The sequence below is a fragment of the Novosphingobium sp. genome (assembly GCF_037133355.1).
In the GTDB taxonomy this organism is placed as follows: Bacteria; Pseudomonadota; Alphaproteobacteria; order Sphingomonadales; family Sphingomonadaceae; genus Novosphingobium.
In genome coordinates this window covers 1-57,671 of sequence record NZ_JBAXOI010000013.1, presented here as the reverse complement: position 1 = coordinate 57,671, position 57,671 = coordinate 1, and the positions used below count along the sequence as shown (strand labels likewise).

Annotated in this window: 51 protein-coding genes (1 of these 51 running past the window's edge); 42 read left to right on the top strand and 9 right to left on the bottom strand. The window is 64.7% G+C overall.

Going from position 1 to position 57,671, the window contains the following annotated elements:
• Positions 1–137, top strand: the end of a protein-coding gene (locus tag WCL10_RS13625; RefSeq protein ID WP_336896205.1) for an aldehyde dehydrogenase family protein. It extends 1,324 nt beyond the left edge of the window; the window shows 137 of its 1,461 coding nt (coding positions 1,325–1,461); the start codon falls outside the window, past its left edge; the stop codon is at positions 135–137.
• Between the two features lie 127 nt (positions 138–264).
• Complete coding sequence (locus WCL10_RS13620; protein WP_336896204.1) at positions 265–4,065, top strand: calcium-binding protein; 3,801 nt, start codon at positions 265–267, stop codon at positions 4,063–4,065.
• Here WCL10_RS13620 and WCL10_RS13615 read toward each other — a convergent pair.
• Complete coding sequence (locus WCL10_RS13615; RefSeq protein ID WP_336896203.1) at positions 4,062–4,358, bottom strand: hypothetical protein; 297 nt, start codon at positions 4,356–4,358, stop codon at positions 4,062–4,064. The genes WCL10_RS13620 and WCL10_RS13615 overlap by 4 nt on opposite strands.
• Before the next feature lie 25 nt (positions 4,359–4,383).
• Here WCL10_RS13615 and WCL10_RS13610 point away from each other — a divergent pair, with 25 nt between their 5' ends.
• Complete coding sequence (locus WCL10_RS13610; protein ID WP_336896202.1) at positions 4,384–4,689, top strand: hypothetical protein; 306 nt, start codon at positions 4,384–4,386, stop codon at positions 4,687–4,689.
• Between the two features lie 66 nt (positions 4,690–4,755).
• On the opposite strand, the gene WCL10_RS13605 is transcribed toward WCL10_RS13610, so the two are convergent.
• Positions 4,756–5,406, bottom strand: a complete 651-nt coding sequence (locus tag WCL10_RS13605; protein ID WP_336896201.1) for a TetR/AcrR family transcriptional regulator — start codon at positions 5,404–5,406, stop codon at positions 4,756–4,758.
• A 156-nt stretch (positions 5,407–5,562) separates the two neighbouring features.
• On the opposite strand from WCL10_RS13605, the gene WCL10_RS13600 reads away from it, so the two are divergent.
• The 18 genes from WCL10_RS13600 to WCL10_RS13515 all read left to right on the top strand — a co-directional run bounded on the left by WCL10_RS13600 (position 5,563) and on the right by WCL10_RS13515 (position 31,450).
• Positions 5,563–6,744, top strand: coding sequence for an amine dehydrogenase large subunit (locus WCL10_RS13600; protein WP_336896200.1), 1,182 nt, complete (start codon positions 5,563–5,565; stop codon positions 6,742–6,744).
• The gene (locus WCL10_RS13595; RefSeq protein ID WP_336896199.1) at positions 6,744–7,247 is read left to right on the top strand and encodes a MauE/DoxX family redox-associated membrane protein; all 504 of its coding nucleotides are present in this window, start codon (positions 6,744–6,746) and stop codon (positions 7,245–7,247) included. The genes WCL10_RS13600 and WCL10_RS13595 overlap by 1 nt, the downstream gene beginning before the upstream one ends.
• Complete coding sequence (locus WCL10_RS13590) at positions 7,244–7,846, top strand: methylamine dehydrogenase (RefSeq protein ID WP_336896198.1); 603 nt, start codon at positions 7,244–7,246, stop codon at positions 7,844–7,846. Before WCL10_RS13595 ends, WCL10_RS13590 begins: the two co-directional genes overlap by 4 nt.
• A gap of 3 nt (positions 7,847–7,849) precedes the next feature.
• Positions 7,850–8,428: a methylamine dehydrogenase light chain gene (locus WCL10_RS13585; RefSeq protein WP_336896197.1), complete on the top strand. Its 579-nt coding sequence runs from the start codon at positions 7,850–7,852 to the stop codon at positions 8,426–8,428.
• On the top strand, positions 8,428–8,898 hold the full coding sequence (locus tag WCL10_RS13580; RefSeq protein ID WP_336896196.1) for a cytochrome c: 471 nt from the start codon (positions 8,428–8,430) through the stop codon (positions 8,896–8,898). The genes WCL10_RS13585 and WCL10_RS13580 overlap by 1 nt, the downstream gene beginning before the upstream one ends.
• A complete protein-coding gene (locus tag WCL10_RS13575; RefSeq protein ID WP_336896195.1) occupies positions 8,895–9,362 on the top strand; it encodes a cytochrome C in 468 nt (155 codons plus the stop codon). The genes WCL10_RS13580 and WCL10_RS13575 overlap by 4 nt, the downstream gene beginning before the upstream one ends.
• 34 nt (positions 9,363–9,396) lie before the next feature.
• A complete protein-coding gene (locus WCL10_RS13570; RefSeq protein WP_336896194.1) occupies positions 9,397–11,598 on the top strand; it encodes a TonB-dependent receptor in 2,202 nt (733 codons plus the stop codon).
• Between the two features lie 11 nt (positions 11,599–11,609).
• Positions 11,610–13,244, top strand: a complete 1,635-nt coding sequence (locus tag WCL10_RS13565) for an AMP-binding protein (protein WP_336896193.1) — start codon at positions 11,610–11,612, stop codon at positions 13,242–13,244.
• 476 nt (positions 13,245–13,720) lie between these two features.
• Positions 13,721–19,201 (top strand): AMP-binding protein, encoded by a 5,481-nt coding sequence (locus tag WCL10_RS13560; RefSeq protein WP_336896192.1) that lies wholly within the window; start codon positions 13,721–13,723, stop codon positions 19,199–19,201.
• A gap of 130 nt (positions 19,202–19,331) precedes the next feature.
• Positions 19,332–23,039 (top strand): SDR family oxidoreductase, encoded by a 3,708-nt coding sequence (locus WCL10_RS13555; protein WP_336896191.1) that lies wholly within the window; start codon positions 19,332–19,334, stop codon positions 23,037–23,039.
• Between the two features lie 7 nt (positions 23,040–23,046).
• Positions 23,047–23,979 carry an acetyl-CoA carboxylase carboxyltransferase subunit alpha gene (locus WCL10_RS13550; RefSeq protein ID WP_336896264.1) on the top strand — a complete coding sequence of 311 codons (933 nt, stop codon included), beginning with the start codon at positions 23,047–23,049 and terminating at the stop codon, positions 23,977–23,979.
• A gap of 1 nt (position 23,980) precedes the next feature.
• The gene (locus WCL10_RS13545) at positions 23,981–24,361 is read left to right on the top strand and encodes a cupin domain-containing protein (RefSeq protein ID WP_336896190.1); all 381 of its coding nucleotides are present in this window, start codon (positions 23,981–23,983) and stop codon (positions 24,359–24,361) included.
• Positions 24,362–24,424: 63 nt separating this feature from the next.
• Positions 24,425–26,677 carry a GH92 family glycosyl hydrolase gene (locus WCL10_RS13540; RefSeq protein WP_336896189.1) on the top strand — a complete coding sequence of 751 codons (2,253 nt, stop codon included), beginning with the start codon at positions 24,425–24,427 and terminating at the stop codon, positions 26,675–26,677.
• Positions 26,678–27,230: 553 nt separating this feature from the next.
• Positions 27,231–28,010 (top strand): winged helix-turn-helix domain-containing protein, encoded by a 780-nt coding sequence (locus tag WCL10_RS13535; RefSeq protein WP_336896188.1) that lies wholly within the window; start codon positions 27,231–27,233, stop codon positions 28,008–28,010.
• 204 nt (positions 28,011–28,214) lie between these two features.
• A complete protein-coding gene (locus WCL10_RS13530; protein WP_336896187.1) occupies positions 28,215–28,502 on the top strand; it encodes a hypothetical protein in 288 nt (95 codons plus the stop codon).
• A 124-nt stretch (positions 28,503–28,626) separates the two neighbouring features.
• Positions 28,627–29,724 (top strand): PLP-dependent cysteine synthase family protein, encoded by a 1,098-nt coding sequence (locus WCL10_RS13525; protein ID WP_336896186.1) that lies wholly within the window; start codon positions 28,627–28,629, stop codon positions 29,722–29,724.
• Positions 29,725–29,729: 5 nt separating this feature from the next.
• Positions 29,730–30,059 carry a hydantoinase/oxoprolinase N-terminal domain-containing protein gene (locus tag WCL10_RS13520; RefSeq protein ID WP_336896185.1) on the top strand — a complete coding sequence of 110 codons (330 nt, stop codon included), beginning with the start codon at positions 29,730–29,732 and terminating at the stop codon, positions 30,057–30,059.
• A complete protein-coding gene (locus WCL10_RS13515; RefSeq protein WP_336896184.1) occupies positions 29,948–31,450 on the top strand; it encodes a hydantoinase B/oxoprolinase family protein in 1,503 nt (500 codons plus the stop codon). The genes WCL10_RS13520 and WCL10_RS13515 overlap by 112 nt, the downstream gene beginning before the upstream one ends.
• On the opposite strand, the gene WCL10_RS13510 is transcribed toward WCL10_RS13515, so the two are convergent.
• Positions 31,437–31,961, bottom strand: a complete 525-nt coding sequence (locus WCL10_RS13510) for a VOC family protein (protein WP_336896183.1) — start codon at positions 31,959–31,961, stop codon at positions 31,437–31,439. The genes WCL10_RS13515 and WCL10_RS13510 overlap by 14 nt on opposite strands.
• A gap of 185 nt (positions 31,962–32,146) precedes the next feature.
• On the opposite strand from WCL10_RS13510, the gene WCL10_RS13505 reads away from it, so the two are divergent.
• From WCL10_RS13505 to WCL10_RS13495, 3 genes are all read left to right on the top strand, one after another.
• Positions 32,147–33,091, top strand: a complete 945-nt coding sequence (locus tag WCL10_RS13505) for an alpha/beta hydrolase (protein ID WP_336896182.1) — start codon at positions 32,147–32,149, stop codon at positions 33,089–33,091.
• Positions 33,092–33,210: 119 nt separating this feature from the next.
• Positions 33,211–33,639 carry a nuclear transport factor 2 family protein gene (locus tag WCL10_RS13500; protein ID WP_336896181.1) on the top strand — a complete coding sequence of 143 codons (429 nt, stop codon included), beginning with the start codon at positions 33,211–33,213 and terminating at the stop codon, positions 33,637–33,639.
• 11 nt (positions 33,640–33,650) lie between these two features.
• Positions 33,651–34,013: an EthD domain-containing protein gene (locus WCL10_RS13495; protein WP_336896180.1), complete on the top strand. Its 363-nt coding sequence runs from the start codon at positions 33,651–33,653 to the stop codon at positions 34,011–34,013.
• Between the two features lie 19 nt (positions 34,014–34,032).
• Here the strand turns inward: WCL10_RS13495 and WCL10_RS13490 are convergent, their stop codons facing one another.
• Together WCL10_RS13490 and WCL10_RS13485 are read right to left on the bottom strand one after the other, a co-directional pair.
• A complete protein-coding gene (locus WCL10_RS13490; RefSeq protein WP_336896179.1) occupies positions 34,033–34,467 on the bottom strand; it encodes a nuclear transport factor 2 family protein in 435 nt (144 codons plus the stop codon).
• Positions 34,468–34,531: 64 nt separating this feature from the next.
• On the bottom strand, positions 34,532–35,197 hold the full coding sequence (locus tag WCL10_RS13485; RefSeq protein ID WP_336896178.1) for a TetR/AcrR family transcriptional regulator: 666 nt from the start codon (positions 35,195–35,197) through the stop codon (positions 34,532–34,534).
• Positions 35,198–35,434: 237 nt separating this feature from the next.
• Here WCL10_RS13485 and WCL10_RS13480 point away from each other — a divergent pair, with 237 nt between their 5' ends.
• From WCL10_RS13480 to WCL10_RS13395, 18 genes are all read left to right on the top strand, one after another.
• Complete coding sequence (locus tag WCL10_RS13480; protein ID WP_336896177.1) at positions 35,435–37,735, top strand: TonB-dependent receptor; 2,301 nt, start codon at positions 35,435–35,437, stop codon at positions 37,733–37,735.
• A gap of 62 nt (positions 37,736–37,797) precedes the next feature.
• On the top strand, positions 37,798–38,862 hold the full coding sequence (locus WCL10_RS13475; protein ID WP_336896176.1) for a nuclear transport factor 2 family protein: 1,065 nt from the start codon (positions 37,798–37,800) through the stop codon (positions 38,860–38,862).
• Position 38,863: 1 nt separating this feature from the next.
• On the top strand, positions 38,864–40,075 hold the full coding sequence (locus tag WCL10_RS13470) for a cytochrome P450 (RefSeq protein ID WP_336896175.1): 1,212 nt from the start codon (positions 38,864–38,866) through the stop codon (positions 40,073–40,075).
• Positions 40,076–40,101: 26 nt separating this feature from the next.
• A complete protein-coding gene (locus tag WCL10_RS13465) occupies positions 40,102–40,848 on the top strand; it encodes an SDR family oxidoreductase (protein WP_336896174.1) in 747 nt (248 codons plus the stop codon).
• Between the two features lie 111 nt (positions 40,849–40,959).
• The gene (locus WCL10_RS13460) at positions 40,960–42,366 is read left to right on the top strand and encodes an aromatic ring-hydroxylating dioxygenase subunit alpha (RefSeq protein ID WP_336896173.1); all 1,407 of its coding nucleotides are present in this window, start codon (positions 40,960–40,962) and stop codon (positions 42,364–42,366) included.
• A gap of 5 nt (positions 42,367–42,371) precedes the next feature.
• Complete coding sequence (locus tag WCL10_RS13455; protein ID WP_336896172.1) at positions 42,372–42,890, top strand: nuclear transport factor 2 family protein; 519 nt, start codon at positions 42,372–42,374, stop codon at positions 42,888–42,890.
• Between the two features lie 21 nt (positions 42,891–42,911).
• Positions 42,912–43,466 (top strand): VOC family protein, encoded by a 555-nt coding sequence (locus tag WCL10_RS13450; protein ID WP_336896171.1) that lies wholly within the window; start codon positions 42,912–42,914, stop codon positions 43,464–43,466.
• Positions 43,467–43,483: 17 nt separating this feature from the next.
• On the top strand, positions 43,484–43,924 hold the full coding sequence (locus tag WCL10_RS13445; protein ID WP_336896170.1) for a nuclear transport factor 2 family protein: 441 nt from the start codon (positions 43,484–43,486) through the stop codon (positions 43,922–43,924).
• Complete coding sequence (locus tag WCL10_RS13440) at positions 43,921–45,279, top strand: aromatic ring-hydroxylating dioxygenase subunit alpha (RefSeq protein ID WP_336896169.1); 1,359 nt, start codon at positions 43,921–43,923, stop codon at positions 45,277–45,279. The genes WCL10_RS13445 and WCL10_RS13440 overlap by 4 nt, the downstream gene beginning before the upstream one ends.
• A gap of 172 nt (positions 45,280–45,451) precedes the next feature.
• The gene (locus WCL10_RS13435) at positions 45,452–46,252 is read left to right on the top strand and encodes a LuxR C-terminal-related transcriptional regulator (protein ID WP_336896263.1); all 801 of its coding nucleotides are present in this window, start codon (positions 45,452–45,454) and stop codon (positions 46,250–46,252) included.
• Between the two features lie 243 nt (positions 46,253–46,495).
• On the top strand, positions 46,496–46,765 hold the full coding sequence (locus WCL10_RS13430) for a hypothetical protein (protein WP_336896168.1): 270 nt from the start codon (positions 46,496–46,498) through the stop codon (positions 46,763–46,765).
• 46 nt (positions 46,766–46,811) lie between these two features.
• Positions 46,812–48,191: an aromatic ring-hydroxylating dioxygenase subunit alpha gene (locus WCL10_RS13425; protein WP_336896167.1), complete on the top strand. Its 1,380-nt coding sequence runs from the start codon at positions 46,812–46,814 to the stop codon at positions 48,189–48,191.
• 3 nt (positions 48,192–48,194) lie between these two features.
• Positions 48,195–48,710, top strand: coding sequence for a nuclear transport factor 2 family protein (locus WCL10_RS13420; protein ID WP_336896166.1), 516 nt, complete (start codon positions 48,195–48,197; stop codon positions 48,708–48,710).
• Entirely contained in the window at positions 48,707–49,216 is a 510-nt protein-coding gene (locus WCL10_RS13415; protein ID WP_336896165.1) for a nuclear transport factor 2 family protein, read from the top strand. Before WCL10_RS13420 ends, WCL10_RS13415 begins: the two co-directional genes overlap by 4 nt.
• A gap of 4 nt (positions 49,217–49,220) precedes the next feature.
• A complete protein-coding gene (locus WCL10_RS13410; RefSeq protein ID WP_336896164.1) occupies positions 49,221–49,751 on the top strand; it encodes a nuclear transport factor 2 family protein in 531 nt (176 codons plus the stop codon).
• Positions 49,752–49,766: 15 nt separating this feature from the next.
• Positions 49,767–51,110: an aromatic ring-hydroxylating dioxygenase subunit alpha gene (locus tag WCL10_RS13405; protein ID WP_336896163.1), complete on the top strand. Its 1,344-nt coding sequence runs from the start codon at positions 49,767–49,769 to the stop codon at positions 51,108–51,110.
• A gap of 28 nt (positions 51,111–51,138) precedes the next feature.
• Positions 51,139–52,143 carry an NADP-dependent oxidoreductase gene (locus WCL10_RS13400; protein ID WP_336896162.1) on the top strand — a complete coding sequence of 335 codons (1,005 nt, stop codon included), beginning with the start codon at positions 51,139–51,141 and terminating at the stop codon, positions 52,141–52,143.
• A gap of 2 nt (positions 52,144–52,145) precedes the next feature.
• Positions 52,146–52,934, top strand: coding sequence for an SDR family oxidoreductase (locus tag WCL10_RS13395; protein WP_336896161.1), 789 nt, complete (start codon positions 52,146–52,148; stop codon positions 52,932–52,934).
• Here WCL10_RS13395 and WCL10_RS13390 read toward each other — a convergent pair.
• The 4 genes from WCL10_RS13390 to WCL10_RS13375 all read right to left on the bottom strand — a co-directional run bounded on the left by WCL10_RS13390 (position 52,931) and on the right by WCL10_RS13375 (position 57,487).
• Entirely contained in the window at positions 52,931–54,655 is a 1,725-nt protein-coding gene (locus tag WCL10_RS13390) for an amidohydrolase family protein (RefSeq protein ID WP_336896160.1), read from the bottom strand. The genes WCL10_RS13395 and WCL10_RS13390 overlap by 4 nt on opposite strands.
• A gap of 4 nt (positions 54,656–54,659) precedes the next feature.
• Positions 54,660–55,064, bottom strand: coding sequence for an MAPEG family protein (locus tag WCL10_RS13385; RefSeq protein WP_336896159.1), 405 nt, complete (start codon positions 55,062–55,064; stop codon positions 54,660–54,662).
• A 775-nt stretch (positions 55,065–55,839) separates the two neighbouring features.
• A complete protein-coding gene (locus WCL10_RS13380; protein WP_336896158.1) occupies positions 55,840–56,688 on the bottom strand; it encodes an enoyl-CoA hydratase-related protein in 849 nt (282 codons plus the stop codon).
• A 19-nt stretch (positions 56,689–56,707) separates the two neighbouring features.
• On the bottom strand, positions 56,708–57,487 hold the full coding sequence (locus WCL10_RS13375) for an SDR family oxidoreductase (RefSeq protein WP_336896157.1): 780 nt from the start codon (positions 57,485–57,487) through the stop codon (positions 56,708–56,710).
• Between the last annotated feature and the right edge of the window lie 184 nt (positions 57,488–57,671).

Genomic DNA, 57,671 nt, shown 5'->3' with positions numbered 1-57,671 from the left:
CCTTCCTCGTGCGCGATCTCACCGCGCCGTTCGGCGGTATCGGCATCTCGGGCATCGGGCGCGAAGGCGGCGATTATGCGCTCGATTTCCATTCCGATCTCAAGACCTTGCAGATCCTCGAAGGCAGTGTGGGCTGATTGCCGCAAGAATAGCGCGATCCCGCCGAAATCGCACGTTCCGGCTTGTCCCGATTGGCGCAGCCTTGTTAGGATCAGCCACCGCGCCTGACAGTTTCGCCGTGCGGCAGAGCCCTGAGGAGGCCCCGTGCCTGCACCGACCATTTATGGCACCAGCGGTCCGGACACGATAACCGGAACCGCAGGTGACGACACCATCCTTGGCGAGGGCGCCAATGACGTGATCCACGGCGGCGACGGGAACGATTACCTCAACGGCGGATACGATTCCGACAAGCTCTATGGCGATTCCGGAGACGATTTTCTCGACAACGACCGCGATTCGTTCGCGCGTCTGGAAACTTTCGACGGCGGCGTGGGCAACGACACGCTGCGCCTGAAGTATCAGAACTACTCCAACGTCAAATATGTGATCGATCTCGGCGCCAACACCTTCACCGATGATCGCCTCAAGCCGGTGGCCCGCATCGCGAGCATCGAAAACCTGCAATACATGGGCGTTGACCTGACGCTCACCGGTTCGGCAGCCGACAACCAGCTTCACGTATTTGCCAGCGCCGCCAATATCGACGGGCAAGGCGGGAACGATGTGATCTCGGTCGGTTCCTCCGATGCGGTGATCAATGGCGGCGAGGGCAACGACTGGCTACTGCTGGTGCGGCCGTCCTATGTCGAGCCCGTCAATTTTCGAGGCTTCACCGTCTCGCTGGCGCGGCCCGGCGTCGCGCAGGCGACCGGCTACAGCGCGCAAGGGCGGATGACCGTCAGCAACATCGAGAATCTGGCCGGGACCGAACTCGACGACAAGCTTATCGGAAATGCGCAAGCAAACGTGATTGCCGGGCTCGAAGGGAATGACTGGCTGATCGGCGGGGCGGGCAATGATACCCTGCTGGGCGAAACCCGCAGCAGCGTGCCCACCGTGCCCTGGACCCAGGAGGAAATCGGCTATCTGTTCCAGTACCGGTCTGGCCCCACCAACAACGACCTGCTTGAGGGCGGGCTTGGGGATGACCGGCTGTTCGGCGGTATAGGCTACGACACGATCACCTATGCCAACGCGGGCGGCTCGGTGACAGTCGACCTTGCCGCGGGCAAAGCAAGCGGTGCGGACGGTAACGACGAGATTTCCGGGGTCGAGGCGGTCATCGGATCGGCATACGCCGACACGTTGACGGGCAATGCCGAGGCCAACCTGCTTGATGGCGCCGCCGGGGCTGACACCCTTGCCGGCGGCGGCGGCGACGATACCTACGGGGTCGACAGCGCCGACGACCGGATCACCGAGCAGGCGGACGGCGGCGATGATACCGTGCGCAGCAGCGTTTCGTGGGTGCTGGCGGACGAGCTTGAGAACATCACGCTGATCGGCAGCGCCGATATCGACGCCACGGGCAATGCCGCAGCCAATGTGCTCACAGGCAATGCCGGCCGCAATCGTCTGGTGGGCGGGGCAGGTGATGATATCTACGTGATCACCAATCCGGGATCGCAGGCGATCGAGGCGGCAGGCGGCGGGCACGACACCGTGCGCAGCGCGATCAATATGACGCTCGGCGCCGAGCTCGAAGATCTCGAGCTCATCGGCAACAAGTCCATCAGCGGCACCGGAAACGCGCTCGACAACACGATCACCGGAAACCGCGCCGGAAACCGCATCGACGGCGGCCTTGGCGCCGACACCATGGCCGGGGGCGTTGGCAACGACACCTATTACATCGACAACCCCGGTGACCGGATCATCGAGGTCCCAAACGAAATCGGCGTTCCGAACCGGGATCAGGTTTTCTCCTCGATCACCACCACGCTCAGCGAGTTTGTCGAGAACCTGACGCTAACCGGCACCCGGGCGATCAACGCCTACGGCAACGCCACCGACAACGTCATCATCGGCAACGACGCCGCCAATATCCTGAGCGGAGGCGGTTCGGACTACAAGGGCAACACGCTCATCGGCAACGGCGGGAACGACACGCTGATTTCAGGCGGGCTGGATACGCTGAGGGGCGGCACGGGCAACGATACCTACATCATCGAGCTCGGCGCCCGCGCCGTCGTGGAAAAGCCGGACGAGGGCATCGATACGATCAAGTCGAAGGACAATTTCGGCATTCCCGACAATATCGAGAACGCGGTGTTCACAGGCACCGGCAACGGCGCAATCCGGGGCAACGCGCTCGACAACCGGCTCACCACCGGCAGCGGCTCGGACTATCTCGACGGCAAGGTAGGCGCCGATATCATGGTCGGCGGGGCTGGACGGGACACCTACATTGTCGACAACATCGGCGACCGCATCATCGAGTCAGCGATCCCCGGCGACATCGACACGGTCTATGCCTCGGTCGACTATACGATGCCCGCCAATGTCGAGGTGCTCTACCTGTCGCTCGCGGTGCGGGCCACTGGCAACACCGGCGCCAACGAGATCCACTGCGACGGTGCCGACAACATAATCGACGGCGGCCGCGGGGCGGACAGGATGTATGGCGCGGAAGGGAACGACACCTACTACGTCGACAACGTGGGCGACGTCGTCGTTGAAGACCCGGTCGGCAACGCGGGCGACAAGGTGATCAGTACGGTCGATTATTCGATTACCGGCACCGGCGTCGAAAACCTTACGCTGACCGGCAAGGCCCTTCGCGCCGAAGGCAGTTCCCAGATCAACGTACTCGTCGGAAATGCCCGGAACAACGAGATCATCGGCAATGGCGGGGCCGACACCATGATCGGCGGCGCGGGCAACGACCACTATGTCGTGAGCGATACAGGCACCCGGATCGAGGAGAAGGGCGGCGAGGGCCTCGACACGGTGACAAGCTCGGTGTCCTACACGCTTTCTGACAATATCGAGAACCTCGAACTGACCGGGGGCGCGAGCGATGCCACCGGCAACGCGCTCGGCAACCGCATCACCGGCAATGCCGGAAACAACCGGATCGATGGCCGCGGCGGCGCCGACACGATGATCGGCGGTGGCGGCTCCGATGTCTTCATCGTCGACAATGCCGGCGACACGATCAGCGGCACTGGCCGAGTGGAGGCATCGACCAGCTTCGCGCTCAGCAATGGGCTGTCCGACCTCAAACTGACCGGCACGCAGGCGATCGACGGTACCGGCAATGATGGCAACAATGTGCTGACCGGAAACAGCGCCGCCAACCAGCTCAGCGGTCTGGGCGGAAACGACCGGCTCGACGGCGGCGCGGGTGCCGATATCATGGACGGGGGCCTGGGCGACGACACCTATTTCGCCGACACCTCAGCCGACAAGATCAGCGAAGCCGGCGGTGGGGGGCTCGACCGGGTCATCACCACGGCAGGCGCGGTGCTGGGTGAAGGGATCGAGGCCGCCGTGACTACCGGCAGCAAGGCCAGCACGATCACCGGCAACGCGGGCGACAACCTGCTGGGCAGCGGTGCGGCGAGCGATACGCTGAATGGCGGCGACGGGAACGACACGCTCGTTGCCCAGGGCATCGGCGACATCCTGCTTGGCGGCGCTGGAGACGACACGCTGATCGGCGCCGGAACCGACAGCAAACAGACCGGCGGCACCGGTGCGGACGCCTTCGTCGGTTCCTACGACGGCAGCATTGCGCCGGTGATCATGATCACCGACTTTGTCTCGGGCGTCGATCGTCTCGTGCTGGTGAACCCGTCCCTGTCCGGGCAATTGCTGGCCGAGGGATTTACCGAGGGCACCGCAGCCAAGGACCTGAACGATATCGCGATCTACGACAAGGCAAGCGGCGCGCTCTATGTCGATCTTGATGCCAACGGGCCGGACGAGAAGTTCCTTGTCGCCAGATTTACCCCCGGGACCAGCCTTGCCGCCAACGACATCCAGCTGATTTCGACCGGCGACTTTACCGCCGAGGTCGGCGATACGATCACCTGGCTCTACAGCGACATCACACTCTAGAACGCGTGGCTGATGGTGGCGAAGACGCGGGCCCTGCCGGTTTCGCTGTAGACAGGATAGTTGGTGCCGTTCACGCCCACCGAAACAAACACCGGGCCCAGCGAGCGCGTTACCTGTACACGCCAGTCGCGATAGCGCCTTAGGCCCCCATGGCGGTCTCCCTCCTCATAAGGGATAAGCGAGAGCCCGGCATGGCCCTCGAGCAAGCGGTCATGCGGGCCGGTCAGCGACAGGCTCTCGGGCGGGCTTGGCGATGACAGCGTCTCTGGCGGCGCAGGCAAGGACCTGCTCACGGGCGGCCTCGGTGCCGACCACTTCGTGTTCGACGATGGCGACCTGTCCGGCACCACGCTGAAGACCGCCGACCGCATCGCCGACTTCAACCATGCGCAGGGCGACGTTGTCGACCTCTCCGGCATCGATGCCGATACCGGCACCGCCGGCGACCAGGCGTTCACGTTCCTCGGTACCGGCGCTTTCACGCACACCGCGGGCGAACTGCATCTGGATCTGGGCAGCAAGGCCATGCTGCTCTCTGGCGATACCAACGGTGACGGAGTGGCCGACTTTGCCATCCGCATCGACGGGACGACCCCGCTGGTGCTGGCCGACCTCGTCCTCTGATCCCTTTCGAGTTGGCTTGAAGCAGTGGCTCCGTTGCCTGCCCGGCAGCGGGGCCACTGGCGCGTCTCAGGGTGCCCTGAAGCTGCGCACGATATCGATGAATGAGCGGATCGCGATCTGTTCGACGGCGGGCAGCCGCTCCGCATAGGGGGTCTGGAAGCCGGCGAAGACAGTCAGGCCTTCCATCGAGGCCGAAATGAACAGCGCCAGATCGAAGCGCGCGCTTTCGGAAAGGTCGGGCCGCATCTCCGCGATAATCTCGACCAGCGGTGCGCGGGCGCGGGCGTAGAGCTCGTGCATCCGTTCGTAGACGAAGGTATCGTGGTTCGCCAGCGCCCAGAGTTCGGGAAAGAAGCGGGTGGTCTTCTTGCTGCCGATATCCTCGATGATCAGACCGCAGACCCGCGCCAGCCGCTCGTCGGGCGGCACACCCGGCGCATGGACGATTGCTGCAAACTCCACTTCGTAGCTGCTGATCACGGCATTGAGCAGCTCGCGCACCAGGTCCTCGCGGGTCGGGTAGTGGTAGGTCAGGTTGCCCAGCCGCATACCGCAGGCATAGGCCACGCGCCGCATCGACATCGCGCGGTAGCCTTCCTCGATCAGGATATGGAGCGCCGTGCGCAGGATCAGTTCGCGCGTTTCATAGCCCTTGGCATAGCCACCCTCGCGCCCCGGCATGAGCAGATCGGTCACCAGCTTGGGCGGCTGATCCATGACTATTCCCCTTTTGCTGCGGAAAGCGCCAGCGTAACCTATCCCAAGGTCAAAATATGTCCAACGTCCGATTTAGGACAGTTGACAATTTTGTGCCGATTGGGCCACGATGCGCGACAAGAACGCGGGGCCTGCCCGCTGCCAGAGGGGACTACCATGCGTGTCATCGCGCCCGCCTTCGCTTCGGCCCTGAGCATGGCCTTGGCCTTTACCGCACCGGCCGCAGCCGCTGAAAGCCGCTTCCCCAAGCCACTGGCCGAGGAAAGTCTGCCGAGTGTGGCGAAGCTGCCTGCGCAGTGGCCGGCCAGCTGGGTCACGATCCACGATTTCCATTTCAACGCAATCATGGATGGCCGCGTCGCGGTGGTCGATACAGCCGATCCGGTCCAGCCGCTCAAGGGCCTCGTGCGCGCCGCGCAATTTGCCAACCTGCTCATCGCGAAGGACAAGGGCGAGCTCTACACCGCCGAAACGTTCTACACCCGCCTTACCCGGGGCGAACGGACCGACGCGATCACCGTGTGGGACTCGGCCACGTTGCAGCCCAAGGGCGAAATCGTGCTGCCCGGCGGCAAGCGCCAGCAGTCGGTCACCTATCCGCATCTCTTCCAGTTCACCAACGGCGGCCAGTGGGCGCTCGTGGCGAACTTTACCCCCGCGCAATCGGTCACCGTGGTCGATCTGGCCGCGCGCAAGGTGCTTTCCGAAATCGACTTGCCCGGCTGCTCGCAGATCTACCCCACCGGCACGCGCGGCTTCACCAGCCTTTGCGCCGATGGCTCGCTGTTCAGCGTAACGCTCGATGCGAACGGTGCGGCGGCCTCGTCAAAGTCGGTGCCCAAGGTTCAGGATATCGACAAGCAGCCGCTGTTCGGCACCCCCGCCATGGTCGGCCAGACCGCTTGGTTCGTCAGCTTCCACGGAATGCTCCAGGGCTTCGATCTTTCGGGTGACGTGGCAAAGCCCCTGCCCGGCGCATTCAGCGTGGGCACCGCCGAAGGCGGATCGCCCGAATGGCGCCCCGGCGGCTGGCAGGTGATCAATGCCGATAGCGCAGGCAAGCTCTATGTGCTGATGAGCCCCTACGGCAAGGAAGGCAGCCACAAGGACGGCGGCAGCGAAGTCTGGGTTGTCGACCCCGCGAAAAAGGCGCGCACCTTGCGCATTCCGCTCAAAGGCCAGACACTGGCGATCGCGGTTACCCGCGAAAGCACACCGCATCTGGTGGCGGCGCAGGCAAGCGGGGAAATCGACATCTATGACGCGGCCAGCGGTGCCTTCGTGCGCAGCCTCGGCGCCACGGTTGCCGCCAATCCGATCCTGATCCAGGTGCCGTGATGGCCGCGCTCATGCTTTTCTGCGCACTGCTGCTCGCAGCTTCCGCCGCGCACAAGGCCGCCGCGCGCGAGCGGCTGGCGACAGCGACCGCAAGGCTCGCCGGAACGGGCGCACTTGGCGGGCAACTGCTGCTGATCGTGGCCGGAACTGCAGAAATCGTCGCGGCGCTCTGCCTGCTGATCGAACCTCTGCGCTTGGCCGGCGCGGTGATCGCTGCCGCGCTCTGGGGCGGCTATGCTATCGCGCTTGCCCGCCGCCACGGCGAAACGCTGGATTGCGGCTGCGATCTGGCCGCCCGGGCGAAGCCGGTCACTTGGGCGCTCGTGCTCCGTTCGGCCGCGCTTGCGCTGCTGGCCGGCGGGCTTGGCATCATGCCTGACGCCCCCTTGACGCCCGAAGCGCCGTTCGCCGCTGCGGGCTTGCTCGCGCTCTATCTCGCGGCGAGCGAACTGCTCGCCATTCCCTCGCCGCAGTGGCGCACCCCGCACAGGAAAGCCGCATGATGCTCACCAGCCAGATTCTCCTGTGGGCGGCGGTCATCGCCCAGGCCCTGCTGATCGCCGCGCTCGCCCGGCAGGTCGGTATCCTCCACGAACGCATAGCCCCTGCAGGCGCGCTCACCCTGCACCAGAAAGTCGCGCTCGGCGAAAAGGCCACGCCCATGACGCTGGCGGACATGAACGGCCTGCCCGTCGCCATCGGCGGCCAGCGCGACGGACGCAGCCAGCTGCTGTTCTTCGCCTCGCCCGATTGCCCGATGTGCAAATCGCTGCTGCCGATCGTGCGCAGCGCCGCGCGCGCCGAGGCGGGCTGGCTCGACATTGTCGTGGCTGGCGACGGCGGCAAGCCCGGCTATCTTGCGATGGTGCGCGAACACGGGCTCGATGCCATGCCGGTGGTCCTTTCCGAAGCGCTTGGCCGCGCATTTGGTGTGGCCAAGCTGCCCTATGCCGTGCTGCTTGACGAGGAAGGCCGCGTCGCCTCGCTCGGCCTCGTCAACAGCCGCGAACATCTTGAAAGCCTGTTCGAGGCCAAGGAGCGTGGCGTCGCCTCGATCCAGGAATTCCTCGCCCGCCGCCAAATGACCCATCAGGAGGCCTGACCCATGGCGCGTTTCGACAAACTTACCGAAAACCTCGCGCGCGGTATCGCCCGGGGCACCTCGCGCCGCTCGCTGCTCGCGTGGCTCGGCGCAGGCATGACCGGCGCGGCCTCGATCCCGCTGCTCCCGGTGGCCCGCGCGGCTACCCCGCCCGCGCCCGAAGCGCCGCATGGTCCGCATGCGACCGGCGCGGCGCGCCCTGCCATCGTCTCGGGCCTCGAACAGGATCCGGGCGACCGAGCCTCTTGCGACTACTGGCGCTACTGCGCGATCGACGGGTTCCTGTGCTCGTGCTGCGGCGGCTCGGTAAACACCTGCCCGCCGGGCACCGAAATGTCGCCGATCACCTGGATCGGCACCTGCACCAACCCGGCCGACGGGCGCGCCTACGTGATCAGCTACAATGATTGCTGCGGCGTCTCATCGTGCGGCCAGTGCCTGTGCAACCGCAACGAGGGCGACCGCCCGCAGGTTCGTCCGCAGTCGAACAACGACTACAACTGGTGCCTGGGCTCGGAAAGCTCGGTCTACAATTGCTCGGTCGCGGCGGTGATCGGCGTGGCGCTGGCGGAACCCAAGTGATGCGCGCCGCTCCCCTTGCGATTGGGGCAGGCGCGGCGGCCCTGCTCGGCGCCCTTGCGCTTCCCGTCCATGCCGCCCCCGATGGCGCCGCGCTCTATGCCAAGTGCGCCGCCTGTCACACCAAAACCGGCGCGGGCGTGCCGGCCGTGTTCCCGCCGCTGGGCGAAGATTTTCGCGCCATGGCGACGACCGAGGCAGGTCGCCGCTATCTCGGGCTCGTCGTCACGCGCGGAGTAAGCGGGCCGATCAAGGTTGGCGGCAAGCCTTATGCCGGCGTGATGCCGGCGCAGGCCACGCTCGACGATGCTTCGGTCGCCGCAGTGCTCAACCACGTCGGTACGGAGATCGCCAAGACCGGACCTGCCTTCAAGCCTTTCGCCGAAGCCGAAATTGCTGCCATCCGCAGCGGCGGCGCCGCGCTTTCGGCGCAAGACGTCGGCAAGCTGCACGCGGCGGCCGGCGGGCAATGAACCCGCGCCGCCTCGTCCTTCCCGTAGCGCTCGTCCTTGTGGCGAGTGTAGCGGCGCAGGCCGACGAGGCGACAATTCCCGGCGTTCGCGATGCCTATCAGGCGCGCACCGACTACCAGCTCAAATGCCAGGGCTGCCACCGTCCCGATGGTAGCGGCGACGACCACTCGAACCCGCCGATGCGCGGCGTGGTCGCGCGGTTCCTCGGCGTGCCGGGCGGGCGCGAGTTCATCGGCCGCGTGCCCGGTGTCGCGACTGTCGATCTGCCCGACGACCGGCTCGCCAATCTCGTCAACTGGACCATCTACTGGTTCGACCGCGAGCATGTGCCGGCAGGCTTCCGCCCTTATTCCGCCGAAGAGATCGGGCGCCTGCGCCAGAATCCGCTCCGCCTCGAACGCGCCGCCACGAGAGCGCGTCTGGTGGCCGGTTTTGCCAAGACCACACTCGACCAGACCCGATAGACGAACACGTCACAAAAGAAGCGAGGGACATTCCATGAGGACAGCTTTTCTGAGCAGCGCGGCGCTGGCCGCCCTGGTGCTGGTGCAGCCGGCCGCCGCACAGACCGCGCCGCAGGGCACCGCAGCCGCCGAAGCGCCCGACGCCGGAGAGATCGTCGTTACCGCCGCCAAGCGTTCGGAAAACCTGCAATCGGTGCCGATCTCGGTATCGGCGATCGGCGGCGATGCGCTGGCCAAATCGCGCATCACCAGCGTAGACAGCCTCGTCAACAAGGTCGCGAACCTGCAGTTGACCTCGACCGTGGGCGACAATACCCCGATCTTCGCGCTGCGCGGCGTTTCGATGTCGGACTTCAGCCTCAACCAGTCGAGCCCGGTCGCGACGTATTACGACGAAGTCTACAAGGGCAACTTCGCGTTCCTTGGCCTCGCGCTCTACGATATCGAGCGGGTTGAAGTGCTGCGCGGGCCGCAGGGCACGCTTTACGGCAAGAACACCACCGGCGGCGCGGTCAACCTGATCAGCCGCGATGCCAAGCTCGGCGAGACGAGCGGCTATGTGAACGCGGGCTACGGCAACTACAACCGCTTTGACGCGAACGCCGCCGTCAATGTGCCGCTCGGCGAGAAGGCTGCGCTGCGCGTGGCCGGCACTTACGCCAAGGGCGATGGCTGGTTCAAGAACGTCAACCCGGGCTTTCCCGATCTCGCCAGCACCAACGAGTGGGGCCTGCGCGGCACGCTGAAGCTCGAGCCGAGCGACGGGGTGAAGGTCACCCTGCGCGCCTCGCACAGCTTCCAGAACCCGCAGAACTACGGGATCTATGCCCAACCCGATGCGGTCAATCGCCCGGGCCTTTCGCAGTTCCAGATTGCGTCCAACGTGCGGGACAAGCGCCGGGCAGTGACGACATCGGTGGCGCTCACCGTGAACGTCGACGTCAGCGACACGCTCGCCGTGACCAGCATCACCAGCTACGACAAGGGCTCGCTGTTCTTCAAGGAAGACACCGACGGCATCACCGCCCAGAACCTTGAGGTCCCCTATTTCGACCGCGCGAGCCAGTTTGCGCAGGACCTGCGCCTGACCAGCAACACCGGCGGGCCGTTCGATTTCATCCTCGGCGCCTACTACAACCGCGAGAAGGTCTACAACCAGACCACGCTCGAAGTCTTCAACGGGACCGACGTCAACGAGGACGGCGTGATCAACGCGGCAGACTGCGCCGCAGGCCTTCCGGTCGCCTGCAAGGTGCGCAACCAGTTCGACCAGCTGAAGAAGAGCTTCGCGCTCTACACCGACCTGAAATACAAGCTGACCGACGCGCTGACCTTGCGCGGCGGCCTGCGCTATACCCATGATGACGGCGAACAGACCGGCTTCTCGGCCGATGCGCTCGGCGTCGACGACAGTTTCGTCGCCAATCTCATCCCGCTGTCGAACCTGCGCTTCAAGCAGAACAACGTCTCGGGCAAGATCGGGCTCGACTACAAGCTGGCGAGCGGGGATCTGCTCTATGCGAGCGTGAGCCGCGGCTACCGCGCGCCCAGCTTCAACGCGCAGGCCTTCTTCACGCCCGTGGAACTTGGCGTGGCGAAGGCGGAAGAGGTCACCGCGTTTGAAGCCGGTGCCAAGACCCAGTTCTGGGATCGCCGCATCACGCTCAACATGGCGGCGTTCTACTACAACTACAAAAACCAGCAGTTCATCAACGTGAACCCGGCGGACGCATCGCAGCAGCTGCTCAACATTCCCAAGTCGACGCTTTACGGCGCCGAGGCGGAACTGACCGTGCGGCCGAGCGATGCCTTTACCCTCCACGCCGGGCTTGGCCTGCTCTCGACCAAGATCAAGACCGGCATCGTCAGCGGCGTCAACGTCGCCGGCAACCGCCTGTCCAATGCGCCCTCGCTCACGTTCAACGCGAGCTTTGACTGGACCGTGCTTCAGGGCGGCTTCGGGGCGATATCGCTCCATCCCGAAGTGGCATACCAGTCGAGCCAGTTCTTCGAGAACATCAACGTGCCGCGCCTGCGCCAGGAAGCCTACGCGCTCTTTGGCGGCCACATCGACTGGAACAGCGCCGACAGCCGCTACAGCATCTCGGCCTGGGCGCGCAATCTCGGCAACAAGTTCTACTTCACCTCGCGCATCGACCTCACCGGCTTCGGCCTCGATTACAACCATGTCGGCAATCCGCGCATGTACGGCGTGACTGCAGGCGTGAAGTTCTGAAAGGCGGGGGCGTGACCGGTTTGTCCTATGCCAAGGGGCCAACCGACCGGCCCCTGCTCGATACGACGATCGGCGCGGCTCTGCGCGGAGCGGCGGCGCGCTGGGGTGAGGCCCTGGCGCTCGTCTCGCGCCATCAGGGCTTGCGCTGGACATGGCGCGAACTCGATGCCGAAGTGGACCGGGTGGCGACCGGTCTGCTCCGGCTCGGCGTCACCTGCGGCGACCGCGTCGGCATCTGGGCACCCAATTGCGCGGAATGGACGCTGATCCAGTTCGCCACCGCGCGGATCGGCGCAGTGCTTGTCACGATCAATCCGGCTTACCGGGTGAGCGAGGTCGAGTATGCGCTGAACAAGGTCGGGTGCAGCGTGCTTGTCACTGCGGCCCGCTTCAAGAGCAGCGATTATCTCGGCATGCTGCGCGAAATCGGCCCCGCACGGCTGCCGCAGATGCGCCATATGGTCACTATCGGTGCGGATGTGCACGACGGCTTTTTGCCGTGGCAGGCGCTTGTCTGCGAGCCTGATGCCGGGGCGCTTGCAGCGACCGAAGCCTCACTCGGCCCCGACGATGCGATCAACATCCAGTTCACCAGCGGCACCACCGGCTTTCCCAAGGGCGCCACGCTCACCCACCGCAATATCCTGAACAACGGCTATTTCACGACCGAGACCATCGCGCTCACCGAAGCAGACCGCATCTGCATTACTGTCCCGCTCTACCACTGCTTCGGCATGGTGCTGGGCAATCTCGCCGCGCTGACCAGCGGCGCGGCCATGGTCTATCCCGGCGAGGCCTTCGATCCGCTCGCGGTGCTGCAGGCGGTCGAGGCCGAGGGCTGCACCGCGCTTTACGGCGTGCCGACAATGTTCATTGCAGTGCTCGGCCACGAGGCGCTGGAGCGGACCGACGTCTCAACCTTGCGCACCGGGATCATGGCGGGCTCGCCCTGCCCCGTTACCGTGATGCGCGAAGTGATCGGGCGGCTGAACATGCACGAGGTGACGATCGGCTACGGCATGACCGAGACGAGCCCGCTCACCACCCAGACCGCGCGCGACGATCCGCTGGAGGAACGCGTCGGCACCGTGGGCCGGGTCCACCCGCACGCCGAGGCGAAGATCGTGGGGACGGATGGGCAGACCCTGCCCGTCGGCGAACAGGGCGAATACTGCTCGCGCGGCTATGCCGTGATGCTCGGCTACTGGGACGATCCTGCCAAGACCGCTGAAGCCATCGACGCCGAAGGCTGGATGCATTCAGGCGATCTCGCAACGATGGACGCGGCAGGCTATGTGCGGATCACCGGCCGCATCAAGGACATGATCATTCGCGGCGGCGAGAACATCTACCCGCGCGAGATCGAGGAGTTCCTTCTGACGCACCCCCATGTGGCGGACGCGCAGGTCTTTGGCGTGAGCGATGCGAAGTACGGCGAGGAAGTCTGCGCCTGGGTCATTGCCCGTACAGGGGCGGCGCTGGCCGCGGAGGATATCCTCACCCACTGCCGCGGCCGCATCGCGCACTACAAGGTGCCGCGCCATGTCCGGGTGGTCGAAAGCTTTGCCATGACAGTGACCGGAAAAGCGCAGAAATTCGAGATGCGCCGCATGATGGAAGCGGAATTGCAGGGTTCACACGGCTGAGCCGCGCCGCGGGATTGCGCAGAATCCTCCCGAAAAGTGCGGCTATGCTGCAACAGGGGGCCTAATTCGTGTCGCATGCCGCGCCTGCCCCAAGGGGCATGTTTCCATGCACGGACTCTAACCGGACACATCCGATCTGGTGTCATTGCAACGGTTCGAGGAACGATCAAGCGCAGCCAGACTTTGACACACCCGGGAAAAATATCGCTACTTATCCTGTGGATAATCTCGAAACATGGCTTGCCGATCGCCACTTGATAAAGCGCCAAATTGGTTAATAGTGACCATGTTGCACGAACCAGAGACGCAAACCGCAATCCTGCGGGCATGATCCGGTAAACAAACGATATTTCCTTCGAGTGCAGTTTTTCGCAGTTTCTTGCGAGTCAAACGCAATCAGAGCAGTGATATTGCCAAGAGCGCGCCAATAAGGCTCCCTATCTTTCGTAACACGAGAAGGGAGAGGCGATTCGGTCATGACCGAGGCCCAGGTAATCGAGAGGGCCCCGCAGGCCGACGTCAATCCGGTGCGTACCCGCGCGGATTGGGAAGCCATGCGCGCTGCCGCGCTTGCCGATCCCGGCGCGTTTCACGGTGACATCGCTGCACAGCGCATCCATTGGTTCGTCGCCCATTGCGGGCCTGACGGCGCCTGGCTCTCCAAGGATCAAGCCGGCGCCTGGACCGGCTGGGATGCCGCCAGCGGCGCCCCCGTGACACCAGAACTCCCGGCCAGCTTCGCGCCGTGGACCAAGGCGTTCGACGACAGCAATCCCCCCCACTGGCGCTGGTTTTCCGGCGCGCGCACCAACGCCGCGTTCAATGAGATCGACCGCCACGTGCTGGCGGGACACGGGGCAGAAGCCGCGCTGATCTTCGAGGGCGACCGCTGGGACATGGCAGCGGACGGCGGGCGCGGTGCGCCGGTCGATACCTTCACGGTCAGCCGCAAGCGCTTGCTGCTCGAAGTTGCCAAGTGCGCCGTCGCACTCGAGGCACTCGGCCTCAAGGCCGGTGACCGCATCGCGCTCAACATGCCGAGCATCGTGCCCCAGATTTTCTGGACCGAGGCAGCCAAGCGGCTGGGCATCGTCTACACCGCCGTGTTCGGCGGCTTCAGCGACAAGACCCTGTCGGACCGCATCGCGGATGCCGGCGCGCGCGTCATCGTCACTTCGGACGGCAGCTATCGCAATGCGCAGGTCGCCGCCTTCAAGACTGCCTACACCGATCCCGCGCTCGACAACTATGTGCCGGTCTCGACCGCACTTGCCGTCCTTGCCGCCACCGATCTTGGGCTTGATGCGGCAGACGCTGCCGTCATCACCGATACCGTCGCCGAAACGCTGGCCGGCGAAGTCACTGTCGAGCGCTCCGACGTCATGCGCGGGGTTGGCCGTGCGCTGATCAAGCTCGGCGAAACCGGCCGGATCGGCGCGAGCGATGCCGCTCGCGTGCGCCTTGCCATTGCCTCCAGCCTCGTCACCCTGCCGCCGCGCGTCGATACCGTCATCGTTGTGCGCCACACCGCGCAGCCCGACATTGTCTGGCGCAGCGAGCGCGACCGCTGGAGCCACGAGCTTACCGACGCTGCGCTGGCAACGATCCTCGAAAGGGCGAACCTCGCCAACGAGGAAGCGCTGCTGGCTCTCTCCGACGCCGATTTCGTTCGCGCGATCTGGGCTAGTTCGAAGCCGCTTCCGGTCGATTCCGACTACCCGCTGTTCTTCATCTATACCTCGGGTTCCACCGGCAAGCCCAAGGGCATTGTCCACGTCCACGGCGGCTATACCGCAGGCATTGCGCATTCGATGCAGGTGGCGTTCGACGCACGCCCCGGCGATACCATCTTCGTCGTCGCCGATCCGGGCTGGATCACCGGACAGAGCTATCAGATCTCCGCCGCGCTGCTGTCGCGTGTCACTTCGGTCGTCTCCGAAGGCTCGCCCGTGTTCCCGCATGCGGGCCGCTTCGCCTCGATGATCGAGCGCCACAACATCACGATCTTCAAGGCAGGTGTCACCTTCCTCAAGTCGATCATGTCCGATCCGTCGAACCTCGCCGATGTGCAGCGCTATAGCATGGCGTCCTTGCGCGTCGCGACGTTCTGCGCCGAGCCTACCTCGCCGTCCGTCCAGGCCTTCGGGATGGAGCACGTGACGCCGCAATATATCAACAGCTACTGGGCAACCGAGCATGGCGGCATTGCCTGGACTCATTTCTACGGCAACGCCGATTACCCCCTGAAGGCCGATGCCCATGCCTTCCCGTTGCCGTGGATCGTCGGCGATGTCTGGGTGGAGGACGAGAACGCTACCCCCGGCACCGCGCCCTTCGCGCGTGCAGGCACGGAAGGCGTAACCTGGCGCCGCGCCGAGCCGGGCGAAAAGGGCGAGATCGTCATTGCCGCCCCCTACCCCTATCTCGCGCGCACCATCTGGGGCGACGTTGAGAACTTTCAGGTCGAGAACGGCAGCGTCATCGGCGATTGGAAGGGCGATGCCGGGCGCTGGGAGAACGGCTACTGGGGCCGCTGGCAGGGCGCCTGGGCCTATACCCAGGGCGACTTCGCCATCGCGCACGATGACGGCTCGTTTTCTTTCCATGGCCGCTCGGACGACGTCATCAACGTCTCGGGCCACCGCATGGGCACCGAGGAAATCGAAGGCGCAGTCCTGCGCGACAAGGCGCTCGACCCGAATTCGCCCGTCGGCAACGTCCTGGTCGTCGGCGCGCCGCACCGCGAAAAGGGGCTGACCCCGCTCGCCTTCGTGGTGCCCGTCGCGGGCCGCAAGCTGGCCGAGGAAGACCGCCAGCGCCTGTTCAACCTCGTCCGTACTGAAAAGGGCGCAGTCGCGGTTCCGGCCGATTTCATCGAAGTCAGCCAGTTCCCCGAAACCCGCTCGGGCAAGTACATGCGCCGAATGGTCCGCGCGCTCGTCGAGGGCGGCGATCTGGGTGACGTCACCACCCTGCGCAACCCCGAAAGCCTGATCGAACTCAAGACCGCGATCGATGCCTGGCAGCGCCAGCAGCGCCTCAGCGAAGAGCAGTCGCTGTTCGAGCGCTACCGGTACTTCCTGATCCAGTACAACGCGGTCGCCCCGGGCAAGCGGGTCGCCACGGTCACTGTCACCAACGCCCCAGTCAACGCTCTGAACGAACGCGCGATCGACGAATTGGTCATCGTCGTCGAGCACCTCAGCCGCAAGGATGATGTCGTCGCGGTCGTGTTCACCGGCGAGGGCACAAGCTCGTTCGTCGCGGGCGCGGATATCCGGCAGATGCTGGAGGAAATCCACAGCCACGATGAAGCGCTGGTCCTGCCCAACAACGCACAGCTCGCCTTCCGCAAGATCGAGACCATGGGCAAGCCGTGCATCGCGGCCGTGCAGGGCGTCGCGCTCGGCGGCGGCATGGAATTCGCGCTTGCCTGCCATGTCCGCGTCGCCGAGACGACCGCACGGTTCGGCCAGCCCGAAATCCGCCTGCGCCTGCTCCCGGGATACGGCGGCACCCAGCGCCTGCCGCGCCTGCTGGCGGACCGCCACGGCGCAACCGGCGTGCGCGATGCGCTTGACCTTATCCTCGGCGGGCGCAGCATTGATGCGTCGCAGGCGGCGGAAATCGGGCTCGTTGATGCGCTGGCCGATGGCCACCGCGATGCGCTCGCCGAAGCCCATGCCATGGTGCGCGATTGGGTGAAGCGCGGGGACGCGAGCCCACTAGGTCAGGCCTTTGCGGCACGCGAGTCCGCGACGGCCGAATGGGAAAAAGCCTCGACCGTCAATCTCGATGCAGTCCTCGAGGACGACTTCCTCCAGCGCATCTTGCGCCAGCTCGATTGGGCGGGACGAGGGCCCGCCGGCGCGCGCGCGCTCGATGCCGTGCGCACCGGCCTCACTTCGGGCATGGCCGCAGGCCTCGCCCGCGAGGCGGCTCTGTTTGCCGAGGCGATCATCGATCCCGAAGGCGGCAAGACCGGCATCCGCCAGTTCATGGACAAGGTTGCACCCCCGCTGCCCGTCCGCCGCGATGGCGTTTGGATTGACAGCGAGCACGAAACCCGCGCCGCCGAGCTGGAAGCAAACGGCGATCTGCTCCCCGTAGGCGCGCCGTTCTACCCCGGCGTCACAGCGATTCCGCCATTCCAGTACGCCTTCGGCATCGCCCGCGATCCCGATACCGGTGCGCCGCGCTTCGGCCCGCCGTCGACGCATGAGCGCGAGCTGATCGTCAAGGTGCCCGAGCCGGCGCCCAACGAAGCGCTGCTCTACATGCTGACCAGCGAGGTCAACTTCAACGACATCTGGGCGCTCACCGGCATCCCCGTTTCGCCCTTCGATGCGCATGAGGAAGACGTCCAGATCACCGGTTCGGGCGGCATCGCGCTTGTCGCCGCGCTCGGCAGCGAGACGCGTGCCGAGGGCCGCGTCAAGGTCGGCGATCTCGTCACCGTCTATTCGGGCACCAACGATCTGCTCTCCCCTGCGGTCGGAAATGATCCGATGTTCGCGGACTTCTCGATCCAGGGCTACGAGACCGAAACGGGCAGCCACGCGCAGTTCCTGACGGTGCAAGCGCCGCAGATGCACAAGGTTCCGCCGAACCTGACGCTGGAGCAGGCGGGCAGCTATGTGCTCAACCTCGGCACGATTTCGCGTTGCCTGTTCACCACGCTGCAGATCGCACCGGGCCGCACGCTCTTCGTCGAGGGCGCAGCCACCGGCACCGGGCTCGACGCGCTGCGCTCTTCGGTACGCACCGGCCTGCAAGTGACCGGCCTCGTCTCCAGCCCGGACCGTGCCGCGTTCATCACCGGCCAGCAGGGCGCAGTCGGCGCGATCAACCGCAAGGACCCGCGCTTCGCCGATCTCTACACTACGGTGCCGGAAGACGCTGCCGAAGCCCGCGCCTGGGAAGCCGCCGGTGCCTCGCTGGTCGAAGAATACAAGGCGCTCAACGGCGGCAAGCTGGCGGACTACGTCGTCAGCCACGCCGGCGAAACCGCCTTCCCGCGCAGCTTTCAGCTCCTCGCCGAAAACGGCACTTTGGCGTTCTACGGGGCGTCCTCGGGCTATCACTTCAGCTTCATGGGCAAGCCTGGCAAGGCGAGCCCCGAAGAGATGCTGCGCCGCGCGGCCCTTCGCGGCGGCGAGGCTGTGCTGATCTACTACGGCCCCGGCTCCGACGCGCTGCTCGATGACATGGGCCTCGAAATCATCGAGGCCGCACGCCGCTTCAACGCCCGCAGCGTGGTCGCCACGACCACCGACGGCCAGCGCGAATTTCTCGGCTCGCTCGGCCTTGAAGACGCGATCGAAGGCATTGTCAGCCTTGAGGCGATCCGCCGGCGCGAAGGCGAAAACTTCCTCTGGCCCGACACGATGCCGCGCCTGCCCGATGCCAAGGCTGATATCGAGGTCTTCAAGGCCGCGGTGCGCGATTATCAGGACCGCGTGATGAAGCCGTTCGGCTCGGCGGTCGGCAAGATCCTGCGCTCAGCCGACAACCCGCGCGGCGCGCCGGATCTCGTGTTCGAGCGCACCGGGCAGGACACGCTCGGCGTTTCGACCTCGCTGGTGAAGCCCTTTACCGGGCGCGTTGTCTTTGCCGAAGACCTCACCGGCAGCCGCTTCACGTTCTATGCGCCGCAAGTCTGGACCCGCCAGCGCAAGATCCTGATGCCCACGGCCGCGATCCTTGGCACGCACCTTTGCAATGCCTTCGAAGTTGCACGGATGAACGACATGATCGCGGCAGGCCTCCTCGAGGTGACCGAGCCTGAAGTCGTGGGCTGGGATGGCCTGCCTGAAGCGCATCAGGCGATGTGGGACAACCGCCATTCCGGCTCGACCTATGTCGTCAACCACGCCCTCCCCGCCATGGGCCTGCGCAGCCGCGATGCGCTGCTGGAAGCCTGGGCGGTAGGCGAAGCGGGGGCCGAGCATGGTTAACCACCGCCCCCCGGACTCGACCGTACCGCGCTAGCGCGGACACCCGACCTCCCACAGCCGCCCTCCCCAGGCCCATTACCACCTAAAACCGGCGCGCCGGACTTTGCGCGCATATTTTCAGGAGAGTGACATGGCCAAGGCAAAGACCCCGGCGACCGCTTCGGCGACGTCAAGCGGCACCGGCAGCGCCAGCGGCAGGCTGGCAGGCAAGATCGCGCTCGTCACGGGCGCGGCCGGCAATCTCGGCGGCTATATCGTCCGCCACTACCTCGCCGAAGGCGCGACCGTGGTGATGACCGGGCGCACCTCGGAGCGGCTCGAGGCCGCAGCCACAGCGATGCGCGAGGCCGCAGGCGTCGACGAAACGCGCCTTGCGACCGTCGTGCTCGATGGTGGCGATCCGCAATCGGTGCGCGATGGCATTGCCGATGTCGTCAAGCGGTTCGGGCGGATCGACATTCTCGTCAACAACGCAGGCTCCGCTGGCCCCAAGCAGACCATCGAGCAGCTGCCCTTCGATGCGGACGAACTCGCCGCACAGCAGAAGCACGGTTCGACCGATACCGAGACAGTGGGCGCCGCCATGCGCAACATCTTCGGCGTCGCGTGGAATCTTGCACGCACCGCTGCTTCGGCGATGGGCGAAGGCGGCTCGATCATCAACGTCTCGACGATCTTCTCGCGCACGCCCTATTATGCGCGCTCGGCCTATGTCGTGCCCAAGGCAGCAATGAACGCCTGGTCGCGCGAATTGTCGCTCGAGCTTGGCCCCAAGGGCATCCGCGTGAATCTCGTGTTCCCCGGCCCGATCGAGAGCGAGCGCATCCGCACAGTCTTCGCCACGATGGACAAGCTGCGCGGCGACGATCCGGGCACGACCGCGCAGACCTTCTTCGATATGATGTCGCTCGAGCGCAGCACCGGCGGCGCGCCCAAGGCCAAGACCTTTCCGGTGCCTGACGACATCGCCTCGACCTGCGTGTTCCTCGGCAGCGATGAATCGGCCTCCTACAACGGCCACGATTTCGAGGTCACCCACGGGATGACCGTGCGCAAGGAAGAGCGCTCGACCTACCTCGCGCGCCCCACGATGCGGTCGATGGACGGCGCAGGGCTGGCGATCCTGATCGCGGCGGGCGATGACTGGGAAGACGCGCTCGAGATTGCGCGTATCCAGATCGCCTGCGGTGCCAACGTGCTGCTGGGCCTGCCGCGCCAGACCGATGTTTCCATCGCGCAGGCGCGTGCCAAGGCCGAAGGGATCGGAGACGCGCTGACCATCGTCCGGCTCAACCGCACAGAACCGGCCCAGATCGAGGCGGCGTTGTCGGCCTATACCGAAGCGCATTCACCGATCACCGGCGCGATCATCCTGCCGGCCTTTGCGGCAGGTGAACTTAGCGGCGAACTCGTCGACCTTTCTGACGAAAACGTCGCGGCCTTCATGGATGTAGAGCTGGTCGGTGCAATGGCGCTCGCCCGCGCGCTCAGCCGCTACTGGAAGCGGCACGGCGAACTGCTGCAGGCACCGCGCTTCATCTTCATGTCGAACCGCAGCGACGGGCGCGACAACGTCTACGCCAATGCCCTGCGCGCTGCGATCGAACAGCTGGTGCGGCTGTGGCGCTATGAATCCGAGATCGATGTGGCCCATGGCCGCCGGCGTCTGGTCGAATGGGGCAACCAGATCGTGCGCTTCACCAATGCCGAAAGCGAATGCACCCGCTTTGCTGCAGGCCATGCGGCGCGCGTGCTGATCAAAGAAAGCAAGATCGGCGAAGTCACGCTTTACGTGCCGAAGAGCATCGGCGAGGCAACCGGCGCGCGCAAGGCGATGCCCGGCTTCAGCGAGAACATCACCGGCCTGCACCTCGGCAAGGTTGCCCTCATCACCGGCGGCTCGGCCGGCATCGGCGGTCAGGTCGCCCGCCTACTCGCGCTCGCCGGCGGCAAGGTGATGATGGTCGCCCGGCGCGAGAGCGAACTGGCGGTTGCCCGCGCGCGTATCGTCAGCGAGCTTGAGGACATCGGCTTCGCCGGCGTCGAGCGTCGCGTGCAGACCATGGCGGGCATGGACGTGAGCAATCTCGACAGCCTCAAGGCCGCGGTCGATGCCACGATCAAGGCCTTCGGGCGGATCGACTACCTCATCAACAACGCCGGCGTTGCGGGCGCGGAAGAGATGGTCGTCGACATGAGCGTCGATGCCTGGAACTACACGCTCGACGCGAACCTCATCTCGAACTTCACGCTGATGCACCACGTCGTGCCGCTGATGAAGGCGCAAGGCTCGGGTTACGTGCTCAACGTCTCGTCCTACTTTGGCGGCGAGAAGTACCTCGCGGTCGCCTACCCCAACCGCGCCGACTACGCCGTCTCGAAGTCCGGCCAGCGTGCGATGGTGGAATCGATGGCGCGCTACCTTGGGCCCGAAGTGCAGTTCAACGCGATCGCCCCCGGCCCTGTCGATGGCGACCGCCTTGCGGGAACCGGCGGCAAGCCCGGCCTGTTCGAGCGTCGCGGCAAGCTGATCCTTGCCAACAAGCGCCTTAACGCAATCCACGCCGCCGCGGTCAAGTCGCTGCGCCGGGGCGTGCGGGTCGAAGCACTGCTCGGCCGTCTCGCGCGCAACGACACGGTGCGCATGTCGCACGATACCAACAACCCGCGCGAAATCCGCGAACTGGCGCTGGCCTGCGCGCGTGAAGGTGACGGCCTGTGCACCTGGGACCGCTATCTGATGACGCCGGACATCGCGGCCAAGCTGGTCTCGCGTCTGCGCGGCGCAGGCTACTTCCTCGACAGCCCGGAATGGGCGGGCCGGGCGGACACGCCCGAGGAGAACGCGGGCTGGCTGCTCAAGACCCCGCCGGAAGACCAGCCTTTCCTCCCCGCTGACAAGATCGCGGTCGAGGCCAAGAAGGTTGGCACCGGCGTCCTCTCGCAGCTCTTCCTCGGCAAGATGCCGACCGAGACCGATGTGGCGCAGGCGACCGTGTTCTTCCTCGCCGACCGCGCTGTTTCGGGCGAGACTTTCATGCCCTCGGGCGGCCTCAGCGTCGAGCGCTCGACCACCGAGCGCGAGTTGTTCGGCAGCCCCAAGCAGGAGCGGCTCGACCAGATGCGCGGCCGCACCGTGTGGATGATCGGCGAGCACCTCACCGACTACCTCGCCGAAACCGCGCGCCAGTTCATTGCCGATTGTCACGTCGCGCGCGTGGTGATGATGACCGGGACCGAAGGCGCCTACACCGCGCTGGTCACCCAGCTTGAGGATATCGAGAACGCACCGCTCGAGCACGTCTCGCTCGAAGGCGGGGTCGAGGCCGCAATGGACGAGGCGCTCAAGCGCTGGGGCCATCCGACCACGATCGTCTCCACCCCACTCCAGCCGCTGCCGACGCGTCTGTTTGCAACCGATGCCCTGCTGACACCGGAGGATTTCCGCGCGCTGGTGGCCGACAATCTCACCACGCACTTCCGGGTCTCGCGCAAGGCTTCGCTCTACGACGATTGCCAGCTGGTGCTGGTCTCGCCCGACGTGCCGATGGGTGACAAGAGCCCGGCCTTCGCGCTCGCCAACTTCATCAAGACAACGCTGCACTCGTTCACAGCCACGCTCGCGGTGGAGAACGAGCGCCTCGTCCACGGCGCGCCGGTCAACCAGATCAATCTCACCCGCCGCGTCCGCTCGGAAGAGCCGCGCGATCTGGACGAGCATCTGGAGGAAGTGAAGCGCTTCGCCCGCGCGGTGCTGCTTGTCGGCACCCCCCTCCCCGACGCCGAGGATTCGCGCTATCGTGCGCGCATCTATCGCGGGATGTCGATGACGGTCTGATGGAAGCCTGATGGAATACCTCTCGTTCGAAAAGCCGATCGAAGCTCTCGCCAAGCGCGCCGCAGCGCTGCGCGAGAGCGGAGGCGGCGAGGCCGAGGCCGCAATGCTCGACGAGCGGGCGCATCGCCAGCTCGGCGATATCTACGCGCGCCTCACCCCCTGGCAGCGCACGCAGGTCGCTCGGCACCCCTCGCGGCCGCATTTCGTGCATTATGTGCAAGGGCTGTTCGAAGACTTCATGCCCTTGGGCGGCGACCGCCTCTATGGCAACGACCAGGCGATCATCGGCGGCTTTGCCCGTCTCGGCGGGCGCCCGGTCATGGTCATCGGCCATGCCAAGGGCGAGGACACGACCTCGCGCCTGCGCCACAATTTCGGCATGGCCCGGCCCGAAGGCTACCGCAAGGCGATCCGCCTGATGGATATTGCCGACCGCTTCGGCCTTCCCGTCATCACGCTGGTCGATACCCCCGGCGCTTTCCCCGGGGTCGATGCCGAAGCGCGCGGGCAGGCCGAAGCCATCGCACGCAGCACCGAAAAGTGCCTTCAGCTCGGCGTGCCGCTGGTTGCGGTGATCGTGGGCGAAGGTGGGTCGGGCGGCGCGGTGGCGCTGGCCTCGGCCAACCGCGTGCTGATGCTCGAACATTCGGTCTATTCCGTCATCTCGCCCGAAGGCTGCGCCTCGATCCTGTGGCGCGGCAACGACCGCGCGCCCGATGCGGCTGAGGCGATGAAGATGACCGCGCCCGATCTCATCCAGCTTGGCGTGATCCACCGCATTGTCTACGAACCAACCGGCGGGGCGCACCGCAACCATGCCGAGACGATCAAACGCATCGGCACCGCGCTGCGCGCCGAACTCGACGGCCTCGTCTCGCTGACCGCGGATGAGCTTCGGGCCGAGCGCTGGTCCTTCTTCATGAAGCTGGGCTCGATGTAGCATGATCGAGAACGAGCGGGATGGCCGCGAGGTTCTCGTTGCGATGCGCGGCGGCCCCGGCGCGGTCACAGTCCGCCACTTCCGCTTCGAGGGCAAAGGCGCGCCCGCGCGTTTTCTGATCCTCGATATCCCGCCGGGTGCAGCCGAAGGCGCCCACACTCATTTCGCGGACGACCGCAACGGGATCGGCGCCTACGAGGAATTCTACTACGTCATTGCCGGGCGCGGCCTGGCAACGCTGGGCGAGGAGATGTTTCCTGTCGGCCCGGGCGATTACTGGCACGCCCCACTCGATGCGGCGCGCGGCCTTGCGAATGCGGATCCCGCCGAAGTGCTCAAAGTCCACCTCACCGTCGTCCTGCGCGAACCCGCCGGATCCTGACCCGCTGCAGCCGGACGACAAGAGCCCGATAGTTTACCCCCCGTTTCCTGACACTATCAGCGGATGACCGGGGCGCGCAGCAGCGATATCCTTGCGCCCATGCTGTCAGGTCCGACCCCACCGCATGGCACGCCCAAGCTGACCAGGGCCACGCTCCGGGCTGCCCTCGCCGCGATGCTCTTGCTGTTCACGCCGCACCAAGCAGCCGCCAAGGCCCCGCCGCGCGCCCAGCCTGCCGATCTTGTCGACCCCTTCATCGGCACCGACGGCACCGGCCATACCTTCCCCGGCCCCAGCCTGCCCTTCGGTATGGTCCAGCCCGGCCCCGACAATGCCGGGACCGGCTGGGAATACACTTCGGGCTACCAGTACCGCGCGCCGCGCATTCTCGGCTTTTCGCAGAACCGCGCCAGCGGCACCGGCATTCCTGAACTGGGCGACGTGCTCCTGCAGCCGAGCCAGACCCGCCGCGACGACCTTTCGAGCATCTATGCCAAGTCGGGCGAACAGGCGCATCCGGGTTACTACGCGGTCACGCTCACCGACAACGACGTGCGCGTCGAACTCAGCGCCGCGCTGCGCACCGCCTTCCACCGTTACACTTTCGGACGCGGCGGGCGCGTCTGGGTCCTCGTCGACTTGCAGCACGGCCTCACCTTCATGCCCGATCGCCAGCCGGTCCTTGCGAGCGAGGCCGTACCGACGCCTTTCGGCCTCGACGGCATGCAGCAGCGCCGCAACTGGACGACGCGCACCGTGGCTTTCCACCTGGTATTCGATCACCCGGTGGCTGAGCGCGTGACCCTGCCGCCGCGCAAGGGCGATGCAGCACCCCGCTATCTGCTGGGCTTCGATCTTGGCACGGGCCGCGTGTTGCAGGCCAAGGTCGCGCTTGCCAACACCGATATCGCGGGCGCGCGGGGCAATGCAGCGGAGATACCTGACTGGAACTTCACCCGTGTCGCCGCTTCGGCCCGCATCCAGTGGAACCGCCTGCTCGCCCGCGCCACAATCACCGCGCCGCGCGCGCAGCAGCGCATTTTCGCCACCGCGCTCTACCACGCCTTCCTCCATCCCTCGGTGATTTCCGACCGCGACGGGCGTTGGCGCGGCCCCGATGGGCAGATCCGCCGGGCGGCGCGGGGCCCGCGCTATTCGACCTTCTCGCTGTGGGACAGCTTTCGCGCTGCCATGCCGCTGGCCATGCTGCTCGTGCCCGAACGCATCGACGATTTCGCGCAGAGCCTGCTCGATCATGCGGACGCCTCCGGCCGCCTCCCGATCTGGCCGATCTGGGGCGGGGAGACCGGCACGATGATCGGCGAACCGGCGCTGCCCGTGCTCGCAGGTGCCTGGGCACGGGGCTTTCGCGGGTTCGACGGCAAGCGCGCTCTGGCCGCGATGGAACGCACATCCACCGTTGATGGCGGGCTCTCGCAGTGGAACCTCTATGACAAATACGGCTACTATCCCTTTGACAAGGTGGAGGGCGAGGCCGTCTCGCGCACACTCGAAGCAGGCGTGGGCGATGCTGCCTTGGCGCGTATGGCCGAGATGCTGGGCGACAAGGCGGCGGCTGCGCGTTTTTCCGCGCGAGCGGGCGGCTGGCGCCAACTGATCGATCCCGCGACCAGCCTCGCGCGGGGCAAGGACAGCGCCGGGGCCTGGCGCACGCCTTTCGACCCGCTTACCCCGACCTCCCCGCTTAACAATCCCGGCGATTACACCGAGGCCAATGCCTGGCAATATACCTGGACCACGGCACTGCACGATCCTGCCGGGCTCGTTGCCGCGATGGGCGGTCCTGCCGCCTTCCGGGAGAAGCTCGACACCTTCTTCCACGCACTGCAACCCACTGCCGGGGCCGCCTATCTCGGGCAGGAGGCGATGATCGGCCAATATGCCCATGGCAACGAGCCGAGCCATCACGTCGCCTGGCTCTATGCCCTGACCGACCGGCCCGAGACCGGTCACCGCCTGGTCTCGCGCATCGCGCAGACGTTCTACCGCGATGCGCCGGACGGGATCATCGGCAACGAGGATGCGGGGCAGATGAGCGCCTGGTACATCTTTGCCTCGCTCGGCTTCTACCCGCTCCAACCTGCAAGTGCAGACTACGTGGCCGGTCTGCCGCTGGTTTCGCGCGCCAGGCTGGCCGTACCGGGGCGACCGGTGCTCGTCGTCACACGTACCGGGCGGGGAGACCGTCTGCTGCGGCTGACCAACGGGGGCCGGACCATCGATCCCGCCGCGCTGCCCCATGCCGTGCTGGTACGCGGCGGCAGCCTGCGCTTTGAGACGCCCCGCGCTCCCTGAACCGCCGCACACCGGAACCACAAGTCTCCGCTTCCGCGCCGGCAAGCATGCCCGGCACAGGCCTGGTTGGTGGCATCGATGGCATCCGCTATCGCCCAGACGGCTCTACAATGCTTGACCGGCCTTCTGTGCGGGGAGGAGGCGGCATCGCGTCCTTGACGTGCCTCTCGAGCGAAAGTGGCTCGACCGCCTGCGGGGCCAAAAGCGTGTGATCAACGACACGCGATTGTCGATCTCCGATCCACAATCCGGGTGATCCAACTGGCTGATTGATTGCGCCGTCAATCGACAGGTTAGCAGAATTAACTAAAGTTAATCTGTACAGCTCCTTTTTTTCCTTACACCGAAGCCCTACATGTCTTGCACAGAGATCAAAAATAATTAATCAAAAGATCTCATTGATCGCATAATTATACAATTATATATTTCTTGAATTTATGAATTTATCATGAATTCAGATCATTTTCTATTAAACTCATTTTATTGAAATATACATCTACAAAATCATTTTGGCGTTTTGAATCCTATATTGGACTTACAATGAGCCACTTCAATGGTTGAAATTTTTTCTCCCAATTCTGGGCGTAATTTTTATCAATTATCTGACAAACTCCACGACAAAAACGTAAATATAGGCATGGTTTTTGAACGGAATTCTGCAAAAGGAAGCCTCTTCGTCGATCAAACTATCCGATACATTTCGATCGATGACCGCTCCCAGCTGCGGCGTGCACATTTCCTCGGCCAACTCCTTTCGGTGGAAGACTATTTCACGTTTGGTGACAGCAACACCTACGCGCTCTCGAGCGAGCCGCCGTTCGATGTACTGTTTATCGGCGGTGAGGATACGGCGCGGATCTCACGGTATATCAAGAGCAACGTCAAGCTTCTGGCCGGGCGCCTGACCTTCGTTCTGACTTCGCGATCAAGCCCGACCAAACGCGCGCGCCTCCTAAACGCAGGGTGCGATGATGTGCTGGACATTGATCGGGTCGACACCATCGAAGCTATCGCGCGCCTGACCGCTCACGTTGAGCGCCACCAGATCTATCGCCAGTCCTTTCAGGATACTCAGACCCAGCTCAATAAAATCGATCAAATCGTTGACATCAGACATTGTAGCCAAAAAGAAATTTCGATTATCCGTATATTCATATCTTCAAATAACTGCTTTATATCATACCTTAAATTACGAAATGAGATAGGACATTTATCTTCTCCATCCACAGAAAATTACATGAAAGTTGTAATATCAAATATTCGTAAAAAATTGCGAAAATCACATCTAATTAAAGCAAAATTAGGAATGGGGTATGAATTGATAAAAATTTGAATTTTATAAAAACAAATTGAATAATATTATTCGATAAATTGATATTTTTAATTAAATATTATCCCATTATTACTCATTATTTTCAATATATTTAGCGCATTTGGATAATAAATAATGTGGTTTATCATGAATTTCCTGCACCCAGGCTGCCTTTTCAACAGGCATAGCCCTGTGCGCATGCTCTCGCCTCCAAGGTACCTGCTGATGTCGCGCAGCGTCAAAATTTCGCAGTGTCGCCTCTGCGGCAAAGTCATTTTTCGCTATAGCGGCGTGAAAGTCCAACGTTGGCAGGCCGTCAAACGCGGCCATTCCCTGACCACCGATATCAAACAGGTCGATCCTCAATGGAAGTTCGTAACCGATCCCATGAGCAGCACCAAAAAATTGCGCCAGACCCGCATCGAGCGGACGATGCTTGATCCTGATGAGCTCAGGACCAGGGTCGCCAGCATGCTTACAAAGCTTGGTTCTCCGATGAGTTCCAGCGATTGAATCTGCATTTTGCCTTCCAGAGTGATCGCTGAAACCGCACCGCTTCCGCACGCACCCTTGAGCCACCCTCGTCCCTTGCCTAAACCGGGTTTTGCCCGGTCGGGCAATGGCGAGAGGAACCAGCATGCATGCCCCGCAAGGTCCGGACTCTACCCGGCAGGATCAGTCCTGGGTCCACTGGGCGATCGGGCGGATCGAGGCGGACTATGCCCGCTCCTCCGATACCCATCTCCTCGCCGTCCCGCTGCCCGCGCTGGCGCATATCGCGCTCTATCTCAAGGACGAGAGCAGCCATCCCACCGGCAGCCTGAAGCACCGCCTTGCCCGCTCGCTGTTCCTGCATGCACTGTGCAGCGGCTGGATCGGGCCTGACACGACCGTGGTTGAAGCATCATCGGGCTCTACTGCCGTTTCGGAAGCCTATTTCGCCCGCATGCTTGGGCTGCCCTTCATCGCGGTCATCCCCGAGCACACCGCGCGCGAGAAGATCGCCGCAATCGAGGCGCTGGGCGGCGCGTGCCATGCGGTTGCCGATCCAGGCTCAGTCCAGTCAGTTGCAGCGCGCATTGCGGCCGAGTGCGGCGGCCATCACATCGACCAGTTCACTTATGCCGAACGCGCGACCGACTGGCGCGGCAACAACAACATCGCCGAAAGCATCTTCGCCCAGATGCGGCGTGAACCCCATCCGGTTCCGACATGGATCGTCTGCGGCGCGGGCACCGGCGGCACCTCTGCCACTATCGGGCGCTATCTGCGCTACTTCCGCCACCCCACCCGGTTGTGCCTCGCCGATCCCGAGGCTTCGGCCTTCCACCGCCACTGGCACGACCGTGCGGTTGCTGCGGGAAGCGGCGAGCCTTGCCTGATCGAAGGCATCGGCCGCCCCCGGATCGAGGCCTCGTTCGTGCCCACGGTGATCGACCGCGCCGAAGTCGTCGGCGACGCGGCCTCCATCGGCGCCGCTCGCGCGCTCTCGCGCCATCTGGGGCGCCGCGTGGGCGGCTCGACCGGCACCAATCTCGTTGCCTGCGCGCGAATCGCGGCGGAAATGGCGGCGCGGGGCGAAGCCGGGGCGATCGTGTCGATCCTGTGCGATTCAGGCGAGCGCTATGCCTCCACGCTCTACAACGATGCCTGGCTCGCCGAACGCGGGCTCGATTGCAGCGCGCACGAGGCGCGGATGGCGCATTTCCTCGCAGCCGGCACATGGTCAGAATAGCGCCGATGGCCTGGCACTTCTGGATCGATCGCGGCGGCACCTTTACCGACATTGTTGCGCGCGCGCCCGACGGCCGGCTTCACACCGCCAAGCTGCTCAGCCAAAACCCCGGCCACTATGCCGATGCCGCGACTGCCGGCATCCGCCGTGTGCTCGGCCTCGCTCCGGGCGTGCCCATTCCGGCCGGGCTGATCGGCGACTCGAACTCTATGCCGCGCGCTTCATGGCGCTGGCCGAGCAGATGGGCGAAGTGCTGGCCAGCACCGCCACCAGTGTCAACATGCGCGAGCGGCTCGATTTCTCCTGCGCAGTCTTCGATGGCACGGGCCAGCTGATCGCCAATGCCCCGCACGTGCCCGTGCACCTCGGCGCCATGGGCCAGAGCGTGCGCGCGATCATGGCGGCGTGGGGGCGTGACCTTCAGCCCGGTGACGCCTTCGTGCTCAACAATCCCTACAACGGCGGCACACATCTGCCCGATGTCACCGTGATCACACCGGTCTTCGCGGGCGACACCGCCGAACCCGTCGCCTTTGTCGCCAATCGCGGCCACCAAGCCGATATTGGCGGCACCACGCCCGGCTCGAGCCCGCCCCACGCAACATGCCTCGAGGAAGAAGGCGTGGTGCTCGACAACGTGCTCCTGGTGCGCGGCGGCGTGATCGACGAGGCGGGCATGCGCCGCCTGCTGACCGGCGCACTCTGGCCCGCGCGCAATCCGGATGCCAATCTCGCCGATCTCAGGGCGCAAGTCGCCGCCAACATGGCCGGCGCGCGCGATATGGCCGGACTGATCGCTCGTCATGGCCTGGGCGAAGTCACCGCCTACATGGCTCATGTGCTCGACAACGGCGAGGCGGCAGTGCGCGGCGCGCTCGCTGGTCTTGCTGGCGGTCGGTTCGAGACACGGCTCGACGACGGCCGCCCGATTGTTGTGACAGTGAGCGTCGATCGCGCAGCGGGCCGGGCAACGATCGACTTCACCGGCACAGGCGGGCAGGACGGCGGAAATTTCAACGCGCCCGCCGCCGTCACCCGCGCGGTGGTGCTCTATGCCCTGCGCGCGCTGGTAGGCCGCGACATTCCGCTCAATGACGGCTGCCTAGCGCCAGTGAATCTCGTGATCCCCAAGGGTTCGCTGCTTGATCCCGATCCGGGCCGCGCGGTCGTTGCCGGCAATACCGAGATCAGCCAGCAGGCGCTCAATGTCCTGCTTGCTGCGCTGGGCGCTGCAGCCGCTGCGCAAGGCACGATGAACAACTTCCTCTTCGGCAATGACCGCCACCAGTACTACGAAACCATCGGCGGCGGGATGGGGGCCGGGCCCGGTTTTGACGGCGCCGGGCCGGTGCAGTGCCATATGACCAATACCCGGATCACCGATCCCGAAGTGCTGGAAACGCGCCTGCCAGTGCGGCTCGAACGATTTGGTCCAAGGCCCGGCTCGGGCGGCGCGGGGCGCTGGCACGGCGGCGACGGCGCGGTGCGAGCGGTGCGGGCGCTCGAACCGATGGTTGCGACGCTGGTCTCCTCCTCGCGCGTGGCGGCGCCTTTCGGCATGGCGGGCGGCGAAGCCGGCGCGCCCGGGCGCCAGTGGATCGAGCGCGCCTATGGCCGGATCGAGCCCCTCACCGGACGCGCGGAGGCCGCGCTCGAGACGGGTGACCTCATCGTGATCGAAACGCCCGGTGGCGGGGGCTGGGGCGCGCCGCCTACCAGGGAATGATCAGCTGCTTTCCGTCCCAGCTTTCGGACTCGGCGCGCGCCCGTGCATACATGCCGCGGATGATCTCGCTTTCGGGATAGAGCTCGATCATGTGTCCCATCGTCTCACGTGCATCGATATAGCAGATCTGCGCTCCGAAGCTGACGATGAACTCGCTCGCCACCGGCATCCCCGCGGCGACAAAGCGGTCGCGGGTTCCTTCATAGTCCTCGCAGAACATCGCCATGTGGTGCAGGCCCTGCTGGCCATTGGGGAACATGTCGTGGAACGCGCTCGGCCCGGTCGAAACCAGCTCGACCAGTTCGATATTGAGATCGCCGCTCTGCACGAAAACGCCGCGAATGCGGATCGGCTCGGACGGTTGGCCGCGATAGACGTGGTCTGAAAGCACGCCCTGCCCGCCGCCGATGAATGGCCCCATGCCGAACAGCTTGTTATACCGGGCGCAGGCCGCCTCGAGATTGTCCACCACGTGGCAGACCTGAATGAAAGCGCCGCTTGGTACGGTCATGGTCTCTCCCGCCTGGACCCATTGGCTGGCCCTGCGGCCTGTTCTGCGCCCCTGCCTTTGCAAAGACAACTGTCACTGTGCGAAACGCCGGGCGTCGCCCCGCGCAAAAAGACCCTTGCCGTGCACCGGTCGCCGCACGATGTTTGCGGCAAGAGCGCCAAGCCAGACGCCTGAGGATGCCTGCCATGAACACCCGCCATCTCGTCGATCCCGATTTCCTGCCGCTGATCGATCTCCTCCCGAACAACGCGTTCACGCGTGAGGCCCTGCCGGCCATCCGGACCGAATCCGAAAACCGCTTCGCTTTCGTCGGCGCCCCACCCGTGGCGCCCGAGGTAAAGGTGATCGAGGGCGAAGGCGGTCCCCTCGAGGTCTACTGGTATGATCCTGCTCCTGGAACCGGCAACCGGCCCGCCCTGCTCCATATCCACGGCGGCGGCATGATAATCGGCTCGGCACGCTCGATGCAGGCGGCGCCTTCGGGCATTGCAGCAGCCCTTGGCATTCCTGTCGCTTCGGTCGAATACCGCCTTGCGCCGGATCATCCCTTCCCCGCCCCGCAGCAGGATTGCTTCGCGGCGCTGAAATGGCTGGCCGCCTCTGCCGAAACGCTTGGCGTAGACGCCTCGCGGATAGGCATCACGGGAGAGAGCGCAGGCGGCGGGCTTGCCGCAGCGACAGCGCTCATGGCGCGCGATCTCGGCGGCCCGGCACTCGCCGCGCAGTTCCTCACGTATCCGATGCTCGATCATCGCACCGGCTCGGACACTTGCCCCTATGGCAATCCCACCACCGGCGAATTCGTCTGGACCCGCACGCACAACCAGTTCGGCTGGGAAATGCTGCGCGGCGACTATGGCGCGGACGACGCGCACAAGGGCTGGTTCTCGCCATCGCTGGCAGAAGACCTTTCCGGTCTGCCGCCCACGTGGATCGGCACCGGCAGCCTTGATCTCTTCCTCGACGAAGACCTTGATTACGCGGTGCGCCTAGTGAAGGCAGGGGTGCCGGTGGAACTGCACTCCTATCCCGGCGCGATCCACGCCTTCAATGCCATCACCGAGGCGACGACCGCCAAGGCCTTCACCCGCGACCTCCTCGGCGCGATCGCCCGCATGCTGCGGGTCTGATCGCGCCGGCCAGGCGTTGATTGCGAAACTCCGGGTCCGGGAAACCTGATCAAACCCACAGTATGCGGCGCAGGTCGATAGGCTACCCTCTGCCGAAACCAGAACCGGAGAGATGCACCATGCCCTACAGCGGTCCCCATGAAGACCGGCTAGCCATTCGCGAGCTTCTCGAAACCTACGCGGACGCGGTGACCCGCCTCGACGCCGACGCCTGGGCCGCGACCTGGGCCGAGGACGCCGAATGGTCGCTGCCGGATTATCCCGAGTTCGGCACCACGCACGGTCGTGCGGCGATCAGGGCGATGTGGGTCTCGGCAATGGAGCACTTTCCCGGGATCATGTTCGAAGCCTGGCCCGGCTCGATCGAAGTGTCCGGCGATAGCGCGAAGGTGCTCAGCTACACCGCCGAGGTCTATGATCAGGATGGCATGACCGTCCGCGACCGGGGCCGCTACGAGGACATTTGCGTCAAAGTGGACGGCACCTGGCTGTTCCAGTCACGCAGCTTCCGCAACATCCATCGCCAGAAAGCGCCGAAGGGCCTCTAAAGGATCAGCGCATGACCGTGACCATACTGACCCTGCTCAAGCGCCGCGCGGGCATGAGCAAGGCCGATTTCATCGCCTACTACGAAACCAGCCACCGCCTGATCGGCGAGAAAGTGCTGGGCCCCTGGGCGATCCGTTACGAGCGCAAGCATCTTCATCCGGTCGACGGCACCGATGTCGACCACGACTTCGATGTCGCCATGGAAATCGAGTTTCCAGACGAGGCCGCCATGGCGGACTGCTTTGCCGCTATGGCCGATCCCGATACGCAGCGCGAGATCCACGAAGACGAGGAGCGGCTGTTCGACCGCTCCCGCCTGCGCTCCTACCGGGTGGAAAGCCGCCAGTCCGACATGTCGCCGAAACAGGGCTGATCCGCCCCTTCCCCTCGCCTCAGTGCGCGAAGACGATGCGGTAGGCGCGCCGCGTGAACTTCCACGCCCCGTCGATGCGCCGCAGTTCATCGTCATAGCGCCCGGTGGTGTGCACACGCGCGCCGGTCTCGGGATCGTCGTAGAGTTCGATGGTATAGGCCACCGCCCGGGCGGAATCGCCCTCCACTTCGATCGAGCCGGGCTGCATGAAATAGAGCATCGGCTTGGTGCAGTTGGCGAGGCCATAGTGCTTCATCGATTCGGCCCAGGCCGCCACGATCGCCGCTTTGCCATCGAAGCCGCCAAGGTCGGGATATTCAGGAAGCTCCCAATAGGCATCCTCGGCCCAGATCGAGCCCCAGAGCTCGGGGTCCTTCGTCATCACGCCGTGAGCGTGGGTGTCCATCAGCTCGCGGATGGCGAGCCGATCCTCGATGGGGCCGATGAAAGGCATGGGAGAGCTCCTTCTCAGAGGTTGGCAAGCGACGGACGCGGGTATTTTCGGCTGGTCTGCCCGTTTATTGCCCCCCGACCGTGCCGGCATAGATCAGGCGCAGCACCTGGCCGGTCACGGCGTGAAGCCGCGTGATCCGCTCCTCGCCATAGACCGGCTGCTCCAGCAGCAGGCCCACGTGGATCGCGCTGACGAAGTCGCTGGCGAGTTTCATCTGGTCCCACTGGTGACGCCATTGCGGGAAGGATTCGATCATCTCGCCGATCCAGACTTCATCGAACCGGCGCGCGACAGGGCCGAAGAAGTGGTCGAGCTCGGAATCGGTCCGGGCAGCGACGGCAAGCTCCAGATAGGCGGAAAACTCGCGCGTCCGCACGCTGCGCCAGTGCGCGTCGGTTGCGATCTTGAGCAGGTCCGCCTCGGAACCTCCGGCCATCTCGGAGAGATAATCCTCAAGAAACAAACGCATGCGCTCGTAGAACACATGCTCGACCACGGCCGAGACCAGTTCCATGCGTGTCGGGAAATGATGATGCATGGTCCCGCGCGAAATGCCGGTGCGCTCGGCCACGGCCTGGGTGGTAAGCCGGGAATAGCCGCCCTCGACAAGGCAATCGGTCGCCGCCTCGACCAGCCGCAGGCGGGTACGCGCGCTTTTCTGTTGCTGCCAGCGGGCCGGTTCCTCGCCAAGCCCGGCGGGCAGCATCGCGTGCAACATGCGCGTCTTCATCGTCGATCCGGTCACTGGTCCACCTTTGTCCTCAAACTGCGCGTCGCGCCCCTATAATGGCCCCGAGATGGGCTGAGACCACCCTCTCCAAAGTCTCAGGTTCAGATGCAAGCCCAAACCGGGCATAAAATCGGCAGTAACGCCGGTTATAAAACGAATCGCCCCAAGGGAGGCGAACCGGACCGGCGGTCTGCATGAAGCAAAGCCGGCAAGCACGGCGAGAGGGGAGTAGGACACATGACAACAAGAACATCCGCGCGCTGGCTGGCGGGCTTGTCCCTGCTGGCGCTGGGCACGTCCCCCGCACTGGCGCAGGAAAAGGCGCCCCAGGCCGAAGCCGGTAATGAGGGGGGCATCCAGGAGATCGTCGTCACCGCGCAGAAGAAGGCCGAGAACATCCAGTCGGTGCCGATCTCGATCGCGGCGGTCGGCGGCGAAACGCTGGCGGCCTACAACGTCACCACGCTGCAGGCGCTGCAAGGCACCGTTCCCAACGTCCAGATCGACAACTTCGCCAACACGCCCAACAACGCGGTCTTCACGATCCGCGGCATCGGCGTGATCGAGCCCGATCCCTACGCCGGCAACACCGTGTCGATCGTGGTCGACGGCGTGCCGCAGTTCTTCTCCATGGGCGCGCTGCTCGATACCTATGACACCAGCCGGGTCGAGATCCTGCGCGGGCCGCAGGGCACGCTGTTCGGCGCGAACACCACCGGCGGCGTGGTCAACGTCATCACCAACCAGCCCACCGGCGAATTCGGCGGCAACATCCGCGCCACCTACGGCAACTGGCACCGCTTCGACGTCAACGGCTCGATCGAGGCGCCGCTGGTCAAGGACAAGCTCAGCCTCAAGGTTTCGGGCATTCACACCGAACGCAAGGGCTGGGTCACGAACGTCTGGAACGGCGAGGACATGGGCCGCAAGAACGTCAACGCCGTGCGCGGCCAACTGATGTTCACACCCGACGCCGACCTCAAGATCACGCTCCAGGGCGAATATGTCGCCGCGCGCAACGGCGCGCCGATTGTGGTCAACGGCGGCCTGCCGGGCGAAGCGAACTATGTGCCGGCCGGCACGTTCTGGAACGGTTCGGTCATTCCGCAATACGTCAGCCCCTGCTCGGTACCGGGCAAGCCCTGCACTGCACCGGATCATTACTTTTCGGGCAACAACGAAGTGCCCGACCAGTCCGACATGACCACTCGGTTCCTCGTCGGCACGATCCAGTACAACAACACCCCGCTGGGCGACATCACCGCGATCACCGGCTACAAGAACTTCACCCTGTTCGAGTATACCGACCAGGACGGCACGGCCAAGACCAACAACGCCACCCGCCGCCGCACCCATGGTTGGCAGTTCAGCCAGGAACTGCGCAGCGCCTTCAACGTGGGCGATCGCTTCAACGCCGTGGCGGGCCTGTTCTATCTCAAGACCAGCTACAACCACTACCAGATGTACCATCTGGATTTCGCGTTGCCCGGCCTCATCCAGTACAACGTCCAGGACCAGAGCACGGAATCGTTCTCGGCCTTCGTGCAGAGCTATACCAGGCTGACCGACCGGCTGAAGTTCTCCGCCGGCGTGCGCTTCACGCATGACAGCATCGATGCGCGCTCCACGCTCGCCACGGGGCTTGGCAGCGAGAAGCTGACCTCGCCCAACTGGGACAAGTTCGATGTCACGTTCCCCGGCAGCCTCGATGTCGGCGGCAAGAAGAGCTGGGACAACGTCGGCTGGAAGCTCGGCCTCGATTACGAGCTCGGCCGCAACCAGCTCGTCTATGCCAGCTGGGCGCGCGGCTTCAAGTCGGGCGGCTTCACCGGCCGCATCGGCGTGGCGGCAGACGGTGACACGCCCTACAATCCGGAGAAGGTCGATACCTTCGAAGTCGGCCTCAAGGCGGACTTCCTCGACCGTCACCTGCGCGTCAATCTTGCCGCCTTCACCACCAACTACCGCGACATGCAGGTTGCCCAGATCTACTACGATCCGGACACCAAGGTGCAGGGCAACCGCATCCTCAACGCGGCGGCCTCGCGCATCCGGGGCTTCGAGCTCGAAGTGCAGGCGATCCCGGTCGAAGGCCTCACGCTGCGCGGTTCGCTCGCCCGGCTCGATGCCAAGTACAAGGACTTCCTCTACTTCGATCCGGTGGGCGCGAAGTTCAGTCAGCTTCAGGGCCTCGATCTGCAGAATGCCCCGCGCTGGGCTTCCACGCTTGGTGCCAACTACACCTACAAGCTTGGGGGCGGCTCGCGTCTCGTTGCCGACGTCAGCTGGCTCTACACCGCAAAGAAGTACTACACCGCGATCACAGACACGCCGCGCTCGACCGTGCAGCCGACCTACTACCTCGACGGCCTGCTCACCTTCTACGGGCCGGATGACCGCTACTCGATCGGCTTGTGGGGCAAGAACCTCCTCGACAAGCGCTACATCTCAACGGTTTACGACTCCCCTGGCTACATGGGTCTGGTCGGCTACGCGCCGCCGCGCCAGTTCGGGGTGACCGCCGGCTACAAGTTCTAAAGGCCATCCTCCCTCGCCCCGGCCGGTCTGAATGGCCGGGGCACCTTTTTTCGGGGATTCCCATGGTCACACCGCACGAACTGGCCAGCCGCCACGGCATCCTGAATGCTCTGGCTCTTCACAGCCGCGGCGTTGACCGGGGCGATGCCGCGCTGCTCGGCAGCGCCTATCATCCCGGCGCCACCGTCGACTACGGCTTCTTTGCCGGACCAGCGGAAACGCTCGTCGCCATTCTTGGCGAGGCGCAGAAGGCCTCGCCGCCCACCACGCACCGCACCTGCAATTCCTGGATCAAGGTGGCGGGCGATCAGGCCATCGCGGAATCCTATGTGATCGCGCATGTCGAGGATGCCGAGACCCAGCGCATGGTGCTCGGCCGCTACCTCGACCGGCTCGCCCTGGCCGACGGGGTATGGCGCATCACGCACCGCCAGTATGTGATCGAGGGCAATACCAACCGCCCCAACACCGCTGCGCGCGGCGACGGCAGCCTCGATCTTGCCCACTACGTTCCGCAGGGCGGCAAGCAGGCCGCCGATCCGGGCCGCGCGCTGCTCGCACTCCACGCCGCCGAAATCGCCGCCAACGCAAAGGCACCCGCCGCCATGACCCAGCCTTCCGATGCCGCACTCGGCGATGCCCTCGCCCGCGCCGAAATCCACGACTTGTGCATGGCCTATGCCCGGGGCGTGGACCGCGCGGACAAGGAACTTCTCGCCGCGATCTTCAGCGAGGATTCGACCGTGGTTACCGGCGCGGTCAACGGAAGCGGAGCGGAATTTGCCGAGAAGATCTGCGATTTTGTCGAGAGCCAGCTCGACTTGTGCTTCCACTCGGTCGCCAACGAATGGATCGAAGTGCACGGCGAGGAAGCCATCGGCGAGCATTACGCCATCGCGCACATGGTGATGGACGGCCAGGATGTGACCACCGGCGGCCGCTACATCGACCGCTATGTGCGGCGCGGCGGCAAGTGGCTGATCAAGAGCCGCACTTTCGTGTTCGACTGGAGCACCTCACACGCCACGACGCTCGAGCGCAGCGGATTCTATGAGGCGCTGAACACGTGGGGCCGCTTCGGCAAGGCCGATCCGGTCTACGCGCACTGGGCCAGTCTGGGGGAATAGGATGCACACTTCGCCGAACGGCCATATCCCTGCGAATGTGCCGCACGACCGGGTGGTGGATGTCGATGTCTATCTGCCGCCCCTGGCGGCCGAACTTGGCTTCCACCAGGCTTGGGCGAGATTGCAGGCCGACCATCCGGCAGTGGTGTGGAGCCCGCGCAATGAAGGCCACTGGATAGCACTTTCCGGCGAGGCGCTGAGAGAGGTGCAGTCTGATCCCGAGCGTTTTTCCTCACGCGTGATCATACTGCCCAAATCGGTGGGCGAAGGACACGGACTGATCCCCACCACGATCGATCCCCCCGAACACCGGCCGTTTCGCGTGTTGCTCAATGCCAATCTCAATCCCGCCACCGTGCGCGGACTGGATAACAGCATCCGCGCAACCGCCGTCGAACTGATCGAAGGCTTCCGCGCCGCCGGCTATTGCGATTTCAGTGCCGACTTTGCCGAATTGTTCCCGATCCGTGTGTTCATGGCGATGGTCGGCCTGCCTTCCGATGCGGCACCGATGATCCGCCACTGGGCCAGTTGCATGACCCGGCCCGCCATGCCGATGACGTTCGAGGAAGCCAAACAGACTTTCTTCGACTGGCTCGGCCCGATCGTGGACGAACGCCGCGCGGATCCGGGCGATGACATGCTCAGCCGAATGCTTGCGGCCGACATGGAGGGCCGCACGCTGAGCCGCGACGAAGCGCTCCGACTGTGCACACAGGTGCTCATCGCCGGGGTGGACACTGTGGTCAACTTCGTCGGTTTCGTCATGGTCGAGCTCGCCGGTTCTCCCGCATTGCGGTCGCAACTGATTGCGATGGAGGGCAACCTGATTCCTGCGGTGAACGAGCTGTTCCGCCGCTTCGGGCTCGTCACGATCGCGCGTGAAGTGCGCGCTGACATCGAATTCCACGGCGCGCAGCTCAAGGCCGGGGACATGATCTGCATCCCCACGCAAGTCCATGGCCTCGATGCCACGCTCAATCCCGATCCGCTGACCATCGATTTCAGCCGCCGCCGCGCGCCGCACTCCGCCTTTGGCAGCGGGCCGCACATGTGCCCGGGGCAGGAGTTGGCCCGCAAGGAAGTGGCGATCATGCTGGAGGAATGGCTGAGGCGCATTCCCGATTTTGCGCTGGCGGACGACGCCGATGTTTCGCCGGTTGCCGGCATTGTCGGCTCACTGCGCCGCGTCACCCTGCGATGGGTAGTCTGATCCCCTCACTGTAAGGAATAAATGCAATGGGCAAGATGGAAGGGCGCGTCGCCCTGATCACCGGCGGGGCCTCGGGCCTCGGCGCGGAAGACGCACGGGTGCTGGCACGCGAAGGTGCCAGCGTGGTTATAACAGACATGAACGTCGCTCTGGGCGAGGCGGTCGCCGCCGAGATTCCGGGCGCGGTGTTCCTGCCGCAGGACGTGCGGGACGAGGCCCGCTGGGCCGAGGTCGTGGCCGAAACGCTTGCCCGCTTCGGGCGGCTCGACACGCTGGTCAACAACGCCGGCCTCGTGCGTTTCGCTGATATCGAGACCATGTCCTACGAGGACTATCGCCTGCAGGTCGATGTCATGCTCGGCGGAACGTTCCTCGGCTGCCGTGCTGCAATTCCGCACATGAGCCGCGACGGATCGGGCTCGATCATCAACATGGCCTCGGTCGCGGGGCTCAAGGGCATCAGCGCGATCCCGGCCTATACTGCGGCCAAGGCCGGCGTGATCGGCATGACTCGCTCGATCGCGGTGCATTGCCAGGAACAGAAGAACCGCATCCGCGTCAATGCCATCGCCCCGGGCGGGATCGTCACCCCGATGACCGCCCAGGCGCTGGCAGAGCTTCCCGCCGACCATGCCGGGCTTGATCAGTCCAGCAACCACGGGATGGGGCAGCCGATAGATATTGCCAATATGGTTCTCTATCTGGCCAGCGACGATGGGCGCCATGTTACCGGCACAACGATCACCATCGACAATGGCGAGACCGCCAGCTGACCCGGTCCGGGCGCCCCTGTCGATTCCGCTAGCTTGAAGGTGGCAGGGGTTACCGCCATAAAACCGGCAGTAACGCCGATTTTCTGAAATATGGACCGGGAGCGCAAGACAATGCTCGAAATGATCCGTGAGCACGGGCTGCCCGGCGCCGACGCTGCGGCTCCGCGCTGCCCCGATGCACCCAGCATGCAGGAGATCGTCGCCCGCGACCTGCTTCCGCCGCCTGCGGTGCTCCTCTTCGAGCAGCCCGCCGCGCTCGGCACCGAACCAGTCGCGGTGGACCGCTATTTCGATCCGGCGATCTTCGCGGCGGAAATCGAGAAGATCTGGAAGCGCACCTGGCAATGGGTCTGCCGGGAGGATCACATCCCCGAGCCGGGCGACTTCTACACCTACGAAGTCGCTCACCTCTCCTATGTCGTGGTGCGGCAGGAGGACGGCAGCGTCAAAGGCTTCGTCAATTCGTGCCTCCACCGTTCGACCAAGTTCAAGCGCGGCGAAGGGATCGGTTCGGGTAGCGATCTGCGCTGCCCCTATCACGGCTGGACCTGGAGCAACGACGGCGCGCTCAGATCCGTGCCCTGTGCGTGGGATTTCGCCCATGTCGATCCCGCCAAGACCAACCTGCCGCAAGTGCGCGTCGGCCACTGGGGCGGCTTTGTCTTCATCAATCCCTCGCAGGAAGGGCCCAGCCTAGAGGAATTCCTCAGCCCCCTGCCCGAGCATTTCCAGGGCTGGGACATCGCAAACCGCCACATCTCTGTTCATGTAGCCAAGGAACTGCCCTGCAACTGGAAAACCGCGCAGGAGGCCTTTCTCGAATCCTACCACGTGCTCGAAACGCATCCGCAGCTGCTGAAGGGCGTGGGCGATGCCAACGTTCAGTACGATTGCCATTCGGACCACGTGACCCGCTTCTACGCCGCCAGCGGGGTCAATTCCCCCCACCTCGCCCGGCCGCTGAGCGAGGAGGAATTGCTCGCCACGATGATCCTCGGCGATAGCGGCTCACGCGGAGAGGCGCTCACCGTCCCTCCCGGCGAGACTGCCCGCACCGTCATGGCCCGCCACTTGCGGGAGGTGCTCAGTGCGCGGTACCGCTGTGATCTTTCCGCAGTCTCCGACAGCGAGATGATCGACACGATCGAATACCATGTCTTCCCGAACATGGTGCTGTTCCCCGGGCTCTCGCTGCCGATGGTCTACCGCTTCCGCCCGATCGGCCACGATCCGGAGCGGACGCTGTTCGAGATCCTGTTCCTGCGCCCGAATCCGGCGGATGGTCGCGTGCCGGAACCGCCCGAGCCCTATCATGTCGCCGAACGCGAGAGCTACGCCTCGGCGCCCGGTTTCGATGCGGCGATGGGCCATGTCTATGACCAGGATACCGACAACTTGCGCGCCCAGCAGCAGGGCTTCCGCGCCAGCGCGACCGGCGTCCAGAACCTCGGCAACTATCAGGAAGCGCGCATCCGCCACTTCCAGATGATCATCGACAAATACCTGGCTGCGGAGTGAGCACTATGGCGTTTGATCTTGAAGCAGAGGTGCGCGATCTGGCCGCCCGGCGCGACATCCACGATTGCCTGTGCCGCTACATGCGCGGGCAGGACCGGCTCGATCCGGTGCTTCACCGCAGCGCGTTCCACGATGACGCCTGGGTCGATTGCGGACTGATGAACGGCACCGCCGACGAATTCGTTGCCTTCGCGCAAGGCTTCCTCGGCGACATCGAGGGCAGCCAGCATATCATCGGGCAGGTCCAGCTCTCGGTCGAGGGCGAGCGCGCGTCGGGCGAAGTCTATTTCTACGCCTGGCACCGCCTCCACGAGGACGGGGTGCCGACCGATCTCATCGTCGCCGGGCGCTATGTCGACGAATACGCCTGCCGGGATGGCGACTGGCGCATCATCCGCCGCCGCGAACTGGTCGACTGGGCGCGCTCCGAACCGGCGGCCGACAGCTTCCTCAAAGACAATCCGCTGGCACTGGGCGCACGGCGCGGCGCCGACTTCAGCGAAACCCGCAATTGGCCGGTCTGAGACCGCAGAAGGATCGAGACGATGCTGCCCATTTCCGTTATCCCCGGCCAGACAGGTCCACACCTGATGCAGGCAGCCTTCATCGTCGAGGATGTCGAGGCGGCAGCCCGCGCCTGGATTGCTGCAACCGGCATCGGCCCGTTCTTCCTCGTGCCGCACATCCAGCTGGCCGAGGCGCGCTATCGCGGCGCGCTGGTCGACGGGCTCGACTTCTCGGTCGCCCTCGCCCAGTCGGGCGGGGTGCAAGTGGAACTCATCCAGCAGCACTGCGACAACCCGAGCGCCTACCGTGATACCGTGCCCAAGGGCAGCGAGGGTTTCCACCACTTCTGCATCTACACCGACGACTACGACGCGGTGTGCCAGCGCTATCGCGATCAGGGCTTTGCCGTTGCGGTCGAGGGCCAGTTCGGCGTGATGCGCTTCTGCTACATCGATACCGCCCCTGCGCTGGGCTGCATGATGGAGATCGTCGAGCAGGACGAGACCCAGACCGCCGCCTTCACCCGCATCGCCGAGGGCGCGCGAGACTGGGACGGCGTGACCGACCCGATCCGCCCCCTGTTCCCCGCCTGAGAAAGAAAGGCCCCGCCATGTCCATCCCCTGCGCGGTCGAGGACCGTCTCGCGATCCAGGATCTGCTGATCGCCTATGCCCATGCCGTCGACAATATCGGCAATATCGAGGGCGTGCTCGGCGTCTTCGTGGAAGATGCGGTGTTCGACCTCTCCGGCATCGGCCTCGCGCCGGTAAACGGCCACGAGGGCATCCGCGACTTCTTCACCAATGTATTCGCCAACATGGCGCATCACGCGCACTACCTCACCAACTTCGCGATCACTGCCTATGCGGGCGATACCGCCTCGATCCGCGCCTACGTGACCGGCATGGGCCAGGGGAAGGACGGCCGCGGGGTAACGGTCCATGGCCGCTACTACTTCGATGTCGTGCGCACCTCCGCCGGCTGGAAGGCCACGCGCTACACCATGGACTTCCTCATGCCGCTGAGCGGCACGCTGGAGAACGCGCAGTGACCGCCTCCCCCACCACAGGCTACATCGCCATCCCCGACCCTGCTGCGAACTATCCCACCAGCCCGGACGCCGAATTCCCTCGCTGCCGCGGCGATGCGATCACCGGCGATCGCTACTGGTCTAAGGACTTCGCCGCGCGCGAGTGGGAAAAGATGTGGACGCGCGTCTGGCACCTTGGTGGCCGCGCCGCGCAGCTCGAGGAGCCGGGCGACTTCATCACGCACAATTTCATGCACCAGTCGGTAGTGATGGTGCGCCAGCAGGACGGCGGCATCCGCGCCTTCCACAATGTCTGCCGCCACCGCGGCAACCGCCTTGTCGCGGCCGCGGAAGGCGGCGTCAGCGGCCACTTCACCTGCCCCTATCACGGCTGGAAGTGGGCGATCGACGGCGCGCTCGACTGGGTGCAGGACGAGGAGGATTTCCCCCAGGGTTCGCCCTGCGGCAAGCTGCGGCTCAAGGAAGTGCCCTGCGAGACCTGGGGCGGCTTCGTGTTCTACAGCTTCGACCCGAATGCGGTGCCGCTGCTCGAATACATGCATCCGATCCCGACGCTGCTGGCAGGCCGCGATCTCGCTGCGTGGAAGCGCGTCGTGTGGCGCACGCTTCGGGTCAACACCAACTGGAAGTTCGCCTCGGACAATTTCAACGAGGCCTACCATATCCCCGCGGTGCACCCGCAATTCGAGGGGATGATCGACGATCACTACTCGACCACCGTGTTCGAGATGTACCCCACCGGGCACAACCGGATGATCGAGAAGCTGCAGCCCTCGAGCCGCTATCCCGACGCGCAGCAGATGAAGCCGCTTTGGGCCGATGTGCTCAAGGAATGGGGCCTTGATCCCGCCGCATTCGATGGCCGCGCGCAGGAGGCCCGCGTGGCGCTCCAGCAGGCGCGGCGCAAGCTGGGGCCGGCGCGTGGGCATCTCCATTTCGATACGCTCAGCGACGCCGAATTGACCGATCAGTTCCACCACACCTGCTTTCCCAACCTGACGCTGACCGGCACGCCGGAGGGCCTCCACGTGTTCCGCACGGAGCCCGATCCGGAAGATCCCAACTGGTCGACATTCGACTACTGGTACCTCGCACCTGAGGTGAAAGGTCAGGACGTGCCCACGCTCTACGGCATGCGCCCCTGGGCCGAGGCCGAGCACCAGGCCGGCGATTTTGCGGCCTACCAGGCCGAGATCAAGCAAGGCGACTTCCTGACGCAGGACCTCGATGTGGCTGTCACCCAGCAGCAGGGCCTGCGTTCGCTGGGCTTCGACAAGGCCTACCTTGCCGAGCAGGAAGCCCGCGTTGGCCGCTTTCACGAGGTGATCAACGACTATCTCGAAGGGCGCCGCTGAGGGGCCCCAGCCGGGTCGGAAACACCGGGCAAATCGGGCCTGATCGAGGAGGATCATGATGTTGACACGCAAAGGGGCCGTGACGCGCTTGCCCGTCCGCACCGTCTCCCCTGTGCCCCCGCGCGTCGCCGGGGCAGAAGGCGCGGTCACGATCAATGCTGAGGCCCGCTTCCTGAGCGCCGCGCGGCGACGCGGCAGCCCGGCCGCGGGGCTGTGCCCCGCGGCCATCGATCGCGTGCGAATCCGCTGCCCGCAGGACGTGCGCCGCGCGGCGGAGGCGCTCCATGCCATTGCCATGGACCACGGGATGCGCGCCGCTCCCGCGCACAACATCGCCGACAAGCACACCCCCGTCGATGCCGAGGGCAACAACCTCGCGCGCGAGGTCTTCGGCTGGTCGGACCGCAAGGCCTGGTGCGGCAACAGCCGGATCGCGCTTGATTCCCCGATCACCGCCGCCTGCCGCTTTGAAAGCGAGCCCTTCTGGGTCAACGCACAAGGCTTCCGCACCAGCTTGCCGAACCACTATCTCGCCGCGATCGACCTCGCGAACTTCGAAGCCCGCGCCATGACCCGCGCGGCGATCGTCGTGCCCGTGCATCTGCCGTTTGGCCAGATCGGGGCGGTCAGCTTCAATCCGCTCGATCCGGCGTTGACCGAACTCGACGATCTCTTCGCGCTGCAAGGCGATGCCTTCGGCGTCTATGCCCGCACCTTCGTTGCCAGCTACGAGCATGTCATGGGCTCGCTGCAGGCTCTGACGGCGGCCGCCCGCCTCTCGAAGCGCGAGGTCGAATGCCTGCGGTGGGCAGCGATCGGCAAGACCGACGTGGAAATCGGCATGATCTTGAACCGTAGCCGCGCGACGGTGCGTTTCCACGTCTACAACGCATCGGTAAAACTCAACGCGGTCAACCGCAGCCAGACCGTCTTCAAGGCGGCGCAGCTTGGCTACATTTCGCTCGCTAGTTGAAGCCGACGTGGCTGGTCGCGACCCCTGTGCAGTTCCTATCAAAAGTGCGCAAACGCGCCTTTATCGTTTGTGCCAAATCCCGAAATTGATACCCTAATTTTACTCCGTGGAACCGACAAAAAAGTATTGGCCGCGACCAACGAGGCAGCAGAGGCCCCATGCAACAAGCGGATTTTGCGCAACTTTCGCTTTTGTCGACCACGGCGCGTGGCGCCACTCGAGCCATGCTCGGCTTCAGCAAACTTGTCGCGGCAACGCCGGCTCGGGCAGCCGAAGCGGCAGCACAAGCCACGGCCGCAGCCGGGAACGAGGCTCCTGCCGGGGTCGAGGACATCATCGGCTCCGCCCGGCGGCGCCGAGAACGATCGCCGTCAGCTCACTGTGATCGGCAAGAACCTGACCTACAAGTTCTACTTCTTCGGCGGCAGCACCAACAACGCCTTGCTGGGCGACATCATCGCCTACCGCGCGATGCCGCGTACGGTGCGGCTGCAAGTGCCGATCAAGTACTGAACGAAATCGGGGATGGGCAGCATCGAGCGACAAGGACCTTAGGGCTATGAACCTCGAAACCAGCTTGCCCATCCCTCCCGAACCCGGCGCGGCGCGTTGCCCGGGTCCGAGCACGCGCGACATCATCCTTGCCGACGGGCAGGACGTGCCCCCTGCCCTCATTGCCGAGGCCTATAGCTTCGCGGGCGATGCCGACATCGCCTACGACCGCTACACCTCAAGCGATTTCGTGGCGCGCGAGTTCACCGGGATGTGGGCGCGCACCTGGCAATGGGCCGCTCGCGAGGAGCACATTCCCGAGGCGGGCGATTACATCACTTATGACATCGGACCGTGGTCGATCCTTATCGTGCGGGGGGATGGCGAAGAAATTCGGGCCTATCGCAACGTGTGCCTGCACCGCGGCACGCAACTCAAGCGCTCGGACAGCAGCGGCAACGCGGTGGAAATCCGCTGCCCGTTCCACGGCTGGCGCTGGTCGCTCGAGGGGGAATTGGAGCACCTGCCCTGCCGCTGGGATTTCCCGCATGTGAAGGATGAGGAATTCAGCCTGCCGCAAGTGCGGATGGAAACCTGGGGCGGCTTCATTTTCATCAACCTCGACCCCGATGCGCGCCCGCTTATTGAACAGCTGGGGCCACTTGCCGAGCATTTCGCCGGCCGCTGGGACCTTTCGGACAGACGCATCGCGCTTCACCTCCAGAAGGAACTGCCGACCAACTGGAAGGCGGCGCAGGAGGCCTTCCTCGAGGCCTACCACGTCTACGAGACCCACGCGCAGGCGCTGCCGACCGCGAGCGATGCCAATGCGCAGTACGACATATTCAGCGACCATGTGACGCGCTTCATCCACACTATCGGCGTGCCGAGCCCGCACTTCACCGGCACGCAGACCGAGCAGGAACTCTTCGACCGCATGCGTGTGGCGCCCGGGGTTCTCCCCGAAGGCCGCACTGCCCGCTCCTATGCTGCCGAGAAGATGCGCGAGCAGATCTCGGAAGCGACGGGCGTGCCGCTCGACATGTATTCGGACAGCGAGATGCTCGATTCCATCGAGTATCACCTCTTCCCCAACATGTGCCTGTTTTCTGGTGTCTCGCTGCCGATGATCTACCGCTTCCGGCCCATCGGCAACGATCCTTCGCGCTCGCTGTTCGATCTGATGTTCCTGAAGCTGGTGCCGCCGGGCACGCCGGTCGAGCATCCGCCAGAGCCGGTGCGCCTCACCGTCGAGCAATCCTATGCCGAGGCACCGGGGATGAACCCGGGGCTTGGCGGGGTATACGATCAGGATACCGACAACCTGGCGCTGCAATATCAGGGCTTCCTGGGCTCGGCGAAGCACGGGCAGACGCTGGGCAACTATCAGGAAGCGCGCATCCGCCGCTTTCACCAGACGCTCGACGACTATCTGGCGGGAGCCTGAGCCATGGACCCGCTCGACCGGCTCGTTTCCTGGCAGGCGATCTACGATCTGTGCTGCGATTACATGCGCGCGCAGGACCGGCTCGATCCGGCGCTCCACATTTCGGTGTTTCACGAGGACGCAACGACCGACTACGGCGCGGGCTGGAAAGGCGATGCGCCGGGCTTTGTCGATTTCGCACAGAGGGTTCTGACACCGCACAAGGCCAACCACCACATGATCGGCCAAGTGCGGATCGATTTCGAGAGCACCGACGTGGGCCTCGGCGAGGTCTATTTCCAGGCGCACCACCGCATCGTGGCGGAAGGAGGCGAGCGCGACATGTTCGTCGCCGGGCGCTACGTTGACCGCTACGAACGGCGTGGCGGCGTATGGAAGATCGCCCATCGCAGCGAACTCGTCGACTGGGTGCGCGACGAGCCCGCCGCCGATCTGCCCGGCGGCGAGGCCATGTTCCCGTGGGGCGCACGCGCTCCGCATGATCTCAGCTGCCGCCGTGAGGAGATGCGCAAGCGATGAGCATGGTTCGCCCCGAAGAGCTGGCCGACCGGCTGGCGATCATCGATGTTCTCAACCGCTATGCGCGCGGGATTGACCGGTGCGATCTGGAGGTGCTGCGCAGCGTGTGGTGGCCTCAAGCCAAGGCCGACTACGGAACGGGCGAAATCGATGCGCTGGCCTGGTCCGACGGCGTGGTTCCCGCGCTCGCCGCGATGCGCAGGACGCAGCATTTCCTTGGCAACATGCTGATCGATATCGACGGAAGCACGGCGACCGCCGAAACCTATTGCCGGGCATGGCACGAAGTGGATTCGCCTGCCGGACCGCAGGAAATGGAAGTGGGCGGCCGCTATCTCGACCGGCTTGAACGGCGCGAGGGCGACTGGCGCCTGCTCCACCGCCGCTACGTGCTCGACTGGAGCCGCAACGGCCCCTCGACCGCACAGTGGGACGGCCCGCTCTATGGCACGCTGACCCGCCACGGCAAGCGCATGCCCGATGATCCAAGCTATACCGGAGACTGATGCAATGACGGCACCTCTCGATCCGCGCGTGGCCTTGCTGCTCGACAAGATTGCCTGCACCGAACTCGTCCACCGCCTCGCGCGCGGGATCGACCGCTGCGATGCCGACCTCGTGCGCGCGGTGTTCCACCCCGATGCGACCGACGACCACGGCATGTACCAGGGCACTGCCGCCGATTTCGTGCCGTGGGTGATGGAAGTGCTCGCTGGCATGCGCCGCACCCAGCATGTGATCGGCAATGTGCTGATCGAGGTGGACGGCGACAAGGCAAAGGGCGAGGCCTATTTCATCGCTCATCATCACATCCCGGGTCCGGATGGGGCCGGTGACAATTTCATGGTCGCGGCCGGGCGCTATCTTGATCGCTTCGAGCGGAGGGACGGCGAATGGCGCATTTCCCATCGCCATGCGGTCTATGACTGGAGTACCATCGCGCCATCGACCGATATGTGGGACCGCGCCGCCATGCCCGGTTACCCCTTTGGCGAGCGCGGCCACGCCGATCCGTCCTACCCACACTTCACCGGTGCCTGATACAGGAGACCACCCATGACCACCCAGACAGACCTCCCCCGCGCCCGCGCCAAGTCGCTGGCCGATATTTCCCCGCTGGCCGATCCGCCGCTGGGCAATTCGCCGATCACGCCGGAACGCTATTTCTCCAAGGAATGGGCTGACCGCGAATGGGACAAGATCTGGACCAAGACCTGGCAGATCGCGGGCACGCAGGCGCAGATCCCGAATACGGGCGACTGGCTGACCGCCGACTTCGGGCCCGAAACCATCGTCTGCGTGCGCGGCGATGACGGCGAAGTGCGCGCGTTCTACAACGTGTGCCAGCACCGCGCGATGCCGGTGGTGGCGGGCGAGCAGGGCAATTCCAAACGCCTCGTCTGCCCATACCATGGCTGGACCTATGACCTTGCAGGCAAGCTCAAGGTCGTGCCTGACGAGGCCGATTTCGTGCAGGGCTCGCCCTGCGGCAAGCTCAACCTCATCGAGGTGAAGTGCGAGATCTGGGCCGGGTTCGTGTGGATCAACATGGACAACGACGCAGCGCCGCTGCGCCAGTTCATGGGTCCGATCGCCGACCAGATCGATACTTATCCGATGGACGCGATGGTCCGAACGCACTGGGTGACGATCGAGGGCAACTTCAACTGGAAGCTGGTGCAGGACAATTTCAACGAGAGCTATCACGTGCCCTTCGTCCACCCGCAGACGAAGTTCGTGATGGAATATGGCTACAACCACTGCCAGTTCGATCTCTATCCCGAAGGCCATGCGCGCATGTTCATGCCCGGCGCCGGGCCGACCAAGCAGCTGCGCGGCGGCGAGGCCGAGACATTGGAAATGCTGCGCGAGGAGCTGGAGTTCTGGGACCTCGATCCCGAGCAGTTCCGCGGTGGCAAGACCGGCGAGATCCGCAAGGCGCTGCAGCAAGCGAAGCGCGAGAAGGGCACCGAAAAGGGCTTCGACTTCTCGACTTATCACGACGACCAGCTGACCGACCACTGGCACTACACGATCTTCCCGAACCTCTCGTTCAGCCTCAAGCCCGATGGAAATATCTGGCTGCGCGCGCGCCCGCACGAGACCGATCCCGAGAAGTGCTACTTCGACATGTGGTACATGACGCTCTTCCCCGCCGGGACTGAGCGCTACTATTCGCAGTCGATGTCCGAATGGGTCGATGTCTCGGTGCCCGGCCCCCACGTGCAGGGCAAGTGGGGCGATGTCTCCGCCGGCCCCGGCATCGATCAGGACGTCTCGGTCTGGGAACTCCAGCAGCGCGGCCTCCACTCGCGCGGCTACAAGCGTGACTACCTCGCCTGGCAGGAGCGCCGGGTGCGCTACTTCCACGAGAACCTCGAAAAGTGGATGGCCGACTGAGCTGGCGCGCATACCAGAAGGAAGACGGATGACGGTGCAAGCCCGACAGATCGTGCTGGCGCGCCGTCCGCAGGGCGCGCCAAGGATCGATGACTTCGCCCTTGGCACCGCCGCGCTCGCTGCGCCGGCGGCGGGCGAGGTCTTGGTGCGAAATCTGTGGCTCTCGCTCGATCCCTACGTGCGGCTGGCACTCAGCGAGCAGCCCGGATTGCATGGCACGGTTCCGCTCGGCGATCCGCTGCCGGGCATGGCTGTGGGCGAGGTCATCGCCAGCGCCAGCGCCGAACTGCCGGCGGGAAGCTTCGTTCTGTCGAGGGTGCACGGCTGGCGCGATCACTACCTTGCCCCGGCCGCCGAACTCCAGCCGCTGAGCACAGCGGCGGGGCCGATCGAGCGCTACCTTGGCCTCTATGGCCTGACCGGCATCACTGCCTGGGGCGGCATCTACGGCGTGCTGAAGCCGCAGCCGGGCGAAACGCTGTTCGTAAACGCGGCCGCCGGAGCGGTCGGCATGGTCGCGGTGCAGCTTGCCAAACGTGCCGGCGCGCGGGTGATTGCCTCTGCCGGATCGGACGCCAAGTGCAGCTGGGTCACCGGCACGCTGGGTGCCGATCACGCGATCAATTACCGCCGCGAAGACCTTGCCACCTGCCTTGCCGAGCTTGCGCCCGAAGGCCTTGCCGCCGCCTTCGACAACGTCGGCGGTGAGCAGCTCGAGGTTATGATCGACGCCATGGCGCCGCGCGGGCGCATCGCGCTGTGCGGCGCAATCGCGCTCTATGACGGGGAAAACTACCGCGCCGGCCCGTGCAATCTCTTTGCGGCAGTCGAGAAACACGTCAGCCTCACCGGCTTCAACGCAGGCTTCTATTTCCCGCAAGCGCCGCAGATCATCGCCGATCTCGCCGCAGCCGAGGCCGAGGGCGCGCTGGTTCACGAAGAGACGATCATCGAGGGGCTGGAAGCGATGCCGCAGAGCTTTATCGACCTGCTGTCAGGCGCCAGTCGCGGCAAATTGCTGATAAGGGTTTAGCGATGGATCTCAAGATTGCGGGCCGCAAGGCGCTGGTCAACGGCGGCAGCGCGGGCATGGGGCGCGGCGCCGCGCTGGCTCTGGCGCGCGAAGGGGCGGAAGTGTTCGTGTCCGCGCGCGGGGCTGAGCGCCTGGAGCAGACCTGCGCCGCCATCGCCGCCGAGACCGGCGCGAAGGTCCACGCCATTATCGCCGATCATGCCAGCGACGAGGGCCGCGCCGCGATCCTTGCCGCCTGCCCCGATCCCGATATCTTCGTCGCCACATGCGCCCCGCCGCCCTTCACCGGCGATTTCCGCGACGTCTCGCGCGAGGCATTCGAACGCGCGGTGGCGACCGCGCTTCTCAGCCCGATCGACTATATCAAGGCCGTGACGGTGACGATGGTCGCCCGCCGCTGGGGCCGGATCGTCAATATCAGCACCGGCGCCGCCAAGTACCCTGCCGCCATGCGCGTCCTCTCCGGCCCGCCGCGCGCCGCGCTCGCCAATTACTGTCACGCGATTTCCAAGGAACTCGCGCGCTTCAACGTGACGATCAATTCGGTGCTGCCCGGCATGCATCACACCCCCGGCATCGAGGAAGTCATGGGGCCCCGCGCCGCCGCGAACGGGCGCACCTATGACGAGGAAGTCGCGTCGTTCATCAAGGCCGTGCGCCTCCCCGCCGGGCGCTTCGGCGATGCCGAGGACCTCGGCGCGCTGGTGGCGATGTGCTGCAGCGATCAGGCCAGCTACATGACCGGCCAGTCCATCGTCGTCGACGGCGGGATCGGCACTTCGACGTTCTAGGCCGCCGGCCGATACCCCGCGCCGCGCACCAGCTTGCCCGGCCGGGCACCGGTCGACTGGTCGAACCGGCGGATCACCTCGCCTGCCACCACCGTTGCGTCATAGCCGGTCGCACGTTGGTGCAGACGTCGCCCGCCGGCTGGCAAATCACGCACAACTTCAGGCAGATGCAGCCTCAGGCCATCCAGGTCGATGACATTGAGATCGGCCCGCGCGCCGACTGCGAGAACCCCGCGATCATCCAGCCCCACCGCGCGCGCCGCCTTCCGGCTCAACATATGGACCGCTTCGGCCAGCCCCAGCTTGAGCGGCCCCTCGCCCTTGACGAACTGGGTCAGCAGATATGTCGAATAGCTCGCATCGCAGATCGCCCCGTAATGCGCGCCGCCATCGCCCAGACCCGGCACGCAATAGGGATGGCGCAGCATCTCGTGCGCACTGTCGAGGGTCGCATTCTCGTAGTTGCCCAGCGCGGCGAGGAACAGGCCCCGCCCATTCGTCTCAAGCAACCGTTCGTAGGCGATCTCCTGCGGCGTGCACCCGCGCGCGGCAGCCTGCCCCGCCATGCTCATTTGCGCGGGCGGCGCGTAGTCCGGCGGATTGTCGAGCGGGAACAGCCAGCGCCAGTTGCGCGCTAGGGCGTTGAAGGGATGGCCCGGCGCGAAATCCTCGGTCAGCAGCGCCTCGCGCAAGGCGGGATCGCGCATCGCCGCCACCTGCTCGTCGATCGAGAGGTGGGCGATCTTCGCCCAGCTCGGGCAGAGCACGAAGGGGTGTACCGTCAGCTCCAGCCCGGCGATCAGACCGATCGGGCGCGGCATGACCTGCGCATGCGCCACGCCGCCCGCAGCATTGGTCGCCTCCAGCTTTTCGAGCACCCGCCGCCAGCGCGGGGGCGCATCATTGCCCGAAGCGAGGGTGAACGTCGCCGGGCGGCCGCTCGCGGCGATCACCCGCTCGATCACGCGGTATTCCTTGTCCCACCCGACAAAGGCATCGAGCACGACCTGGAACGTCCCGGCGCCTGCATCGGCCATGCCGCGCGTGATCGCTTCCAGTTCGGCAATGTCGGCCTCGAAAGTCGGGATCGCATCGCCATCAGCGGTCTTGTGGATCGATAGCCGCGAGGTGGCAAAGCCGATCGCTCCGGCGCGCATCGCCTCGGCCGTCAGGCGGCGCATCAGCGTCAGATCTTCCTCGGTCGCGGCATCGCGCGAAGCCCCGCGCTCTCCCATCGCATAGACCCGCAAGGGTGAATGCGGCAGATAGGCCGCCACATCGATATCGCGCTTTCCGGCCGCAACGGTGTCGAGATATTCGGGGAACGTCTCCCAATCCCACGACAGGCCCTCGGTCATCACCACGCCGGGGATGTCCTCGACCCCCTCCATCACATTGATCAGCATATCGTGATCCGCCTTGCGGCAAGGCGCGAAGCCTACCCCGCAATTGCCCATCACAGCCGTTGTCACTCCGTGCGCGGAGGACGGCGAGAGTTCCTCGGCCCAGATGCACTGGCCGTCATAATGCGTGTGAACGTCGATGAAGCCGGGCGTGACCACGCGGCCCTTGGCATCGATTTCCTCAGCGCCGCGCCCGCTGAACGCGCCAATCGCCGCGATCCGCCCGCCAGCGATGGCAATGTCGCCCTCGATCAGATCGCCGCCGCTGCCATCGGCAATCGTGCCCCCCCGGATGACCAGATCATAATCGGCCTGCATCGCCTCACCCTCCCCTAACCAGCCGAACAATCCCGCCAATCAGCGAGCCGAGCACAAAGATATAGATCGGCGGCATCGAGATATAGAGCGGGAGCAGCCGCTTCTCAGCCGCCCGGTGATAACCACGCGCATAGAGCACCCTCATGAACGGCCAGATCGCCCCGATCCCTGCCGCCCAGACCGGGCTCACCACATAGGCAAACAACCACATACCCGGCAGGAAGAGCACGAGATGCTCAAGCGTATTCTGGTGCGCACGAACATACCGCTCATACTCTTCCGGCCCGCTGTGCGAAGGCACCGCGATCTTGAACCGCCCTCGCGCCAGCCCGGCCATGAGCAGCGTGAAATAATAGGCCAGCAGCGCCAGCGCGCTGACGATCACGACATAGATGTAAGGATCGGTCATGGTTCCAGGCGCGCCTCTTTCCCGTCAAGCAACAAGGCTGGCCCAGGCAGCACCGCGCGGCAACTCGCACTTTTGCGACACGCGCCAATGGCGACCCTATTCGGGCCAGCGGCTCGCAGCTGCAGCATTTTGGCCGGCGCCCGGCACAGTTTCGTCCTCAACGGCGTCATGCTGGACGCGTTCCTTGCAGAACCCGGCAAGCTCGCTCCGAAACGCATCATCCATGCGCCAGCGCCAGTGGCGAAGTCCGAGCATCCGCGATCGGCTGTCGCCAGATTCCAAGGGCAAATAATAGTCCGAAATGGTTCATCTAATGCCGATCAGTCTTGCGAGAGAGACCGATTCCACGCCCAAACATCGGCTCATAGACGGTTATCAGGCGCAGAAAAATGCGCCCATGCAGCATAACCACCAAGATGATCAGCGCGGCAAAGAGTCAAATTAATGCAGAGAGTTAACATTCTGAGTCATTAAGCCGGTCTATCAGCCCCTCGCGGGCGTCCCCCGTCAGCACCAATGGCACAGATTTGAGGTTGTGATTTAAGGAGGGTTGGGACTTCGTCAGTGTGACGAGGGAACGAAGAGGAAGCCCCAACCCTCCTGGAAAGGATCGCCGGTGAGGGCTGGTTGGGTGCCAGTTCGTGCAAAGCGAAGTGCATTTCGAAGCGATCGCCTGGGGAACACGCCCAGATCGGCACACGAGCACCGGACGGTTGGCTGGAAATCGAAACCGTGGTCAAACTCTGGGCTTGATCACTGACGCACGCGGTAGGGGTTATTCATCCGGGACTGATGTGCGGTAATCGCCGAAAGCCCCATCGCGAGCATCGAGCGCGCCGCGCACGTCTCCGGCGCGGAAGCCCGAAAAGGTCTGTCTGGAAGCCTCGGTGGTCATCGCCAGGGCCTGCATTTCCGTGCCCGCGCGGATTGCAGACCGCAAGCCCATCGCTTCCATGGCCCGGTGCACCGATCGCTTGTTGATCTGCTGGACCTCGGGAGGAATCTTCGCGACCCGCTCCGCGATCTTGAGGACTTCACTTTCAAGCTCGGCGGCAGGGAACGCCCGGTTGGCGAAGCCCACGCGCACCGCTTCGTGGGCAGACAGCGCATCCCCGGTCAGCATCTGCTCCATCGCCGACCGTAGGCCGCAGAGCCAGGGATGGAACTGGGTATCGGGCGGACTCATCCCGCGAACCGGCGGGTAGCCGATCTGCGCGTCGTCGCTCAGGTAAATCAGGTCACAGGCCGTGGCGAGTTCCGTGGCCCCGGCGAGGCACCACCCGTGTACCTGTGCGATAACGGGCTTGGCCAGATCCCAGATGCGGAAAACCCCTTCGACGACGTGCCGCGGCCAGAAGCCGGCGCCACCGGCAGTATGATAGGGCGGCGCTTGCGTGCTGGCCTCTGGCGAAAGGTCATAGCCGGCAGAGAAGCAGGAACCGGCCCCCCGCAGGACGATTACCCGAACGTCCGCGTCCTTGTCCGCATTCTCCAGCGCCGCGAACAGCTCAGTCCTGAGAGCATTCGAAAGCGCGTTGCGCTTCTCCGGCCGGTTCAGCGTCAACCGGCGAACACCGGCTCGCGGCATGTCGCTCAGCACCAACGACGAGGACGCATCTTCCATTTGGGCAACTCCAGCACAGTCAGAAAATCGTGTAGCCCGCGTCGAGCACGATGCTGTCCCCTGTGTGGAACCGCGATGCATCGGAAGCGAGATAGACCGCGATCCCGCCAAAATCCTTGGGCTCCATCCACTGCCGGAAGGGCACGCGGGAGATCACTTGCCGGTTGAACTTCTCGTTTGCATGCGAGGCTTCGGTCATTTCGCTGACCGTCCAGCCCGGAAGAACCGCGTTGGCGCGCACGCCATAGCGGGCAAACTCGACGGCTGTCGCACGAACCAGCGAACAAAGGGCCCCCTTGGCCGCCCCGTACGCCTGATTGCGGGCAGCGCCGTGGATAGCCGAGGTCGACGAGATCGCGACCAGCGATCCACCCGGATCGCCCGCTTCGGCGCGCGCCTTCATGTGCTTGCACGCCTCGCGCAATGTGAAGAACACGCCGTCCAGATTGACGGCCATGACCTTGCGCCATTGCTCGGTCGGAAACTCGGCGAAAGGAGAACCGCCGCCAACACCGGCATTGGCCACGACCGTGTCAACACGGCCGAATTCGCGGACGGCCTTTTCCATGGCCTCGATCACGGCGTGTTCGTCCGCAACATCGACGAGCTCGCTGGCAATGCGTTCTCCAGTTGCCTCCAGCTTCTCTTTGGCTGCAGCATTCTTCGACGGGTTCTTGCCCCAGATGATTACGGACGCCCCTGCCTGCGCGAGCGCCTCCGCCATGCCGAGGCCGATGCCGCCATTTCCGCCGGTCACAAGCGCGACTTTTCCACGAAGGTCGAAAGGCTGGTAAGGCATTGCGATGCATCCTCAATTGGCACTCAGGGGGCGCCTTGGTCAGCAAGGTCCCCCACAAGCCCGGGCTAGTCCACTTGTGCAAAGTGCTAGTGGAAGCGCAGTCGCTGCCGAAGCCGGATCAGCGAGCAACTGAACCGCCCCGGGATTGCCGGAGGCCCTAACTCCTGAGAGGAAGGGTCTACGA

Bases quoted from the DNA above. Each gene is read 5' to 3' on its own strand.
- WCL10_RS13555 (WP_336896191.1), top strand. From the start codon at position 19,332: ATGGCCAAGGCAAAGACCCCGGCGACCGCTTCGGCGACGTCAAGCGGC.
- WCL10_RS13415 (WP_336896165.1), top strand. From the start codon at position 48,707: ATGAGCATGGTTCGCCCCGAAGAGCTGGCCGACCGGCTGGCGATCATC.
- WCL10_RS13530 (WP_336896187.1), top strand. From the start codon at position 28,215: ATGTCGCGCAGCGTCAAAATTTCGCAGTGTCGCCTCTGCGGCAAAGTC.
- WCL10_RS13560 (WP_336896192.1), top strand. From the start codon at position 13,721: ATGACCGAGGCCCAGGTAATCGAGAGGGCCCCGCAGGCCGACGTCAAT.
- WCL10_RS13410 (WP_336896164.1), top strand. From the start codon at position 49,221: ATGACGGCACCTCTCGATCCGCGCGTGGCCTTGCTGCTCGACAAGATT.
- WCL10_RS13545 (WP_336896190.1), top strand. From the start codon at position 23,981: ATGATCGAGAACGAGCGGGATGGCCGCGAGGTTCTCGTTGCGATGCGC.
- WCL10_RS13390 (WP_336896160.1), bottom strand. From the start codon at position 54,655: ATGCAGGCCGATTATGATCTGGTCATCCGGGGGGGCACGATTGCCGAT.
- WCL10_RS13380 (WP_336896158.1), bottom strand. From the start codon at position 56,688: ATGGAAGATGCGTCCTCGTCGTTGGTGCTGAGCGACATGCCGCGAGCC.
- WCL10_RS13485 (WP_336896178.1), bottom strand. From the start codon at position 35,197: ATGAAGACGCGCATGTTGCACGCGATGCTGCCCGCCGGGCTTGGCGAG.
- WCL10_RS13450 (WP_336896171.1), top strand. From the start codon at position 42,912: ATGCTGCCCATTTCCGTTATCCCCGGCCAGACAGGTCCACACCTGATG.
- WCL10_RS13575 (WP_336896195.1), top strand. From the start codon at position 8,895: ATGAACCCGCGCCGCCTCGTCCTTCCCGTAGCGCTCGTCCTTGTGGCG.
- WCL10_RS13490 (WP_336896179.1), bottom strand. From the start codon at position 34,467: ATGCCTTTCATCGGCCCCATCGAGGATCGGCTCGCCATCCGCGAGCTG.
- WCL10_RS13400 (WP_336896162.1), top strand. From the start codon at position 51,139: ATGACGGTGCAAGCCCGACAGATCGTGCTGGCGCGCCGTCCGCAGGGC.
- WCL10_RS13590 (WP_336896198.1), top strand. From the start codon at position 7,244: ATGATGCTCACCAGCCAGATTCTCCTGTGGGCGGCGGTCATCGCCCAG.
- WCL10_RS13525 (WP_336896186.1), top strand. From the start codon at position 28,627: ATGCATGCCCCGCAAGGTCCGGACTCTACCCGGCAGGATCAGTCCTGG.
- WCL10_RS13465 (WP_336896174.1), top strand. From the start codon at position 40,102: ATGGGCAAGATGGAAGGGCGCGTCGCCCTGATCACCGGCGGGGCCTCG.
- WCL10_RS13540 (WP_336896189.1), top strand. From the start codon at position 24,425: ATGACCGGGGCGCGCAGCAGCGATATCCTTGCGCCCATGCTGTCAGGT.
- WCL10_RS13470 (WP_336896175.1), top strand. From the start codon at position 38,864: ATGCACACTTCGCCGAACGGCCATATCCCTGCGAATGTGCCGCACGAC.
- WCL10_RS13520 (WP_336896185.1), top strand. From the start codon at position 29,730: ATGGCCTGGCACTTCTGGATCGATCGCGGCGGCACCTTTACCGACATT.
- WCL10_RS13510 (WP_336896183.1), bottom strand. From the start codon at position 31,961: ATGACCGTACCAAGCGGCGCTTTCATTCAGGTCTGCCACGTGGTGGAC.
- WCL10_RS13425 (WP_336896167.1), top strand. From the start codon at position 46,812: ATGAACCTCGAAACCAGCTTGCCCATCCCTCCCGAACCCGGCGCGGCG.
- WCL10_RS13600 (WP_336896200.1), top strand. From the start codon at position 5,563: ATGCGTGTCATCGCGCCCGCCTTCGCTTCGGCCCTGAGCATGGCCTTG.
- WCL10_RS13475 (WP_336896176.1), top strand. From the start codon at position 37,798: ATGGTCACACCGCACGAACTGGCCAGCCGCCACGGCATCCTGAATGCT.
- WCL10_RS13385 (WP_336896159.1), bottom strand. From the start codon at position 55,064: ATGACCGATCCTTACATCTATGTCGTGATCGTCAGCGCGCTGGCGCTG.
- WCL10_RS13535 (WP_336896188.1), top strand. From the start codon at position 27,231: ATGGTTGAAATTTTTTCTCCCAATTCTGGGCGTAATTTTTATCAATTA.
- WCL10_RS13500 (WP_336896181.1), top strand. From the start codon at position 33,211: ATGCCCTACAGCGGTCCCCATGAAGACCGGCTAGCCATTCGCGAGCTT.
- WCL10_RS13375 (WP_336896157.1), bottom strand. From the start codon at position 57,487: ATGCCTTACCAGCCTTTCGACCTTCGTGGAAAAGTCGCGCTTGTGACC.
- WCL10_RS13420 (WP_336896166.1), top strand. From the start codon at position 48,195: ATGGACCCGCTCGACCGGCTCGTTTCCTGGCAGGCGATCTACGATCTG.
- WCL10_RS13605 (WP_336896201.1), bottom strand. From the start codon at position 5,406: ATGGATCAGCCGCCCAAGCTGGTGACCGATCTGCTCATGCCGGGGCGC.
- WCL10_RS13505 (WP_336896182.1), top strand. From the start codon at position 32,147: ATGAACACCCGCCATCTCGTCGATCCCGATTTCCTGCCGCTGATCGAT.
- WCL10_RS13595 (WP_336896199.1), top strand. From the start codon at position 6,744: ATGGCCGCGCTCATGCTTTTCTGCGCACTGCTGCTCGCAGCTTCCGCC.
- WCL10_RS13460 (WP_336896173.1), top strand. From the start codon at position 40,960: ATGCTCGAAATGATCCGTGAGCACGGGCTGCCCGGCGCCGACGCTGCG.
- WCL10_RS13495 (WP_336896180.1), top strand. From the start codon at position 33,651: ATGACCGTGACCATACTGACCCTGCTCAAGCGCCGCGCGGGCATGAGC.
- WCL10_RS13405 (WP_336896163.1), top strand. From the start codon at position 49,767: ATGACCACCCAGACAGACCTCCCCCGCGCCCGCGCCAAGTCGCTGGCC.
- WCL10_RS13395 (WP_336896161.1), top strand. From the start codon at position 52,146: ATGGATCTCAAGATTGCGGGCCGCAAGGCGCTGGTCAACGGCGGCAGC.
- WCL10_RS13515 (WP_336896184.1), top strand. From the start codon at position 29,948: ATGGCGCTGGCCGAGCAGATGGGCGAAGTGCTGGCCAGCACCGCCACC.
- WCL10_RS13570 (WP_336896194.1), top strand. From the start codon at position 9,397: ATGAGGACAGCTTTTCTGAGCAGCGCGGCGCTGGCCGCCCTGGTGCTG.
- WCL10_RS13580 (WP_336896196.1), top strand. From the start codon at position 8,428: ATGCGCGCCGCTCCCCTTGCGATTGGGGCAGGCGCGGCGGCCCTGCTC.
- WCL10_RS13455 (WP_336896172.1), top strand. From the start codon at position 42,372: ATGGCGTTTGATCTTGAAGCAGAGGTGCGCGATCTGGCCGCCCGGCGC.
- WCL10_RS13480 (WP_336896177.1), top strand. From the start codon at position 35,435: ATGACAACAAGAACATCCGCGCGCTGGCTGGCGGGCTTGTCCCTGCTG.
- WCL10_RS13585 (WP_336896197.1), top strand. From the start codon at position 7,850: ATGGCGCGTTTCGACAAACTTACCGAAAACCTCGCGCGCGGTATCGCC.
- WCL10_RS13445 (WP_336896170.1), top strand. From the start codon at position 43,484: ATGTCCATCCCCTGCGCGGTCGAGGACCGTCTCGCGATCCAGGATCTG.